Origin of the sequence: Flavobacterium frigidum (assembly GCF_048286735.1) — a bacterium.
Classification (GTDB): Bacteria; Bacteroidota; Bacteroidia; order Flavobacteriales; family Flavobacteriaceae; genus Flavobacterium.
On record NZ_JBLVPU010000005.1, the window covers coordinates 115,343 to 167,833 of the forward strand.

At 33.7% G+C, this 52,491-nt stretch carries 51 protein-coding genes (1 of these 51 running past the window's edge); 22 read left to right on the top strand and 29 right to left on the bottom strand.

Going from position 1 to position 52,491, the window contains the following annotated elements; all coding sequences use genetic code 11:
* The 3 genes from bglX to ACNQGO_RS04855 form a co-directional block, all read left to right on the top strand.
* Positions 1–2,283, top strand: the 3' portion of a protein-coding gene (gene bglX / locus ACNQGO_RS04845) for a beta-glucosidase BglX (protein ID WP_417984473.1). The gene continues 12 nt to the left of window position 1, outside the view; 2,283 of the gene's 2,295 nt are visible here — the last part of the coding sequence; its start codon lies beyond the left edge, outside the window; the stop codon is at positions 2,281–2,283.
* 6 nt (positions 2,284–2,289) lie between these two features.
* Complete coding sequence (locus tag ACNQGO_RS04850; protein WP_417984474.1) at positions 2,290–3,045, top strand: glycoside hydrolase family 16 protein; 756 nt, start codon at positions 2,290–2,292, stop codon at positions 3,043–3,045.
* Between the two features lie 330 nt (positions 3,046–3,375).
* The gene (locus tag ACNQGO_RS04855; protein ID WP_417968659.1) at positions 3,376–3,960 is read left to right on the top strand and encodes an RNA polymerase sigma factor; all 585 of its coding nucleotides are present in this window, start codon (positions 3,376–3,378) and stop codon (positions 3,958–3,960) included.
* A 225-nt stretch (positions 3,961–4,185) separates the two neighbouring features.
* Here ACNQGO_RS04855 and ACNQGO_RS04860 read toward each other — a convergent pair whose 3' ends face one another.
* Together ACNQGO_RS04860 and ACNQGO_RS04865 are read right to left on the bottom strand one after the other, a co-directional pair.
* On the bottom strand, positions 4,186–4,848 hold the full coding sequence (locus ACNQGO_RS04860; RefSeq protein WP_417947603.1) for an endonuclease III domain-containing protein: 663 nt from the start codon (positions 4,846–4,848) through the stop codon (positions 4,186–4,188).
* A gap of 10 nt (positions 4,849–4,858) precedes the next feature.
* On the bottom strand, positions 4,859–5,044 hold the full coding sequence (locus tag ACNQGO_RS04865; RefSeq protein WP_417984476.1) for a hypothetical protein: 186 nt from the start codon (positions 5,042–5,044) through the stop codon (positions 4,859–4,861).
* Positions 5,045–5,086: 42 nt separating this feature from the next.
* On the opposite strand from ACNQGO_RS04865, the gene bcp reads away from it, so the two are divergent.
* Entirely contained in the window at positions 5,087–5,539 is a 453-nt protein-coding gene (gene bcp, locus ACNQGO_RS04870; protein ID WP_417947604.1) for a thioredoxin-dependent thiol peroxidase, read from the top strand.
* Positions 5,540–5,925: 386 nt separating this feature from the next.
* Here the strand turns inward: bcp and ACNQGO_RS04875 are convergent, their stop codons facing one another.
* Entirely contained in the window at positions 5,926–7,386 is a 1,461-nt protein-coding gene (locus ACNQGO_RS04875) for a TonB-dependent receptor (RefSeq protein ID WP_417943445.1), read from the bottom strand.
* Between the two features lie 94 nt (positions 7,387–7,480).
* Between ACNQGO_RS04875 and ACNQGO_RS04880 the strand changes: the two genes are divergently transcribed.
* Complete coding sequence (locus tag ACNQGO_RS04880; RefSeq protein WP_417977353.1) at positions 7,481–8,245, top strand: MBL fold metallo-hydrolase; 765 nt, start codon at positions 7,481–7,483, stop codon at positions 8,243–8,245.
* An 11-nt stretch (positions 8,246–8,256) separates the two neighbouring features.
* On the top strand, positions 8,257–8,757 hold the full coding sequence (locus tag ACNQGO_RS04885; RefSeq protein ID WP_417943443.1) for a hypothetical protein: 501 nt from the start codon (positions 8,257–8,259) through the stop codon (positions 8,755–8,757).
* Positions 8,758–8,815: 58 nt separating this feature from the next.
* Here ACNQGO_RS04885 and ACNQGO_RS04890 read toward each other — a convergent pair whose 3' ends face one another.
* From ACNQGO_RS04890 to ACNQGO_RS04905, 4 genes are all read right to left on the bottom strand, one after another.
* Positions 8,816–9,463 carry an alpha/beta hydrolase gene (locus ACNQGO_RS04890; protein WP_417968651.1) on the bottom strand — a complete coding sequence of 216 codons (648 nt, stop codon included), beginning with the start codon at positions 9,461–9,463 and terminating at the stop codon, positions 8,816–8,818.
* A 139-nt stretch (positions 9,464–9,602) separates the two neighbouring features.
* Positions 9,603–9,941, bottom strand: a complete 339-nt coding sequence (locus ACNQGO_RS04895; protein ID WP_417943441.1) for a hypothetical protein — start codon at positions 9,939–9,941, stop codon at positions 9,603–9,605.
* 3 nt (positions 9,942–9,944) lie between these two features.
* Complete coding sequence (locus ACNQGO_RS04900; RefSeq protein ID WP_417984478.1) at positions 9,945–11,198, bottom strand: dihydroorotase; 1,254 nt, start codon at positions 11,196–11,198, stop codon at positions 9,945–9,947.
* A gap of 30 nt (positions 11,199–11,228) precedes the next feature.
* Positions 11,229–13,157 (bottom strand): BatA domain-containing protein, encoded by a 1,929-nt coding sequence (locus ACNQGO_RS04905; protein ID WP_417977350.1) that lies wholly within the window; start codon positions 13,155–13,157, stop codon positions 11,229–11,231.
* Between the two features lie 181 nt (positions 13,158–13,338).
* Here ACNQGO_RS04905 and ACNQGO_RS04910 point away from each other — a divergent pair, with 181 nt between their 5' ends.
* The gene (locus ACNQGO_RS04910; protein WP_417943438.1) at positions 13,339–14,451 is read left to right on the top strand and encodes a lactonase family protein; all 1,113 of its coding nucleotides are present in this window, start codon (positions 13,339–13,341) and stop codon (positions 14,449–14,451) included.
* 84 nt (positions 14,452–14,535) lie between these two features.
* Here ACNQGO_RS04910 and ACNQGO_RS04915 read toward each other — a convergent pair whose 3' ends face one another.
* The 3 genes from ACNQGO_RS04915 to ACNQGO_RS04925 all read right to left on the bottom strand — a co-directional run bounded on the left by ACNQGO_RS04915 (position 14,536) and on the right by ACNQGO_RS04925 (position 17,655).
* Complete coding sequence (locus ACNQGO_RS04915; RefSeq protein WP_417943437.1) at positions 14,536–15,888, bottom strand: DEAD/DEAH box helicase; 1,353 nt, start codon at positions 15,886–15,888, stop codon at positions 14,536–14,538.
* A 201-nt stretch (positions 15,889–16,089) separates the two neighbouring features.
* Positions 16,090–16,854 carry a TIGR02757 family protein gene (locus tag ACNQGO_RS04920; protein WP_417984510.1) on the bottom strand — a complete coding sequence of 255 codons (765 nt, stop codon included), beginning with the start codon at positions 16,852–16,854 and terminating at the stop codon, positions 16,090–16,092.
* A gap of 138 nt (positions 16,855–16,992) precedes the next feature.
* Positions 16,993–17,655, bottom strand: a complete 663-nt coding sequence (locus ACNQGO_RS04925; RefSeq protein WP_417977344.1) for an ABC transporter ATP-binding protein — start codon at positions 17,653–17,655, stop codon at positions 16,993–16,995.
* A 244-nt stretch (positions 17,656–17,899) separates the two neighbouring features.
* Between ACNQGO_RS04925 and msrA the strand changes: the two genes are divergently transcribed.
* Positions 17,900–18,448, top strand: coding sequence for a peptide-methionine (S)-S-oxide reductase MsrA (gene msrA, locus ACNQGO_RS04930; RefSeq protein ID WP_417943472.1), 549 nt, complete (start codon positions 17,900–17,902; stop codon positions 18,446–18,448).
* A gap of 46 nt (positions 18,449–18,494) precedes the next feature.
* Positions 18,495–18,794 (top strand): hypothetical protein, encoded by a 300-nt coding sequence (locus ACNQGO_RS04935; protein WP_417943435.1) that lies wholly within the window; start codon positions 18,495–18,497, stop codon positions 18,792–18,794.
* Positions 18,795–18,806: 12 nt separating this feature from the next.
* On the opposite strand, the gene ACNQGO_RS04940 is transcribed toward ACNQGO_RS04935, so the two are convergent.
* From ACNQGO_RS04940 to ACNQGO_RS04965, 6 genes are all read right to left on the bottom strand, one after another.
* Positions 18,807–19,109 (bottom strand): DUF6787 family protein, encoded by a 303-nt coding sequence (locus tag ACNQGO_RS04940; RefSeq protein WP_417977341.1) that lies wholly within the window; start codon positions 19,107–19,109, stop codon positions 18,807–18,809.
* A gap of 32 nt (positions 19,110–19,141) precedes the next feature.
* Positions 19,142–19,579 carry a DUF6146 family protein gene (locus ACNQGO_RS04945; RefSeq protein ID WP_417968637.1) on the bottom strand — a complete coding sequence of 146 codons (438 nt, stop codon included), beginning with the start codon at positions 19,577–19,579 and terminating at the stop codon, positions 19,142–19,144.
* Positions 19,580–19,687: 108 nt separating this feature from the next.
* Positions 19,688–20,251 (bottom strand): DUF937 domain-containing protein, encoded by a 564-nt coding sequence (locus ACNQGO_RS04950; protein WP_417984481.1) that lies wholly within the window; start codon positions 20,249–20,251, stop codon positions 19,688–19,690.
* Between the two features lie 95 nt (positions 20,252–20,346).
* Positions 20,347–21,297, bottom strand: a complete 951-nt coding sequence (locus ACNQGO_RS04955; protein WP_417977337.1) for a D-2-hydroxyacid dehydrogenase — start codon at positions 21,295–21,297, stop codon at positions 20,347–20,349.
* Between the two features lie 187 nt (positions 21,298–21,484).
* Positions 21,485–22,555: a 3-phosphoserine/phosphohydroxythreonine transaminase gene (gene serC / locus ACNQGO_RS04960; RefSeq protein WP_417977335.1), complete on the bottom strand. Its 1,071-nt coding sequence runs from the start codon at positions 22,553–22,555 to the stop codon at positions 21,485–21,487.
* A gap of 92 nt (positions 22,556–22,647) precedes the next feature.
* Positions 22,648–23,706 (bottom strand): acyl-CoA reductase, encoded by a 1,059-nt coding sequence (locus tag ACNQGO_RS04965; protein WP_417984483.1) that lies wholly within the window; start codon positions 23,704–23,706, stop codon positions 22,648–22,650.
* Positions 23,707–23,841: 135 nt separating this feature from the next.
* Here ACNQGO_RS04965 and ACNQGO_RS04970 point away from each other — a divergent pair, with 135 nt between their 5' ends.
* Complete coding sequence (locus ACNQGO_RS04970) at positions 23,842–24,192, top strand: 4Fe-4S dicluster domain-containing protein (RefSeq protein ID WP_121925579.1); 351 nt, start codon at positions 23,842–23,844, stop codon at positions 24,190–24,192.
* A gap of 80 nt (positions 24,193–24,272) precedes the next feature.
* Here ACNQGO_RS04970 and ACNQGO_RS04975 read toward each other — a convergent pair whose 3' ends face one another.
* The 3 genes from ACNQGO_RS04975 to ACNQGO_RS04985 form a co-directional block, all read right to left on the bottom strand.
* Entirely contained in the window at positions 24,273–24,809 is a 537-nt protein-coding gene (locus tag ACNQGO_RS04975; protein WP_309755890.1) for a hypothetical protein, read from the bottom strand.
* A 116-nt stretch (positions 24,810–24,925) separates the two neighbouring features.
* Complete coding sequence (locus ACNQGO_RS04980) at positions 24,926–25,666, bottom strand: class I SAM-dependent DNA methyltransferase (protein WP_417977330.1); 741 nt, start codon at positions 25,664–25,666, stop codon at positions 24,926–24,928.
* 94 nt (positions 25,667–25,760) lie between these two features.
* Positions 25,761–28,622, bottom strand: coding sequence for a TonB-dependent receptor (locus ACNQGO_RS04985; protein WP_417977328.1), 2,862 nt, complete (start codon positions 28,620–28,622; stop codon positions 25,761–25,763).
* Between the two features lie 293 nt (positions 28,623–28,915).
* Between ACNQGO_RS04985 and ychF the strand changes: the two genes are divergently transcribed.
* The 6 genes from ychF to ACNQGO_RS05015 all read left to right on the top strand — a co-directional run bounded on the left by ychF (position 28,916) and on the right by ACNQGO_RS05015 (position 37,675).
* On the top strand, positions 28,916–30,010 hold the full coding sequence (gene ychF, locus ACNQGO_RS04990; protein WP_417977326.1) for a redox-regulated ATPase YchF: 1,095 nt from the start codon (positions 28,916–28,918) through the stop codon (positions 30,008–30,010).
* A 394-nt stretch (positions 30,011–30,404) separates the two neighbouring features.
* Entirely contained in the window at positions 30,405–30,962 is a 558-nt protein-coding gene (locus tag ACNQGO_RS04995) for an NADPH-dependent FMN reductase (RefSeq protein ID WP_417977324.1), read from the top strand.
* A 138-nt stretch (positions 30,963–31,100) separates the two neighbouring features.
* Positions 31,101–32,963: a DNA topoisomerase IV subunit B gene (locus ACNQGO_RS05000; RefSeq protein WP_417977322.1), complete on the top strand. Its 1,863-nt coding sequence runs from the start codon at positions 31,101–31,103 to the stop codon at positions 32,961–32,963.
* A 26-nt stretch (positions 32,964–32,989) separates the two neighbouring features.
* Positions 32,990–33,601 (top strand): hypothetical protein, encoded by a 612-nt coding sequence (locus ACNQGO_RS05005; protein ID WP_417984487.1) that lies wholly within the window; start codon positions 32,990–32,992, stop codon positions 33,599–33,601.
* Positions 33,602–33,854: 253 nt separating this feature from the next.
* Positions 33,855–34,982, top strand: coding sequence for a PDDEXK nuclease domain-containing protein (locus ACNQGO_RS05010; RefSeq protein ID WP_417984489.1), 1,128 nt, complete (start codon positions 33,855–33,857; stop codon positions 34,980–34,982).
* On the top strand, positions 34,982–37,675 hold the full coding sequence (locus ACNQGO_RS05015) for a DNA gyrase/topoisomerase IV subunit A (protein ID WP_417984490.1): 2,694 nt from the start codon (positions 34,982–34,984) through the stop codon (positions 37,673–37,675). Before ACNQGO_RS05010 ends, ACNQGO_RS05015 begins: the two co-directional genes overlap by 1 nt.
* A 49-nt stretch (positions 37,676–37,724) precedes the next feature.
* Here ACNQGO_RS05015 and ACNQGO_RS05020 read toward each other — a convergent pair whose 3' ends face one another.
* The 5 genes from ACNQGO_RS05020 to murQ form a co-directional block, all read right to left on the bottom strand.
* On the bottom strand, positions 37,725–38,504 hold the full coding sequence (locus ACNQGO_RS05020) for a TerC family protein (RefSeq protein ID WP_417943421.1): 780 nt from the start codon (positions 38,502–38,504) through the stop codon (positions 37,725–37,727).
* Between the two features lie 25 nt (positions 38,505–38,529).
* Positions 38,530–38,904: a DNA topoisomerase IV gene (locus ACNQGO_RS05025; RefSeq protein ID WP_309756784.1), complete on the bottom strand. Its 375-nt coding sequence runs from the start codon at positions 38,902–38,904 to the stop codon at positions 38,530–38,532.
* 152 nt (positions 38,905–39,056) lie between these two features.
* Positions 39,057–39,629, bottom strand: coding sequence for a pentapeptide repeat-containing protein (locus ACNQGO_RS05030; RefSeq protein WP_417984492.1), 573 nt, complete (start codon positions 39,627–39,629; stop codon positions 39,057–39,059).
* Complete coding sequence (locus ACNQGO_RS05035; RefSeq protein WP_309756781.1) at positions 39,629–39,850, bottom strand: DUF6095 family protein; 222 nt, start codon at positions 39,848–39,850, stop codon at positions 39,629–39,631. The genes ACNQGO_RS05030 and ACNQGO_RS05035 overlap by 1 nt, the downstream gene beginning before the upstream one ends.
* Before the next feature lie 275 nt (positions 39,851–40,125).
* Complete coding sequence (gene murQ, locus ACNQGO_RS05040; RefSeq protein ID WP_417984494.1) at positions 40,126–40,941, bottom strand: N-acetylmuramic acid 6-phosphate etherase; 816 nt, start codon at positions 40,939–40,941, stop codon at positions 40,126–40,128.
* Positions 40,942–41,153: 212 nt separating this feature from the next.
* Between murQ and ACNQGO_RS05045 the strand changes: the two genes are divergently transcribed.
* Positions 41,154–42,296 (top strand): helix-turn-helix domain-containing protein, encoded by a 1,143-nt coding sequence (locus ACNQGO_RS05045; RefSeq protein ID WP_417984496.1) that lies wholly within the window; start codon positions 41,154–41,156, stop codon positions 42,294–42,296.
* Between the two features lie 156 nt (positions 42,297–42,452).
* Positions 42,453–44,843, top strand: a complete 2,391-nt coding sequence (locus ACNQGO_RS05050; RefSeq protein WP_417947489.1) for a TonB-dependent receptor — start codon at positions 42,453–42,455, stop codon at positions 44,841–44,843.
* Between the two features lie 47 nt (positions 44,844–44,890).
* On the opposite strand, the gene ACNQGO_RS05055 is transcribed toward ACNQGO_RS05050, so the two are convergent.
* Together ACNQGO_RS05055 and ACNQGO_RS05060 are read right to left on the bottom strand one after the other, a co-directional pair.
* On the bottom strand, positions 44,891–45,559 hold the full coding sequence (locus ACNQGO_RS05055; RefSeq protein ID WP_417984497.1) for a ZIP family metal transporter: 669 nt from the start codon (positions 45,557–45,559) through the stop codon (positions 44,891–44,893).
* A 2-nt stretch (positions 45,560–45,561) separates the two neighbouring features.
* Entirely contained in the window at positions 45,562–46,326 is a 765-nt protein-coding gene (locus ACNQGO_RS05060; protein ID WP_417977303.1) for a class I SAM-dependent DNA methyltransferase, read from the bottom strand.
* 69 nt (positions 46,327–46,395) lie between these two features.
* On the opposite strand from ACNQGO_RS05060, the gene ACNQGO_RS05065 reads away from it, so the two are divergent.
* Positions 46,396–47,571, top strand: coding sequence for a THUMP domain-containing class I SAM-dependent RNA methyltransferase (locus ACNQGO_RS05065; RefSeq protein WP_417984499.1), 1,176 nt, complete (start codon positions 46,396–46,398; stop codon positions 47,569–47,571).
* Positions 47,572–47,628: 57 nt separating this feature from the next.
* Positions 47,629–47,865, top strand: coding sequence for a hypothetical protein (locus ACNQGO_RS05070; protein ID WP_309757211.1), 237 nt, complete (start codon positions 47,629–47,631; stop codon positions 47,863–47,865).
* Positions 47,866–47,942: 77 nt separating this feature from the next.
* Here the strand turns inward: ACNQGO_RS05070 and ACNQGO_RS05075 are convergent, their stop codons facing one another.
* The 3 genes from ACNQGO_RS05075 to rlmD all read right to left on the bottom strand — a co-directional run bounded on the left by ACNQGO_RS05075 (position 47,943) and on the right by rlmD (position 50,810).
* Entirely contained in the window at positions 47,943–48,776 is an 834-nt protein-coding gene (locus tag ACNQGO_RS05075) for a DUF6048 family protein (protein WP_417984501.1), read from the bottom strand.
* Positions 48,748–49,269 carry a DUF6452 family protein gene (locus ACNQGO_RS05080; RefSeq protein WP_417984503.1) on the bottom strand — a complete coding sequence of 174 codons (522 nt, stop codon included), beginning with the start codon at positions 49,267–49,269 and terminating at the stop codon, positions 48,748–48,750. The genes ACNQGO_RS05075 and ACNQGO_RS05080 overlap by 29 nt, the downstream gene beginning before the upstream one ends.
* 128 nt (positions 49,270–49,397) lie before the next feature.
* Complete coding sequence (gene rlmD / locus ACNQGO_RS05085) at positions 49,398–50,810, bottom strand: 23S rRNA (uracil(1939)-C(5))-methyltransferase RlmD (protein ID WP_417984505.1); 1,413 nt, start codon at positions 50,808–50,810, stop codon at positions 49,398–49,400.
* A 517-nt stretch (positions 50,811–51,327) separates the two neighbouring features.
* Between rlmD and ACNQGO_RS05090 the strand changes: the two genes are divergently transcribed.
* On the top strand, positions 51,328–51,555 hold the full coding sequence (locus ACNQGO_RS05090) for a hypothetical protein (protein WP_417968591.1): 228 nt from the start codon (positions 51,328–51,330) through the stop codon (positions 51,553–51,555).
* A gap of 399 nt (positions 51,556–51,954) precedes the next feature.
* A complete protein-coding gene (locus ACNQGO_RS05095; protein WP_417984506.1) occupies positions 51,955–52,365 on the top strand; it encodes an OsmC family protein in 411 nt (136 codons plus the stop codon).
* Positions 52,366–52,491 lie beyond the last annotated feature (126 nt).

Genomic DNA, 52,491 nt, shown 5'->3' on the forward strand with positions numbered 1-52,491 from the left:
TTTCTAGTAATATTAAGCAGTCTATTTATTCTAGTTGCTTGTAGTAAAAAAACCATTCAACCATCTACTTCTCTCTCAAAAAATAATTTGTTAGACAAAAGGATAGATTCTGTTCTGAGATTGATGACTTTAGAAGAAAAAGTAGGCCAACTCAATCAGTATAATGGATTTTGGGATATAACAGGACCTACACCAAAAGAGGGTCAAGCTGCTAAAAAATACGAAGACCTAAAAAAAGGTTTAGTAGGATCGATGTTAAATGTCAAAGGCGTTAAAGACGTTAAAGCATTACAGAAAATCGCGGTAGAGCAAACCCGTCTGGGTATCCCATTACTTTTTGGTTTTGATGTAATTCACGGATACAAAACCATTAGTCCTATTCCTTTAGCAGAAGCAGCAAGTTGGGATTTAATTGCCATAAAAAAATCGGCAGCAATAGCCGCAGAAGAAGCTGCAGCGGTAGGATTGAATTGGACTTTTGCACCGATGGTTGATGTGGCTCGAGATGCACGCTGGGGTCGTGTCATGGAAGGCGCCGGTGAGGATCCTTTTTTAGGAAGTAAAATTGCTGTAGCACGTGTACAAGGTTTTCAAGGTGAGGATTTAGCAGCAACTAATACTATTCTTGCGTGTGCTAAACATTTTGCGGGATATGCGTTTGCAGAATCTGGAAGGGATTACAATACGGTTGATATTAGCGAATCAGAATTGCAAAATACCATTTTCCCACCATTTAAAGCAGCTGCTGATGCAGGTGTTCGAACATTTATGAATTCTTTCAATGAGTTGAATGGTATTCCAGCAACTGGGAACGCTTATTTGCAAAGGGAAGTATTAAAACGGGATTGGAATTTTGATGGTTTTGTAGTATCTGATTGGGGTTCTATAAGCGAAATGATGGCTCACGGATTTGCCAAAGACAATAAGCATGCTGCTGAAATAGCGATTAATGCGGGTAGCGATATGGATATGGAATCTAGTGCATACGTAGATCATTTAGTGGCTTTAGTACAGGAAGGAAAAGTAAAAGAGAGTCTAGTTGATGATGCTGCTAGACGTATTTTGAAAGTAAAGTTTGAACTCGGCTTGTTTGATGATCCATACAAATATTGTGATGAAAATCGGGAACTAACAACCGTTGGTAAACCAGAATTTCAAGAAGTAGTTTTAGACATGGCAAAAAAATCGATTGTTCTCCTTAAAAACAACAAGGATTTGCTGCCACTTAAAAAAACAGGACAAAAAATAGCATTAATAGGTGCTTTGGCAAATGATAAAACAAGTCCCTTAGGAAGTTGGAGAATCGCTGCACATGATAATACAGCAATTTCGGTTCTAGAAGGGATGCAAAAGTATACTGATAATCAGCTTAGCTATGCAAAAGGTGCTGATGTAGCGGTGGGTAGAACCCAATTTATTTGGGAAACAAAAATTAATACCACAGATAAAAGCGAATTTGCAGAAGCAATATCGGTCGCAAAACAAGCGGATGTCGTGGTGATGGTTTTAGGAGAACATGGTTTACAATCTGGCGAAGGGAGAAGCAGGTCGGACATTGGTTTACCTGGAGTTCAGCAAGAATTATTGGAGGCCATTTACAAAGTCAATCCAAATATAGTTTTAGTTTTAAATAACGGTCGTCCATTAGCTATTCCTTGGGCTGCTGAAAATATTCCCGCAATTGTCGAAGGGTGGCATTTAGGTACGCAAAGTGGCAATGCAATTGCTCAAGTTTTGTATGGTGACTACAACCCAAGTGGGAAATTGCCAATGACTTTCCCTAGAAATGTGGGACAACTTCCTCTATACTACAATTATAAAAATACAGGAAGACCAATTATGAATGAACCAGAAAGCGTATTTTGGTCGCATTATATCGATGAAAAAAACACTCCATTATACCCTTTTGGTCACGGTCTAAGTTATTCTAAATTTGAATATTCAAACTTGCAACTATCGTCAAATTCATTTGCTAAAAGTGGTAAAATTGAGGTTTCTGTTACTATAAAAAATACAGGAAGTGTTGCGGGAAAAGAGGTAGTACAATTGTATATTAGAGATTTAATAGGAAGTGTTACCCGACCTGTAAAGGAATTGAAAGGCTTTGAAATAGCGGATTTGCAACCTAACGAAACTAAGAAAGTAGTTTTTACAATCGATGAAAAAACCATTGAGTACTTTACTGCCAATAGAAAATGGGAAGCCGAATCAGGAGATTTTAAAGTATTTGTAGGCGGAAGTTCAATAACAAAATTAGAAGGTAATTTCCAATTTACTAATTAAACGAAAATGAAAAAAATAATACTAGTATTGCTTGTAATCAATTTCTCCTATGCACAGCAAAGCAAGCGCAAACTGGTTTGGGAGGAAAATTTTAAAGGGGCAACATTAAATGAAAAGAGTTGGAATTTTGAACTCGGAAATGGTTGTCCTAATTGTGGTTGGGGCAACAACGAACGTCAATTGTACACCAAGCAAAACCACAAAATAGCTAAAAATCAATTGACCATTACAGCTAAAAAAGAAGGGGATACGTATACTTCGACACGTATTACTACCAAAGGTAAAAAAGAATTTCAATACGGTCGTTTTGAGGCCAGAGCAAAGCTGCCAGTTGGTCAAGGTGTATGGCCAGCTTTTTGGATGTTGGGTTCCAATATCAATGAGGTTGGTTGGCCTAAATGTGGTGAAATAGACATTCTTGAATATGTAGGAAAAGAACCAAACATGGTTTTTACCTCTTTGCACACCCAAGACAGTCACGGAAACACTATTAATACGAAGAAAACCAGATTTGATGACATCGAGGATGGTTTTCATGTGTACGCGATGGAATGGACCAAAGACAAAATTGAATTCTTTGTAGATGATACGTTAGTTTATACCTTTCAGCCTGAGAATAAATCAGATGCAATCTGGCCATACAACCAGCCTTTTTATATTATTGTAAATATGGCAATTGGAGGAAATTTTGGAGGCCCAGAAGTTGATGATACAATACTCCCTCAAAATTTTATTATCGATTACATTAAAGTATATCAATAAAAATTCAAAAATAATTTCAAGCACTTTAAAATCAAAAAGTCTGATTTTAAATTTTAATAGTCAGACTTTTTAATGTTTTTTAATGAATAATTCATAAGGATTTGTTCTATTTTATGCATTGGCATAGAATTTGGATTAAAATTGTAAACAAAAAACAAAAATTTTAACATATTTAAGTATTCTTATGTTAATTTTTACTAATTTTACTTGTGTATTCAAACAATAATTAGTTAAATTTGAATCCTAATAAACCCCAAAAAAATAGCCTATAATTAAAAACTACTTTTTAGAGACATCTCTTATTTATTTTTAAAACTAAAAAGTATAATTATGGTTAATATACAACTTCCAGATGCGTTATTGGTGAAAGATTATGTTGCAGGTAACGAAGATGCCTTAGCTAAATTAATCAAAAGGCATGAATCAAAAATTTATGGTTTTATTTACTCTAAAATTCCAGATAGGGATATTACCAACGATATTTTTCAAGACACATTCATTAAAGTAATAAAAACTTTAAAATCCAATTCCTATAATGAAGAAGGTAAGTTTTTGCCATGGGTTATGCGAATCTCGCACAATCTAGTTATCGATCATTTCAGGAAAACAAAAAAAATGCCCATGTTTAGGGAAACCGAAGAGTTTTCTATTTTTTCTATAATGTCAGATGATAGTCAAACAATCGAAAATAAAATAATTTCGGAACAAGTACAAGTAGATTTAAAAAAGCTAATCGAAGGTCTTCCTGCAGATCAAAAAGAAGTTTTGGTGATGCGAATGTATCAAGATATGAGTTTTAAGGAAATTTCAGAATCTACAGGAGTCAGCATCAACACCGCTTTAGGTAGAATGCGTTATGCTTTGATGAATTTGCGAAAAGTAATAGACAAGCATCAAATTGTTTTGACCAATTAACAATATTTTTGAGCTTGCTGCGTTGTTATAAAAAGAAAATTTATAACTCTATGGCAAAAATTTACTCTAAAAAAACAGTGTTTTCTAAAGACAGGAAACCTACAAAAGAAACAATTTCTTTCTTATTAAGCTATTCCAAAGCGCTAAGCATAATAAAAATAGACAATAAAAGTTTCGAAATAATTTCTAACTAGTATGCTCAACTCCCATTTTATTGGGAGTTTTTTATTTGTGCATCTTTTTCTTCAAATAGTTGTTGATGACAGTTTTTCGGCCTACCGTTTTAGTGATAATATCTTGATCTAAATCCCAACCACGAGCTGGAGAATATTCCCTTCCGTACCAAATAATTTGCAAGTGTAAGTCATTCCAAAGTTCCTCTGGAAAAATGCGTTTAGCATCTTTCTCTGTTTGTACCACATTTTTTCCATTAGTCAAATTCCAGCGGTACATTAATCTATGAATGTGCGTATCAACAGGAAAAGCGGGAACGCCAAAGGCCTGTGACATCACTACACTGGCAGTTTTATGTCCTACTGCCGGTAATTCTTCCAGAGATTCAAAACTTTGAGGTACTTTTCCATCATGTTTATCAATTAAAATATGCGATAAGCCATGAATTCCTTTAGACTTCATTGGCGATAAGCCACAAGGGCGAATGATTTGCTTTATTTCCTCCACAGACATTTTTATCATGTCATAAGGATTATCTGCCTTAGCAAAAAGTAAAGGCGTAATTTGGTTCACGCGAACATCCGTACATTGGGCCGAAAGTAAAACAGCAATCAACAAAGTATAAGGATCCTTGTGATCTAGCGGAACAGGAATCGAAGGGTAAAACTCTTTTAACGTATTTATAACAAACGTTACACGCTCTTGCTTATTCATTTTTGTAAATTTATGATTGTAAAAATAGTACATATTTTAGTTTGCGCCTAATCCAGCTGTGCATTACAAGTCCTCCTTCAAAAGCCTTTTTTTCTAAGTTTATAAAGGAGCTTCCTGCTGGTCGCTCTTTATAATCAAGAAAAAAAAGCTTTTTCAGTCCGGGCTTTTCATTTCCATCTGGGGCAGAGCGTTTCATAAAAACAGATAAATATCTTGTAAAACATTTTAATAAAAACCTATGACAACATTAAAAAAAGGAGATAAAGCTCCCGCTTTTTCAGCATTAGATCAAGATGGAAAATTACATCAATTAGCTGATTACGCCGGTAAAAAATTAGTGGTTTTCTTTTATCCAAAAGCGAATACGCCGGGATGTACTGCCGAAGCGTGTGATTTAAGAGATAATTTTGATCGTTTTCAGGCCAATAATTATGAACTTTTAGGAGTAAGTGCAGATCCAGCAAAGGCTCAAGCCAAGTTCAAAGACAAATACGAATTTCCTTTTCCGCTACTCGCAGATGAAGATAAGTCCGTAATACAAGCTTTTGGCGTTTGGGGACCAAAAAAATTTATGGGAAAAGAATATGATGGCATTTACAGAACCACGTTTGTAATTGATGAAAACGGAAGTATTGAAGAGGTCATTTCAGATGTTAAAACAAAGGCGCATGCTGCGCAAATTCTAAAGTAAAATTCTCTTCTATCAAAAAAAAGCCACGTCTAAAATTGATTTTAAACGTGGCTTTTTGATTAAAACATATTATTTAGTGCATTAAAGTTTTAGCTTTCGCAACGAGATGATCATTTTCTTCTAAACTTCCATTTAATCCAATCCAACCAATAATTTCGCTTTAAGGAATGTTCTCTATTATAAAGAGTATTTCCTTGAAGTTTGAATTGGTTTTTTTAGAAAGAAATAATTTGAAGGAGTTGCGATCAAATTTTTCAAGCTTTTATCTTAAATTCACTTTTTTAAATGGTGTATTTGTAAGAAATGTATCGAATTTTAAAAATAAAAAAAAATCCTAGATTGTATGTTCAATCAAGGATTTAGTATGTAAATAGTTAGGGAACCTATTAGTTAATTTCTTTTAAAACTTTATTGGGATCGTAACCAAAAAGTTGGTGTTCCTTTATAATTTCTGCAATTCCAGATGGAAGCATGATTTCCCAACCTGGTTTTCCGTGGTTAATCATATTAAGGACTTCACGAGAAAACACCTCTAAAATAGAAGGGTCGTAGTCATTTATATCAACCACTTTTCCGTTAAATTTAAAGAACTTATACAATTCTTTCATTCTAGGATGTACTTTTAAATTATCAGAATTGATGATTTCGCCATTTTCTCCAATCATTGGATACAAGAAAACTTTCATATCGCGGTAAAATAATTTACCAAAAGCTTCCAAAATTCCACCGCTTAAATGACGGTAATATTTCTCATCAAAAATATCGACAAGGTTATTTACACCCATCGCTAATCCCATTCTGGCCTTGGTATAATTAGAAAAATATTCTACTACTTTGTAATATTCCTGGAAATTTGAAATCATTACCGTTTGTCCTAGAGAACACAATAATTCAGCCCGATCCATGAAATCGCGTTCATCAATTTCTCCATCAGAACGAAGGTTAGACAGCGTAATTTCGAATACAACTAACGTGTTTTCTTTTTCAACTTTGTTTTCGTTCAAGAACATTTTTAAAGATTTCTCGTACATGTCCATGTTAACTTTTGTAACGGGACGAAAACTTCCTCTAAAAGCAAGGATGTTTTTCTTGTATAAAATAGCTGCAGGAAGAATGTTTTTTCCATCGGGATTAAACATTACTGCATCAGTCATTCCGTTTTTCACTAATTGTAAACTCATCAAACGATTGTCTACATCAGCAAAACGAGGTCCTGAAAAATTTATAGTATCTATTTCTAATTGATCTTTGTCTAAATGGTCGTATAAATAACGCAACAAGCGTTTGGGATCATTGTATTTGTAATAGGCTCCGTAAATTAAATTTACACCAAGAATACCAAGTGTTTCTTGTTGCAAGCGGACATCTGTTTCTTTGAATCGGATGTGAATAATAATTTCGTTATAATCTTCATCAGGCTCGATTTGGTAACTAATTCCAACCCAACCGTGACCTTTAAATTGTTTGGCAAAATCGATAGTTGCAACTGTATTGGCATAACTAAAAAACATTTTATTGGGATGTTTTTCTCGACTCAATCTTTTCTCAATCAAATTTACTTCATGAGAGAGCATCTTTTTGAGTCGGCTTTCTGTTACATAACGACCGTCTTCTTCAACTCCATAAACCGCATCACTAAAGTCTTTATCATAGGCTGACATTGCTTTCGCAATAGTCCCTGAAGAACCACCAGATCTAAAAAAATGTCTTACAGTTTCTTGACCAGCCCCAATTTCTGCAAAAGTCCCGTAAATATTTTCATTTAAATTGATACGCAGTGCTTTGTCTTTAATCGAAGGGATTTGTTCGATGACTTTGTCACCTTTTAATTTTATTTCTGTATCCATTTTCTTTTAATATGGCTAATAATTAGCAAAGTTAGTGAAATACGTTTCTAATGAAAGATAATTAACCCTATTTTTGTAAATAAAAACGATAACATTGAAGGTATATTTTTTAGGAACTGGTACATCACAAGGGATTCCAGTTATTGGGAGCAACCATCCCGTCTGTTTGAGTAGTAATTCTAAAGATAAAAGATTACGAGTTTCCGTTTGGATTTCATGGGAAAATCAATCTTTAATCATTGATTGTGGACCCGATTTTAGACAGCAAATGCTTGCTTCAAATTGCCAAAAAGTGGATGCTATTTTGTTTACGCACGAACATGCAGATCATACTGCGGGTATCGATGATATTCGACCGTTTAACTTTAAACAAGGGGAAATTCCTATCTACGCCCATCAAAGAGTGATTGATAACTTGAAAAGTCGCTTTGAATACGTTTTTGAAACTGTAAATAAGTATCCCGGCGCACCTTCTGTAGCTACTCATGAAGTAGTAAATAATGAATCCTTTTCTATTGGTGGTAAAATAATTATTCCTATCAATGCAATGCACGGTAATCTTCAAGTTTTTGGGTATAGAATTGATGATTTTGCTTATTTGACAGATGTAAAAACTATCGAAAAAACCGAAATAAATAAGCTTAAAAACCTAGACGTATTGGTTATAAATGCCTTACGTGAAGAACCGCACGATACGCATTTCAATTTGAAAGAAGCATTAGATTTTGTAACTTTGGTCAAACCCAGAAAAACATATTTAACACACATTAGTCATATTCTAGGATACCATGAAGAGGTTCAAAAAGAACTTCCAGAAAATGTTTTTCTAGCGTATGATAATTTAGAAATCACATTATAATTCTATTTAAAATGAAACAATCTCTTTTACTTTACCTTACTATTTTAGCCGTTCTTTCTTCTATTTTTACTTATATGTTTTTGAGTAAGCAAGTTGATTTCGAGCAAAATAGGTATGCAAAAACAACAAAAAAATTAAGAGACAGCATCGCTTTAGTATCCAATCAGTTGGTGGATGCCAATTATTTTTCATTGGCAAAAAATGAGAATGCACAAAATTATTTTGATTCTGGAAGTTCAGAGAAAATAATTCAATACGAAAAATTAATCCCAGTTGTTACTGAAAAATTATTGGATTACAATTCCAATCCAAAAGGGAATCCCTACACTGGTCAAGACCAAATCGGAATGAATAAATTCATTATCAATAAAGTACGAATCTTAAACCACAGATGGATAATTGCTGATTTTAGCGATGGTGAAGTTTGGGGAGAAGTTTTATTGAAATATTTTGTCAATACAGATGATAGTATTTCATTCGAAGTAAATCAATCCTTGTTGTATCAGAAATAAATAAACAATCGCAGTTTTCAGAAATTGTATCTTGAAAACTGCGATTGATTACTGAAAACTATTTTTCCTGAAGCCAATTTTTAAAGTCATAAAAGTTCTGAGGAGCTACTCCGTGGCCTACAGGATATTCTTTATAGGTGGTATTGATTCCTAATTTCTCCACAATTGCTGGAGTTCTTCTAGCCCAATCAACAGGAATAACTTGATCAACCGTACCGTGTGAAGCAAATATTTTTAGTTTACTAAAGTCGTTTTTTAGGTAATCTTCGGCTATGATTTCTAGATTCAAATAGCCACTCATTGCCACTACTTTGTGAACCTTTTCTGGATAAGATAGTGCTACAGCGTAACTTAATATTGCGCCTTGGCTAAAGCCAATTAGTGAAATATGATTTGCATCAATTGGGTATGCTTTAATCAACTCATCAATAAATCTAGCAATTAAATCGCGAGAAATTTTAGCTTGTTCATGATCTGAAAATTTATTTTCATCTGCATCAAAGTTGATGGCGTACCAAGCATAACTTCCGTATTGCATATCATAAGGCGCGCGAGCTGAGATTATGAAGTATTCTTCTGGAAGTTCTGTTGCAAATGAAAATAAATCGGCTTCATTACTACCGTAACCGTGTAATAAAAGTAAAAGCGGGTTTTTATCTAATTTAATTTTAGGTTCTTGTATTTTGTATTCTAAAGATAAATTCATAGGTAGTGTGATCAGTTCGTAGTAATAAGTTTTTAGTCGCAGTTTTCTATTTTAAAAAATGCTGCATTCAAAAAAAAAGTCTCAGTTTTGGTTTTCTAATTTTGCAATCAAAAATCGGTATGTAGCAATCTTCTATCAATTAGGATATGTTTGAAAGCCATTTTTGGTAGTAGGAACCCAATAAAGGAACCGGTTTTGTTTCGCCCTTTATTGCGCTAGTAATGCCATAAGACCATAAAACAAAAACGAAAATCCACATGGGAGCCGAAATCATTAAGCTGTCAAAATTGCTGATAATTAATCCCAAGGATATAAAAGTTAGTGTAAGTCCAAGCCCTTGACGAATGTGAAACGACGCAAACGCATTTTTGTCCTCTGAGTTTATGGACATCGCTATAAACACGCCAATTCCTAAAATATAGCTTGTAATAGCGGCAGTTTTTCCCGACTCAGAATTATTATTATGATTATTATTCATTTTTTATGCTAAAATTAATTTTCCTTGATTGATAATTCCATGTACTTTTCCTTTCATTTCTGATTCCAAGAACGCTGAGTTTTTTGATTTGGATAAAATAGATGTTTTCGTAAAAGTACTTTTTGGTTCCGGATTAAATAAGGTAATATTTGCTTTTGAGCCTTCATTAATTGGTTCTATTGCAATACCGAATGTTGTTTTCCCAGCAGTCAATTTATCTATTACAGTTTCTAATGGTAAAACGGTCATCAAAGCACCAAAGGCGCTTTCCATGCCAATTGTTCCATTTTTAGCACCATCAAATTCCATTTTTTTGTGCTCAATATCTATCGGATTATGGTCGGATGTAATCATATCAATAGTACCATCTTCTATTCCCTTCAACAATGCTTTTCTATCTATTTCAGCTCTTAATGGAGGCGAAATTTTATAACGACTGTCAAAACCTTCTAGTTTTTCATCTGTAAAAACCAAATGATGTACGGCAACACTGCATGAAACGCGTAGACCATTGGCTTTAGCCTCTTTGATTAGCTGTACTGATTTTTTGGTTGAAATGGTCGGAAAGTGTAATTTTCCTCCAGTATATTCCAACAGAAATAAATTTCTTGCAATTTGTAATTCTTCGGCAAGATTTGGTATGCCCTTCAATCCTAATCTAGTTGAAACGATTCCTTCATTTGCCACACCGTTTCCTTTTATATTTTCATCTTGTGAAAAAGCGAGTATTAATCCATCAAAATCTTGAACGTATTGCAAAGCGATTTTCAGCAAATTTGCATTGTCTAAACTTTTGTTATAATCTCCAAAAGCTATTGCTCCTGCTTTTTTCATATCAAACAACTCTGCCATATCTTTTCCAGCACTCTCCTTCGTTAATGCACCAATAGGGTAGAGTTGGGTCGCAAATCCAAGTGCTTTATTCAAAACAAAATTTACTTGAGATTGATTGTCAATTACTGGGAACGAATTAGGCTGTAATGCTATTGCTGTAAAACCACTTTTGGCAGCAACCTGAAGTCCGTTTGCAATAGTCTCTCGATCTTCAAAACCTGGTTCTCCAAGCGAAACGCTGCTATCAAACCAGCCTTGTGATACGTGTAAATTATCTAATTGTATTTCGTCTGTATGTTCTAAATTTGGTAAGGAAGTGCCAATTTTCTGTATTAACCCATCAACAATTAAAATATCTACGGTCTTATTGTGAAAAGGACTTTTCGAATCGATAATTTTGGCGTTTCTGATGATTAAGTTCATGTTGATTTTTTAATTATTGAGTCTTCATTGTTACTTGACAAACCTTATAATTGCCATTTCGATTAGTAAAAATGACAGTGCAAAGATAACAAACCATTTCCAAATTTGATTGTCCGTCCGGTCAGTTTGTAAAGTATCAAAGAGTGATGCAATTGATTCAATTGTTTTGTAATCTGACACTACATTTTCATTGGCTTCAGCCAAATCACTTTCGGTCCTATCGTAATTAAAACTGATGTTTTCAATCCATTCTTTCTTGTTATAAACCCTAAAATTTCCGGCTTGTATTGGGTTGTCTTGAAAGTTCATTTTGACTTTGTTATTCAAAATTTGTTGGATGGGAATAAACTGTTCGTCTGCACCTTTAATCGTTAAAATGGCATCTTTATCTAATGAAGCTTCTGCTATATGCGGGCTGTTGTCTCCTATTGTTATGGCATTTATTCCCGTATTTTGATTGTTTGTTGCCATTTTATAAAAAGTAGGCACAATAAGAGGTGATTGCTGGAAATTTGAATTCTCGCTATTAATAGGCGCTGCAAAAACGGAAACGGTAGCAACTGAATTCACAATTGAAGTCAAAAAAACACTTTGGTCCAGATACGACAAAGCAGCAGGGCTAGAGCTTGATACTGTAAAGGATTTATTTGTTTTTGGATATTGAAAATTAGTTACTTTATTTTCAAACACATTATCGAATATGGGATGATTAAAGTTGATTTTGGTAATTAGTTTTTCTCTGTTTTCTAAAGTATTGAAGGTGATGTTTCCAAAATTAAACAAGAAAGTGTTCAAGTTAGGAACGGAGCTCTTTTCTGACGGAATAATAATTAAATCCCCACCTTTTTCTACAAATGATTTTAAAGTGGTTGCCAAAGCTTGCGGAATTTCATCCAGTTCATTTACAACAATCGCATCCTGTTCTTCTAATTTATTGTAATCTAAAGCACTTAAATTATAGTTAGTAAAATTGAATTCTTCATTGGTGTAAATTCGGGAAAGGAAATTGCTTTTCGCAGGTTCTCCAATACTTATAATATTGGTTTTCTTCGTTTTTGAAATACTAAAATACAAGGTATTGTCATAGCTCAAACCAGCATCAACTATCGAAAAATAACCATGAAAGGATTGTTTCGGAATTGTAAAATTGAGGTTTTTCTTTTTGGTGTCTAAAGTTGCTATTGTTTTGGCAATGAGTTTATTTTCATTGAATAATGAAATAGGAATCGGTTTAAAATCATCACCATAACCAGATATTTGAACAGTAATTTCATAAAAATCCTCAAGTGTTTTATTAATGAAAACACTGTCTATTGATACATTGTTCTTCTGCTCTGCTTTAGGAATAACAAATAAAGGAGCCGTAATCGCATCACTATTTTTTAGTTGTTTTTGATTAAGACCAACCGCATCAGTAATAACAACAATATCTTTCTTAAAAGCCGATTTATGAGCTTTTATTTTGGCGATTATATTATCTAATTGAAAAGGAGTGGCGCTGTATTTTAAATTTTGTAAAGCAGAGCGAACCGATTTTATATCTGTGTTCCAGTAATTTTCTGAATTGGTCAACAATGAAAAATTTAAATTCTCTGGTGTTTCTTCCAATAATTCTTGAACGGCTCTTTTTAGCAATTCGCCTTTTTTTCCTTTTGCTTGCATACTAAAGGAATTATCCAATACAATATACAATTCGTTATTGGCATTTTTACTGTCTTTGGACTCAAAAAAAGGCTGTGCAAAGGCTAAAATAATAAACAATAATAGGAGTAAACGGCAGGTGAGGAGCAACCATTTCTTTATTTGTGAGCTCTTTCTGGTTTGAATAGAAAGCGCTTTTAAAAAACGAACATTGGTAAAGTATTCTTTTTTGAAACGGCGTAATTGAAATAAGTGAACCAAAATTGGAACAATCAATAAGAACAGAAAGTATAAAATTTCGGGATGTTTAAAATGCATTCTGAGGTTGAGTTTACTTCACTAGATTATTTTTTCAATGAAGTTCATTGAATTTTGACAGTCAAAAATACAAATTTGTTGACAGTTTTAGGTGATGTTGTTATAATTTTTCTGAGGAATGAACAATTTACAGGTACAATCAATATTATGTCTATTTTAGCTGTAAATACTATTTATAAACATGAAAAATCACTTTGCAATAGTTTTATTAATTTTCATTTTTTCGAACGTTTGTGCACAAAAAAGTAACTACAATTTACTCATTGGTACTTACACGCAAAAATGTGAAAATAAAGGAATTTACACCTATGATTTTAATACTAAAACGGGAGATTTTAGTTTTAAAAATTCTACCGAAAATGTGGTGAATCCAAGTTTTTTAACGGTCTCTAAAGACAATACTTTTGTGTATTCTGTTAATGAGTTTGGAGCAGCAAGTACCGTTAGTTCTTTTGGTTTCAATTCAATTACCGGAAAATTAGATCAAATAAACAAGCAAAATTCAAAAGGTGCTGATCCGTGTTACATCATCAATGACCATAAAAATGTCATTGTCGCAAATTACTCTGGGGGAAGCATTTCAGTTTTCGAAAAAAACAAAGATGGAAGTTTGGCTGAGGCAAAGCAAGTCGTGCAGCATTATGGTAAAGGAAATAATACCCAAAGACAAGAAAGTCCGCATGTACACTTGGTTCATTTTTCTCCTGATAAAAAGTTTGTTTTCGCTACTGATTTAGGGAATGATAAAATGTATGTGTATGCCTATTTTCCTGATGAAGCGAATACAGTTTTAAAATTAAAAGATAGTATTTCAGTACAATCAGGGAGTGGACCCAGACATTTAACGTTTAGCAAAGACGGAAAATTTGTTTATCTATTGCATGAACTAGATGGAGCGTTATCGGTATTTAGAAATGCAAATGGATTGTTGAAAAAAGTAGAGGAAACTACTGTTTTATCAAAAGAGTTCAAAGGAACTTTTAGTGCTGCAGATATTCATATTTCGCCTGACGGTAAATTTTTATATGCCACCAATAGAGGCGAGGCAAATAACATCACGATTTTTAAAATTCTAAATAACGGAAAATTATACCTGCAAGGTCAAACCAGTACTTTAGGAAAAGGACCTAGAAATTTTGCGATTGACCCAACAGGAAATTTTCTTTTAATAGCAAATCAATTCACGAATGAAGTAGTAATTTTTAAAAGAAATAAAACTATCGGAGCACTCATTGCTACTGGTAAAAAAATTGCTTTGTGTGCACCTGTTTGTTTGGTTTTTACAAAAAAGTAATTGTTGCAGGATTTACTATAAAAGGGCTAAAATGAATATCATTTTAGCCCTTTTATTATTTGAGATTTTCAAGTTTTGAAAGTCTTATTTATTTTTGTCTTTTCTCTTTTTGTCTCGTGTTTTAAGCATATTTCGATTTACGGAGCCATGCGTTTTTTTCTTGGTAACTCCAGGCCCACCCAAATTGACTTTTTTATTCTTTTTACTTTTTTCTTGAAAAGCACCATCTCCCTCTAGTTTTTGTTTTTTCATCAAAAACTTAATAGGTTGTCTGTCTTTTTCAGGTTCGATTAGTTTTGATGAAACTTCCACTGTTTCTGGAAAAGACTCAATCGATAATTCCATATTCATAAGCACTTCTACTTCTACTTTGAACTCTTCTTCACGAGGAGCAATAAGACTGATTGCCGTTCCAGTGGCATCAGCACGGCCCGTTCTACCAATACGGTGCATGTATAATTCTGGCATTTCTGGCATTTCAAAATTCACGACATGAGTGATATTAGAAATATCCAAACCTCTCGCCATAATATCTGTAGTAATCAAACCACGAAGATTTCCTTCTTGGAAGGATGCCATCGTACTCAAACGATAATTTTGTGATTTATTGGAGTGAATGACACCAAATTGACCATCAAAATCCTCTTCGATGCGCTCGTGAAGCATATCTGAAATCTTCTTGTTATTAACAAAAACCAAAACGCGACTCATGTCTTCGTTCGATTCTAATAAGTGTTTTAAAAGATTAACTTTGGTATTGAAATTGGGAACATTATAGGTGATTTGCTTGATGTTTTCTAATGGTGTTCCAGAAGCCGAAAGGGTAACTTCTTCGGGATAATCAAAATAATCATTCAAAATAGCATCTACTTCATCTGTCATTGTAGCTGAGAAAAGAATATTTTGACGCTTTTTTGGCATCATAGCCAGGATAGCGGTCAATTGGGTTCTAAACCCTAAATTCAGCATTTCATCAAACTCATCAATTACTAACTTTTGCATGTCTTCAAAACGAATCACATTGTCTAATGTTAAATCCATGATTCTTCCCGGAGTTCCCACCAGTATGTCACATCCTTGATAAACAGTAGTTTTTTGCGTGTTGATATTAACACCACCAAAAATTCCAATAGTTCGAACTGACATGTATTTTGTCAATTTTTCTACTTCCTCTACAACTTGCACTACAAGTTCACGTGTAGGAACTAGAATTACTATTTTAGGCGTGTGTCCTAGAGTAAATTTGTATAATTTCAATAAAGGCAAAAGGTAGGCAAATGTTTTTCCAGTTCCAGTTTGTGCAATTCCCATCATATCCCTTCCTGACATTATCACAGAAAAAGTTTTTTCTTGGATAGGAGTTGGAGAAGTAAATCCTAAATCGTCAATTGCTTTTTGGACAGATTTGGGAAGATTGAATTGTTCGAAAGTACTCATTTGCTTAAATTTTGTGCAAAGATACGTTTTTTATGAGGATACTGGCATTCGTTGCTGGGATTGTTGTTTTCGAAAGAGTCTGAGCTACTGTATTTAATGAGGAACGGCTTATTACAATTAGATTGAAAGATTAAAAAACAGGCTATAATCGGTATTAATTTACTACAACAGCACTTCTTATTTTTGTATCAGAATTAGTTTTTAAAAACCTTCAAAAACACCTAGCCCAAATAAAGCAAAATCATATTTTACAGGATCCGAAGGTTCGAACTGCCGAAGTTTTAAGTCCAATTCGGTTAATGCTTTACCATCATTTTGTTTTCTTGTTAGCAATCCTAGTTTCCGAGCTACGTTTCCAGAATGCACATCTAAGGGGCAAGACAAGGCAGCAGGAGAGATGCTTTTCCAAATTCCTAAATCGACGCCAGTGGTATCTTGACGGACCATCCATCTTAAATACATGTTGATTCGTTTGGCTGCTGAATTGTTCAAAGGGTCTGAAACGTGTTTTTGAGTCCGATATTCATGGGGAATTTCAAAAAATATCTTTTTAAATTCGGTGATGCTTTTTTGCATAGTTGCAGATTCTTTATTTTGGGCAAATACAGATTCTAAGCCATGATGGTTCTTGTAAATATTTTTTAAACTCCTAATAAAAGTAGTAAAATCGATTCCGTTAAAAGTTCGGTGAACAAAAGTGTCCAAGCGTTGCAGATCCGCATCAGAATGCGACATAACAAAATCATATGGTGCATTTCCCATTAAATCCATCATTTTATGCGAGTTTTTGATGATCATTTTGCGATTTCCCCAGGCAATGGTTGCACTCAGAAAACCAGCAATTTCAACATCTTCTTTTTGTTTAAATAAATGCGGAATTTGTACGGGATCACTTTCTATGAAATCGAGTGTGTTGTATTGCAGGACTTTTTCGTCAAGAAAATCTTTAAGATCTGATGGATTCATACAGGAAAGGACTTTGGTACCTATGTAATTTAAAACGATTTTTCTGTTTATTTTAGGTTGTAGCCCAGATAGGAACGGCATCCTTTTTATTTTTATTTTCAAAAATAAAAAGATAGAGTGGATAGCTGGAAATAGCTCCTAATTACTAATTAAACCATCTACCATGACTAGCTTTCGGTCGGCCATATTAGCTAGTTCCTCGTTGTGGGTTACTATGACAAAAGTTTGTCCGAGCTCATCTCGTAATTTGAAAAAGAGCTGATGCAAATTTTCGGCCGATGCAGTATCCAGATTTCCGGAAGGTTCATCTGCAAAAATGATTGCTGGCTTGTTAATTAGTGCTCGTGCCACGGCTACGCGCTGTTGCTCACCTCCAGAAAGTTCATTGGGTTTGTGATTCATACGGTGCGAAAGACCAAGATACGTTAATAATTTTTTTGCTTCTACTTCTGTTTCTTCCTTAGATTTGTTTGCAATAAAAGCGGGGATACAAACGTTTTCTATAGCGGTAAATTCAGGGAGCAACTGATGAAATTGAAATATAAAACCCAAATTTAGATTTCTAAATTTAGACAAGGTCTTGTCATTCATGGTCAAAATATCCTCATTGTTGATGCGCAACTCAATTCCGCTTTCAACAGTGGGTTTGTCTAAGGTTCCTAAAATTTGCAATAGCGTAGTTTTTCCGGCTCCGGAGGCACCCACGATAGAGACAATTTCTCCTTTTTGAATGTGTAAATCAACTCCTTTTAAAACATGAAGTTGATCGTAATATTTATGTAAGTTTTTGGCCTGTATCATTTGGGACTATTTTCACAAAGAAACAAAGATTTTAATGATTATAAAATGGAACTCCTATTATTTTGCTTTGACAAACTATAAACTTTAGTTAAGAGGATCTTGCCACACTGATTTTATGAATAAATTTGAATTTAATTAATACGGTATGAAAAAAATAATTGGAGTTTTTTTGGCCCTATTGCCTTTTTCATTTTTTGCAAAGGCAAATCATGGTATGTTACCAAAAAGTAAAGAAATAATAACTATGGAATTACAAAACGAATTGGAAGTTGCCACCTTTGCAGGGGGATGTTTTTGGTGTACAGAAGCAGTTTTTTTAGAATTGGATGGAGTTACTAAAGTAGTTTCAGGGTATATTGGAGGAAAAACATTAAATCCAACATACAAAGAAATTTGTAATGGTGATACGGGTCATGCCGAAGCTATTGAAATTACTTTTGATCCTAAAAAAATCACTTTTGGAGAACTTTTGGAGATATTTTTTGCAACTCATGATCCCACTACTTTAAACCGTCAAGGAGCTGATGTTGGTACGCAGTATAGAAGTGAAATTTTCTTTCATAACGCTGTGCAAAAACAAATCTCTGAGGATTATATTGCTCTAATGACTAGTGAGAATACATTTGGCAAACCTATTGTAACTAAGATTTCGGCAGCAAGCATATTTTATACAGCCGAAGAATATCATCAAAACTATTACAATCAGAACAAATCACAAGGGTATTGCAGTTATGTCATAACACCAAAAATTGACAAACTTAAAAAAGTATATCAAGATAAACTCAAGAAATAATTGGCATTAGATTTGCACGTAGATTTGAACTAATAATCTAAATACTATGGCAGAACAAATATCCGTTGGTGAAGTAAATAACAAATCAAGAAACCTTTTTTTAGGCATTCTGTTTGACATGATTGGAATTCTTTCCTTTACCGTTCCGTTTCTTGGTGAGTTTTCAGATGTTATTTGGGCTCCTTTAGCCGGTTACTTGATGACTTGGATGTATAAAGGAACTCTGGGGAAAATAGGCGGAGTAGTAACTTTTCTAGAAGAGATTTTACCCTTTTCAGATTTTATTCCAACTTTTACCCTAACCTGGATTTACAACTACCTCATAAAAAACAAAAACGCCTCTTGATCGAGGCGTTTTTTATGATTTGAAAAGAAATCCAAATCCGAATCGTTTCAACATTTTTTTTTCAAAAGCCCAAAAGAATTTAAATTGCCCAAATAGAAAACCTATCAGAACCAAAAGTAGTTGATAAATGGGAAAAATTAGAAGCAATCGAACGGGTGTAAACAAGTAGCCTAGATCGCCTTTCGTAATGCCGAGCCAAATACAAAACGGTTTTGACAACCATGCCGATGCCGACCCGGTTAGCGCAAAAACGATAAAGATAATTGTGAGTTGAAAATTAGTTTCAATGCCCCAACGCTGTTTTAGTTTGTTCATTTTTATTTATAATGATTACAAATATAGTAACATTATCTGATCGGGACAAAACCAAAAAGTTTTTGATTAAATGTGTTTTGAAAATAAATCATATAATTATAAATCAAATAATTTACTTCATATCCATAATCAACAGTTGGGTCATAATTGATTGTCATTTCATATAAATTAGGATCGAAACGCTGTGGTTGCAAAACGCGATTATTCCATTCGGTGATATAAAATCTATTTTTGTTTTCCAAAAAAGATTGCGAATGATAGTTTCTAGGGAAAGCTCTTGAAACTAGCCAAGAATTAAATCCTGCATCAATAATAATTACCTCATACTCGAGAGCATCGTTTGCAATTCGTATTGTATCACCTTTTGTAGCGATAGATTTATCCATACTCGGAACAGCAGATTTTGGCGTATTACAACTGAAAAAAGTAACAACAACAATAATGGTTAGGAGATAAAGGCTATTTTTCATAATCAAAAATTTGAATATAAAGTTACAGTTTTAAAAGGCTTGCTAAAAGCGTTTTAACATAAAAAATTACCTATCGAGGTAGGTGATTTTTATGTAGTCTGAGTGTTTTTATTTGCTAAAAAGTTTTCCAAGAATACTTCCTAATCCGCCTCCTTTATTTGTAACCGCTGACATTGCATCGCTGATATCAACTTTACCGTCGGCATTTTGATCCAAACCAAACTGTCCACCATATTTTGAAATAGCATCCAGAATTCCAGATCCTTGTGCTCCTCCGCCAGATATAGCTGCAATGATATCCGAGATTTGAAAACTACTATCATTAGGGTCTTTAGCTTTGTTTACTAAGGAACCCAAGATTTTAGGAATCAAACTTTCTGCAACACCCGATGCTGCATCTGCATTAATACCAAATTTTTCTCCAAGACTACCTGTGAGTTGTTCAGTAAGTTTTTGAACTACAGGATTTGAAGCGTTTTGAGCATTATCTCCTTGAAACAAAGAAGTCAATTGTTGTACTCCGCCCTCTGATGCAATTTTCTGTAAACCAGAAAAAATGGAGCTTCCAGCTTCTTCTATAACTGCTTCATTTTGTTCGTTTGGAATGGCGTTATTTTTAACAACCGACTCGACTCCAAACTGTTGTGCTAATTGTGCTAATTGTTCTAACATAGGTTTTGGTTTTGTTTAGATACCAAATCTAATAAAAAAAGGGATTTATTCCTTAAAAATAAATCCCTTTACTACATTTTATTTCTTTTAAAACCTTAGCCCAAAATACTAATGATTTGCGAAGCCAATTCAGTGCCAATTCTATCTTGAGCTTCTCCAGTTGCAGCACCAATATGCGGTGTTAATGAGATTTTATGATTCATCAAAATAGCCATTTCTGGAGCTGGTTCGTTTTCAAAAACATCCAATCCTGCAAATAATACTTTTCCGCTATCGAGTGCTTTTACTAAGGCCACTTCGTCAATAACACCGCCACGAGCACAGTTTACAATTCCTACCCCGTCTTTCATTATCGCTAGTTCCTTCTCACCAATAATGTAACCCTCTTGAGCAGGCACATGTAAGGTAATGAAATCCGCTTCCTTAAATAGCGATTCTAAAGATTGAGAAACGATAGTGGTTGTAATAGACTGCCCGTCAAAAAACGAAACCGTTACATCAACTTGCGGGATAAAACTATCTGCAGCAATTACTTTCATGCCTAAACCTAGAGCCATTTTAGCAGTAGCTTGACCAATACGACCTATTCCTACTATACCAAGGGTTTTGCCTCTTAACTCGATCCCATTTGCATAGGCCTTTTTCAAGCCTTCAAAATTAGTATCGCCTTCTAAAGGCATATTTCTGTTAGAATCATGCAAGAACCGAACACCTGAGAATAAATGAGCAAATACCAATTCTGCAACAGATTCTGATGAAGAAGCAGGAGTATTAATTACATGAATGCCTTTGCTTTTAGCATAATCCACGTCAATATTATCCATTCCTACACCACCACGACCTATGATTTTTAATCCTGGGCAAGCATCAATAATATCTTGACGCACTTTGGTTGCACTACGAACTAAAACCACAGAAACGTTGTTTTCATTCACAAAATTAGCAACTTGTTCCTGAGCAACTTTTGTAGTGATCACTTCAAATCCACCTTTTTCTAAAGCTAGAATTCCACTTTTTGAAATTCCATCGTTGGCTAATACTTTCATTTTTTTATATCATTTTGAAGAACTTAAAAGATCCTTCTATTATTTTTATTTTTTTCAGGAGCTATTTCCCGCTTTTCACTTCAATCTTTTATGTTTTTAAAGAAAAAACATAAAAGGATTTTCATTTCAATCGGGGCTAGCTATTCAGGATTCTGAAGTAATTTTTTTTTAGACAGTGCATTCGCAACTAAACGGTACGTTCTAGTTCTTGCATCACATCTACTAAAACCTGAACACTTTCTAGCGGTAATGCATTGTACATAGACGCTCTATAACCGCCTACAGAACGGTGACCTGGTAATCCAGATATTCCTGCGGCTTTCCACATTGCATCAAATGTTGCGGCATGTGTTTCATCATTTAATAAAAAAGTAGCATTCATATTAGAACGATCTTCAACAGCTGCAGCGCCTTTAAACAAAGGATTTCTATCTATTTCGGTATAAAGTAACGCTGCTTTTGCATTGTTTATTTTTTCAATAGCGGCAACTCCACCTAGATTTTTCAACCATTGTAAGGTCAATAATGATGCGTAAACCGGAAAAACAGGAGGTGTGTTGTACATACTTTCGGCCTTAATATGTTTGGTGTAATCCAACATACTTGGGATTATTCTACCGGTTTTGCCCAGAATTTCTTCTTTTACAACAATTAGAGTAGTTCCTGCTGGTCCCATATTTTTTTGAGCTCCAGCATATATCAAATCAAATTTTGAAAAATCCAAAACTCTTGAAAATATATCAGAACTCATATCGCATACAACAGGTATGCTAGTTACAGGAAACTCTTTCATTTGAGTACCAAAAATGGTATTGTTGCTCGTGCAGTGAAAATAATCAGCATCTGTAGGTATTGCATATCCTTTTGGAATATGATTGTAGTTTTCAGCAGCTGAAGAAGCAACGACAATGGTTTCTCCAAAAAGTTTTGCTTCCTTTATTGCCGCGGCTGCCCAAGTTCCTGTATCAAGATAGGCAGCTTTACCACCTTCTTTCATTAGGTTATACGGTGCCATAATAAATTCTAAACTTGCTCCTCCAGATAGGAATAAGGCTTGATAACCCTTCCCTTCAAGTCCTAGAAGTTCAAGAACAATTGTTCGTGCTTCTTCCATTACTGCAACAAAGTCCTTGCTGCGGTGTGACATTTCTAGAAGCGATAAGCCAGAATCGTTAAAATTTAAAATTGCTTGTGCTGATTTTTCGAAAACTTCTTGTGGTAAAATACAAGGTCCTGCGCTGTAGTTGTGTTTTTTCATGGTGTAGTTTGAATCCAAAAATTAAAGAGCAAATTTCGGGAATAGTAATTTAATAGGCGTTAATTAATTCGAAATAATCGCAGTTTTTTCTACTAAATTGTTAACAAAAACTCAATAGTATCGATGTTATCTGCGTAACTCCACAATTTAGGTTTTTGTGTTTCTCCAAAACCAATGCTGTTCTCTATAATGCCATCACTTACAATGCACTGAATATGCTCGTTTTCGGATTGTAGTCTTGTTTTTAAAGTATTGATATCATCATAAAACTCATAAAAAACACTTGAAATAGGAGAAGCATGACTGTTGTCCTCCTTTATCGTTAAAAAACCATTATCTAACAACTTAAAATTGCTCATCAAGAAAACAGCTTTATTGTAATCGTAATTGTTAGCGTATTTTTCGTAATGTATGATATCTTGGTATATAAATATCGCTTCAAAAAAGGTAGTAAACGAATATCCTTTTGGAACAAAAATTTTCGAAACATTACGACAGCCCAGTCCAAAATAGCGAAATATATCTTCTCCTAGAGCGGTCAATTGCTCGGTAGTTTCGTTTCCATTTAAAATTGCAATAGAGTTTCTGCTTTTTCGAATGATAGCAGGCTTATCTTTAAAATAATATTCAAAATAACGCGCTGTATTATTACTTCCTGTTGCTATTACTGCATCAAAATTCTCTAATTTTCCGGCTACAAAAGTAATATTATTAGCTAAATCAGGTTGAACTGCAATGATGTATTTTGCTAAAAAAGGCAATAAATGTTGATCGTTTGAGGATGTTTTTACCAACACACTATTTCCAGTTACTAAAACCGAAAGGAAATCGTGAAAACCCACTAACGGAATATTGCCAGCAAGAATTAAAGCGACTTTTTTAGACTCTTGAATTGGAATTGTATAGCTTGAAAGCCATTGATTTAAGCTTTCTTCTGTCAGTGCTTCTGCCCATGATTGTATGGAGAAATAGACGTTTTCAGGAGTATACCAACCATTATGCGATTGAGATAATTTTATTAACGCAGTAAAATCATCAAAAAACGCCTCATTATGCAAAACACTTGGATTTTTGATGGTTTTATCTTCTGAAAATTGACTTAAGAATCTACCTAATTCAACAAAAACACTTTTTTTTGTTTCTAATGTCATAATGTTTGCTTATCAATAGTTTTGATTGTAATTTTGTACAAAAATAAGCTTTAATAAGCCGAAAGTCAAAAGCCTTAAAGTCAAAAGTTACTGAGTTCGGTTTTTTTTAGTTTCAATATCAAATACTACAACAAAATGGCAATAATAATAACAGATGAATGTATCAATTGTGGTGCTTGTGAACCAGAGTGTCCAAACACAGCAATCTATGAAGGAGCTGATGATTGGAGATACAAAGATGGAACCAAACTAAAAGGCAAAATAATTTTACCTGATGGCACTGAAGTAGACTCTGATGAAGCTCAAACTCCAATTTCTGACGAAGTTTATTACATCGTACCAGGAAAATGTACCGAGTGTAAAGGTTTTCATGATGAACCACAATGTGCTGCTGTGTGTCCAGTAGATTGCTGTATACCAGATGATAATCATGTAGAAAGTGAAGAAACTTTACTAAATAGACAGGCTTTTTTACACAACGAATAATTGTAAGATTTAATTTTAAAACAAAAAATCCCGTTCAGATACTTTATAGCTGAACAGGATTTTTTTATATATGAATATATTTATTTTTTGATGATGTTAAAAGTTTCTATTGTTATTGTATCTGTTTTTGCATCATAAGATTCTAGTACTAAATTACCATTTCCATCAAAATATCCGTATGAGGTTTTAGTATTAGAATTATAAATATAGTTGTTGTTGGATGTTTTTCTTAAAACGGCAGCCTTTTCAGCGTTAGGTAGGTACAAATTATAACCACTCTCAGCTGACTTTACTTGGTATTTCACCCCATTAAAATCGTAATAAGCAGATCTATCAACATCTACAATATTTGTAACTCCATTAGTGGTAACACTAGTAATTGCAGTAACTTCAACTGGCGTTGCCTTAATTTCTTTGTTTAAAGCATTCGATCCAGCATCTTTTAATTCAATTTTTTGAACTTCTTTTATTTCTTGTGTTTTTGTTGATTTTTTTTGTCCGTCAGAATTTTTCACAGTCGTAACTGTTGTTTTTACTTCAGACTTTACGTTTTTAATTTGAGCTTGACTATTTATTGAAAATAAAAAAGCAACCATTCCGAGAATTATAGTTTTCATAATAGATAATTATAAGATTAATATATTTCAAATGTACACCTTCATTAGTTTTAGCTTGTTATGGAATTATGGTCTAAAATTATATAATTACCACAAACAGAAATAGTACTATTTTTTTATATCTGTTTTGCTACAATAACATAGGTGTCATAGGCATAGGTTTTTCGGTCAATAGTCGGGATAATTTCGAAACCATTTAAAAATAAAAATAATTGTATTTCATTTAGAGTAAAAACGCGCACTGTAGAAAAATCATCTGCAATGATTTCTTTTTTATTGTTTTTCAATGTGTAATATTGTGCGGTCCATTCCAACATAAAGTTCTCTGCCGAGGTTGTTTTCCAGTTACTATTTCGAAAATATTTAACATTTTCATGCTCTGCTTCTTGAATAATGATTTCGTTTTCTTTGGTGAAAGGAATAAATCTATTGGCATCAATAAAATCAAAAATGAGTATTCCTCCTTTGTTTAGGTTTTTAGAAATAGATCGAAAGGTAGCCTGTACATCGTCATTAGTCATTAAATAACTGGTGGAGCGTCCCGTAATGAGTGCGCAATCCACTTTAGTATCTAGTTTAAATTCTCTCATGTCGCCCCGCATGAAAATTCCGTTTTTAATTCTCTTTTGGGCAAGAGCTATCATGTTTTCACTTAAATCTAATCCGATGTACTCTTGATTGTTTTCAAGGAATCTTTTGGCGAGATTTCCAGTACCACTTCCAATTTCTAATACAGTTTTGCAATTAAGCTGCGTAATCAGGTGGTTGTAGAATTGGTATTCTTCATCATAATTAATAAAGGTTTGGTACATGGCATCAAAAATTGGTGCCATTTTTTCGTCATAAAGATTTGCCATGATAATGGTGTATTTGTACCTAAAATTAATAAAAATTATCCAAAAAAAAAGGACTGTCGTGAAACAGTCCTTTTGAATTCATTCTATAACGCTATTAGAATTTATAGTTTAAAGATAAATTAAACATAGTTCCTAATTGGCTAAAGTGGTATCCATCGTAGGTCATTTGAGAGTAACGTTGGTTGAAAGTTATCAAATTAGATTGATTTTTTACTTGAGCAGGATCGTTTAAAAGCGTTGTTCCAGCTGCATTTTCTGCTTTGAAATTCCATTCAGGAAGTACATTCAACAAGTTGTTTACATTCAATGCCAAAGTTAATTTTTCAGTTGCAGAGAAAGTAATTCCTAAATCGGTAACTACTTTTGGAGTAAACTCAGTTCTTAAATTAGAATTCAAACCATCTTGTTTGAAAGTTGTTTTTCCAAAATAAGTATTGTTTAAAGAGAAACCAAATTTACCAATTTCATAATTAGCTCCTAAAATCCATTTGGTATCAGGTCTTGATGTAAACATCAATGCGTCTAAAGTTGCTCCGAATGAATTGTTTCTTACATCAGAGATTCTTTCATTTTGTAAGGTAACATTACCAGATAAATTAAATCCTAGTTTTCCTTCTCCTAACAAAATATTACTATAATTAGCAACTACATCTAAACCTGATGTGCGAGAATCAAATGAATTTGAAAAATAAGCAACATTTCCGAATTGGGTATCTTGCCTGTCTCCTAATACAATTCTGTCTTCTACTTTAATGTTATAGTAATCTACAGTGAAGTTGAAATTTTTTGAAGGTTTCGCTCCAATACCAACAGTTATGTTAGTTGATTTTTCAGCATCTAGTTGATCAACACCTAAGAGACGTGCTTGTGGAGATACGTTATTAACAATTCCACTTACTTGAATTCCTTGACCAGCAACAAAAGAATATTGTGCTTTTTGAGTATAAATTTGGTGTAAAGTAGGTGCTCTAAATCCTGTAGACACAGATCCTCTTAATGTAACTTTATCATCTAAAAACTTATATCTAGAGCTTAATTTCCAAACAGTTGCTCCGCCAAAATCGCTATAATCCTCATAACGAACTGTTCCGTTCAATAAAAAATCTTCAGTTACATCAAATGCAACATCAAAGTAAGCACCTAAATTATAACGATTCCATTTTCCTGAATTTTCTGGTCTATTTCCTGCAAAAGAATCTGCACCAATTCCATCCCAAGACGCTTTATCGCCCTCTATAACCTCAAAGGTTTCTGTTCTGAATTCAGAACCAAAACCAATACTAACTTTTTCAGATAGCACTTTTGAAATATCTAAATTACCTACAATGTGATTGAACGAAGTTCCACCCGGTTTAAAAAATATTGGGCTATTTTCTTTATAAACGTTGTTACCATTTGCATCTAAAATTGATGATCTGTTTTGTGAATTTTCTACAGAATATGTTTGAGAGTTTCCACCAACAGTTATACTAGCATCTGTATTCCATTCATTTTTAACTGCTTTATAACCCAATGTAGCGTTATAGTCATTTAGATCACCTACAAAAGTTGGCACGTACCCTTTATATGATGATGCAGTTCCATTGCCAAAGAAGTCCTGCAAGTATGGTGAAGTTGTTGATTTTCTCCAGTCGGGGATAGAAGCACTAGTAAAAAAATCCGTAACAGGTCTCCAATATGGAGTTCTATAGTTTGCAAAGGAATTTACTTTTTTATAAACATAAGCTGCATTATAATATAATTGTGTAGCATCAGACAACTCAAAAGCACCATTTACTAAAAATTTAGCAGCTGCAGTTTGTGGCGATCCATTTACATTTCCTGCGTCTGGTTTTTCATTTAAAAAATTATTTACTGCGTTTCTTCCATTAATATTTCCTTGGTTGATTGCTGCCAATTTTGCGTTGTAATCTGCCGTTCCTACATAGCTGTTCGTGAAATAGGCTTCTTTTTGCGCGGTTGTCATATTTGACAAATCGGTCCCGCCAAGTGTATTATTATCATTTACGTAACCATCGTATGTTGCAGGGTTTATTTTAACAAAGTCGTTAAAATCTCCTTCAGCATCGACTTTTCCTGGTCTGTTCGCTAAATTTACTTTAGAAAATTCAACGGTATAATTTACGAATCCTTTGCTTCCAACTGTAGATCCATTATTAAAACTTACACCAAGCATTTCTCCATCTCCTTCAGAAGTTATACCGCTTCTTGCAGTCACAGATCCACCGTTTGTACTCTTTTTAAGGATTATATTCATGACACCGGCAATTGCATCAGATCCGTATTGAGCGGATGCTCCATCACGAAGAATTTCAACTCTCTCAATCGCGTCCGTTGGTATTGCTGAGATATCAGAGCCTGTTTCTCCACGTCCGGGAGACGTTTGAACATATAGCAATGAACTAAGGTTTTTACGTTTACCATTAATTAAAATCAGGGTTCTGCTTGGTCCCATGTTTCTAATTTCATACGGATCTAATAGAGATGTTGCATCGTTTACAGGAGTTTGTACCGTGTTAAAAGACGGTATTTTATACTGTAATGCCTTGTCAAAAGTCGCTTGTCCGGTTGAGGTCAAGTCTTTTGATGATATTACATCAATAGGCAATGGAGTGGTTGTGTTACTTCTTGGCGCTGTTCTTGATCCAGTAACAACTACCTCGTCTAGGTTTTGTCCACCTTCTTCAGATAAAACAACGTTCATTACAGCGGCAGTAACCGCTTTCTCTAATTTTGAAAAGCCAACATAGCTGTACACTAATGTGGCTCCCTCTTTCACCTTAATCTTGTACGATCCATCAGAATCAGTAGAAACTCCGTTTTGAGTTCCTTTTTCAATAATGTTAACACCGGGTAAAGGGTTACCAGTATTGTCTTTTACAACGCCCGAGACATCTTTTTGTGCAAAAAGAAACGAAGCGTTGAGTAAAATTAATAATAATGCAATTTTTTTCATAATAAGTTGAGTTTGGTTTTTTTTTGTTTTGTAATTGATTGCAATATAATTGTTTTTTAACACAATATTGGCGCTTCACATAATTTTTTATAAAAAATATTTCAGCCTATTTTAAACTATGGTTTTTACATTTTAAAACAGTATTAAAATGGTATATTTGCAGATTTTTAGAACAAATAGTAAGATGTTTTTAGTAACGAATACTAGAACAAAAATTTATATATTCTTATTCTTTAGTATTACAACATGGAGTTTAAGAGATATTATTTCATTAAAATAAATAGCAACTACATATGAAAGCAGGAATTGTAGGATTACCTAATGTTGGAAAATCAACATTATTCAATTGTTTATCTAATGCCAAAGCGCAAAGTGCCAATTTCCCTTTTTGCACCATCGAACCTAATATAGGAGTGGTAAATGTTCCAGATTCCAGAATAGAAAAATTGGAAGAATTAGTAAAGCCAGAGCGCGTGCAAATGGCTACTGTAGATATTGTAGATATTGCAGGATTGGTAAAAGGAGCTAGTAAAGGGGAAGGTTTAGGAAATCAGTTTCTAGGAAACATTAGAGAATGTAATGCGATTATTCACGTTTTACGTTGTTTTGATAACGATAACATAGTTCACGTTGATGGAAATGTAAATCCTATTCGTGATAAAGAAACCATCGATATCGAGTTGCAGTTAAAAGATTTAGAAAATGTTGAAAAACGTTTGGAAAAAGTAAAACGTGCTGCTAAAACTGGTAATAAAGAAGCAATTGTTGAAGAAACATTGTTGAATAGAATTAGAAAAACGTTATTGCAAGCAAAATCTGTTAGAACAATTACGCCTCAAAACAATGACGAGGAAGTTTTGATGGAAGGTTTTCAGTTGATTACAGCAAAACCAGTATTGTACGTTTGTAACGTAGATGAAAATTCAGCAGTAAACGGAAATAAATATGTTGATCAAGTTCGCGAATTAGTAAAAGATGAGGATGCTGAGGTTATTGTACTTTCTGTAGGTGCTGAGGCTGATATAACAGAATTAGAAAGCTACGAAGAACGTCAAGTTTTTCTAGAGGATATGGGATTGACTGAGCCAGGAGCTTCGGTTTTAATACGTGCAGCTTATAAATTATTGAAACAACAAACTTATTTTACCGCCGGTGTCAAAGAGGTTAGAGCTTGGACCATCAATGTAGGTTCTACTGCGCCACAAGCTGCAGGAGTAATTCATACTGATTTCGAAAAAGGATTCATCCGTGCCGAAGTTATTGCGTACGAGGATTTCGTTCAGTACGGTTCTGAAGCCAAATGCAAGGAAGCCGGAAAATTCAAAGTAGAAGGGAAAGAATATATCGTTAAGGATGGTGATGTAATGCACTTTAGATTTAATGTCTAAGTAAAATAGTCCTAAAGCCGAAAGTCTTAAAGTCGAAAGTTAGCAATAGCTTTCGACTTTTTTTGTACCTAATCCAGCTTGCCTTTGCAATCTGGGGTAGAAATCGATCTAGGAAAAATAAAATTTCGTTTTTTATTTTTAAGTAATACTAAAGATATTTTGTCGCAAATAGTAAAAAGAGTTTTTGCTACAGATTGCAAGGATTAAAAGATTTTTAAAATTACTTAACGAATTAATCTGCGCTAATCTTTGAAATCTGTGGCAAAGAAATTTAGTGCTGTATTAAAATATGATATTAGATTTTAGTTTTTACACAGTTTTCTGATCTGGGAATCTGTGGCTAATTATGTTGTTGCTATTTTATTTTCACTACTTTTAAGAAAAACTAATCGTCATGAAAATTATAGCCTTTGGCGCAAGCCCCAGTAAATATTCCATCAATAAAAAATTAGCAACTTACGCAGCGCATTTATTTGAAAATGTCGAGGTTGAGGTATTGGATTTAAATGATTTCCAAATGCCGATATTTACGGTTGATATCGAAAAAGAAATTGGTCAACACGAGTTAGCAAAAGCGTTTCTAGATAAAATTGCTACAGCAGGTATTTTAGTAGTTTCAATGGCAGAAAATAACGGAAATTATTCAGCAGCTTTCAAGAATATTTTTGACTGGTGCTCTAGGATAAATGCTAAGGTTTTTCAGGAAAAACCAATGTTATTGATGGCAACTTCACCAGGCGCAAGAGGTGGTTCGAACGTTTTAGAAATCGCTAAAAAAGCTTTTCCTTTTTATGGAGGGAATGTAAAAGCTACTTTTTCATTACCAAGTTTCGAGGCTAATTTTGATACAGAAAAAGGTGTAATTTCGAACGCTGAATTGGATAATCAGTTGAAAGAAATCGTTAAGACTTTTAAATTTTTTCAATCCTTTAATGTTTCAATCTTTCAATAGAAAATGTCAATATTATTCTTGATAACTTTGATGGCTTCCTATTTTAAATTTTATCGAATAACACTACATTAGCACACTCGAGAGCTTTGCGCATAGTAAAGCCCGAACTGAACGAAGTTAAAATCCACAAATTCTAAAATGTCCGAACAAAATCAATATACCGAAGACAACATTCGGTCACTCGACTGGAAAGAACACATTCGCATGCGTCCCGGAATGTACATCGGAAAACTGGGAGATGGTTCTTCAGCAGATGATGGTATTTATATTTTGGTCAAAGAGGTTCTCGATAACTGTATCGATGAATTTGCAATGGGCGCCGGTAAAACTATTGAGGTGACAATTAAGGACAAAACGGTTACTGTTCGGGATTATGGTCGTGGAATTCCGCTAGGAAAAGTGGTTGACGTCGTGTCAAAAATGAATACTGGAGGGAAATATGATTCAAAAGCTTTCCAGAAATCAGTTGGTCTAAACGGAGTAGGTACTAAAGCAGTCAATGCGCTATCTAATTATTTCCGAGTTGAGTCTGTTCGAGATGAAAAACAAAAAGCAGCCGAGTTCTCCGCAGGAAATTTGGTTCTCGAAGAAGACATTATAGACACTACCAAACGAAAAGGGACTAAGGTTATTTTTACTCCTGATGAAACCATTTTCAAGAATTACAAATTCCGGATGGAATATGTAGTGAAGATGATTCAAAATTATTGTTATCTAAACAATGGTTTAACCATCATTTTTAATGGTGAAAAATACTATTCTGAAAACGGACTTAAAGATTTATTAGAAGCTACGATTAATGTTGAGGATTTAGAATATCCGATCATTCACTTAAAAGAAGGCGATATTGAGATTGCCTTAACACACAGCAAAACCCAATATTCTGAGGAGTATCACTCCTTTGTCAACGGACAAAATACCACTCAAGGTGGAACGCATTTAGCAGCATACCGAGAAGCGATTGTAAAAACCATTCGGGAGTTTTACAATAAAAGTTTCGAAGCATCTGATGTCCGAAAATCGATTGTTACGGCCATTAGTATCAAAGTAATGGAGCCTGTTTTTGAGTCGCAGACTAAAACCAAATTAGGTTCGACAGATATGGGTTCAGAACCTGGAATGCCTTCGGTACGTACTTTTGTAAATGATTTTGTGAAAACGAAATTAGACAATTACTTGCACAAGAATCCTCCAACGGCAGAGGCGCTGTTGCGAAAAATTCTTCAAGCCGAAAGAGAACGTAAAGAACTTTCAGGTATTCGAAAATTAGCAACAGATCGCGCTAAAAAAGCAAATTTACATAATAAGAAATTACGAGATTGTCGTGCGCATTTGCCGGATACTAAAAACCCAAGAAATTTAGAAAGTACGCTTTTTATCACAGAGGGAGATTCGGCTTCTGGTTCCATTACTAAATCGCGCGATGTAAATACACAAGCGGTTTTTAGTTTGCGTGGTAAGCCTTTGAACTCGTATGGAATGAGCAAGAAAATTGTTTATGAAAATGAAGAATTCAACTTATTGCAAGCCGCTTTGGATATCGAAGATGGATTAGAAAAATTACGGTACAACAACATCGTAATTGCAACCGATGCCGATGTCGATGGAATGCACATTCGACTGTTATTGATTACTTTTTTTCTTCAGTTTTTCCCTGAATTGATAAAAGAAGGACATTTGTATATTTTGCAAACGCCACTTTTCAGAGTTCGAAACAAGAAAGAAACCATTTACTGTTATTCGGATCAAGAGCGTAAAGATGCCATAGAAAAACTAAAACCAAAACCAGAAATCACCCGATTCAAGGGTTTAGGAGAAATTTCTCCAGATGAGTTTAAGAATTTTATTGGAGAAACTATTCGTTTGGATCCAATTATGATGGACAAAAACACTTCGATTGAGCAATTATTATCTTTCTATATGGGTAAAAATACGCCAGACAGACAGGAATTTATCATCAAGAATTTGAAGGTTGAGTTGGATGTAATTGAGCAGAATTAATTTAGTTTAAAGTGGAAGTTTAGTTTATGCGGAAAATAATATTTTTGATTAGTGCGTTATTTTTGGTTTCATGTAAAAATGAAGATAGACGAAAATCAACAGAAAGCGAAGGGATTAAGATTGAAAAATCAATCAGTAAAATAATTAATAAGAGAGATTTTCCAATAAAGAATTTCTCTAAGATAGAATTGGTTTCTTATTATAATAGAGTTCTTTGGGATACTATAAAATATAAGGGGGCGCAACCTTCTTATAAATTTTTAGTTGACAGTTATAAACTTACTTTTGATAGTACAATGATACAAGAGAGAGTAGTTTTAAATAAAAGTCAAGAGAAAGAACTTTTAAATTTATTAATAAGTGATACCTGTGTTCCGCAAGAGATGCAAGCGGGTTGTTATAATCCAAGACATATGATACTGTTTAGAGATGATAAAAACAGAATAATCGGTTATAATGAGTTTTGTATAGATTGTGTAGGTTCTAGATATTCAAATAATTTAAATGGATTCCAAAAATATTGTTACACAGATATGGCGGAGTTATTTCGAAAATGTGGAATAAAACTTTTTGTCGAATATGAAGGTGCGGGAGGAGAAAAAGAAATGAAATTTTTACAAAGTAAAGGTATATTTTAATTGAATCGTATAAAATAAAATTATGAACAGAAGTACTTTAATTGTAGGCTCTATTGTTATACTAACAATATCAGTTGTAACGGTTGTTCATTTTTTAAAATGATCACAAAGAATGTGATTTAGTTATAAAGAAAGAGATGGATAAAAATGGAATTGAGGTTACAAAGGAAGAGTATGTTTGTAAAGAAAAATATTCTTTTTAGCATTTTTAGCGCAAAATTTGAGATGATTACTATTCAATAGAATATATGTAATGAAAGACGAAGAAAATACTGTTTCAAATAATTCTCAAAATAAAATTTTATTTTCTCAAGTAATCGCGCTATTGCAAAATGCTCGTCAACAGGTTTTGCGTACCGTAAATTCAACAATGGTGTATACCTATTTTGAAATAGGAAGAATGATTGTCGTAGAAGAGCAAAGCGGAAAAGAACGAGCTCAATATGGAAAGCAATTATTGAAAGGACTTTCGGAGCAGTTGACAATTGAGTTTGGAAAAGGGTTTTCTGTGGCAAATTTAGAGAATATAAGAAAGTTTTATTTAGCTTACTCAATTTCCGAGACAGTGTCTAGGATTTTGCAAATTCATAATTCAGAGACAATGTTTAGGGATTTTGAGAATTCAAATTCGTCAACACAGGCTATGAATTCTAAAAATGAAATTATGCAATCGCTGATTTCGATTTTTAAATTGACATGGTCTCATTATTCATTCTTAATGCGAATTGACGATGACAAAGAAAGACGTTTTTACGAAATAGAATCTGAGAAATACAACTGGAGTGTTCGGGAATTAAAACGACAATATGATTCAGCTCTTTATACACGATTGGCTTTAAGTCGAGATATTGCAGGAGTCTTGAAACTGTCGGAACAAGGACAGATTATAGAGAAACCAAAAGACCTTATTAAAGACCCTTATATTTTAGAATTTTTAGGTTTACCAGAATTACATCAGTATTCGGAATCGGAATTAGAGGAAGAAATTATCAATAAACTTGAACATTTTTTACTAGAATTGGGTCATGGTTTTACTTTTGTCGCAAGACAAAACAGAATTACTTTTGACGATAAACATTTTCGAATCGATTTGGTTTTTTACAACAGAATTCTTAAATGTTTTGTGCTGATTGACTTAAAAATAGGCGAATTAAAACACCAAGATTTAGGGCAAATGCAAATGTATGTCAATTATTATGACCGAGAAATGCGTTTGGAAGACGAAAATAAAACGATAGGAATTGTACTTTGCCAAAATAAAAGCGATTTGGTTGTTGAATATACTTTACCAGAAAATAATGAGCAAATTTTTGCCAGTAAATACAAAACAATTCTGCCAAGCAGAGAAGATTTAATACAATTAATTTCGGAATCAAGATAATGAAAGACGAAGAAGACGATAACATAGTACCAGAAGGTCAAGAGGAGGAAAATACAGTTGGAGAAGATGCTTTTGAAGATATAATTTCTACAGGAGGAAATCATTTTTACGATAATCAAGAAGACGGAAACGATACTATTACCAAAGTTACGGGAATGTACAAGGACTGGTTTCTGGATTATGCTTCGTATGTAATTTTGGAGCGCGCTGTTCCGGCGATTGAAGACGGTTTTAAACCTGTTCAACGTCGTATCATGCATTCTTTGAAAGAATTAGATGACGGCCGTTATAATAAAGTGGCCAATGTAGTTGGGCACACCATGCAGTATCATCCTCACGGAGATCAGAGTATTGGTGATGCCATGGTGCAAATTGGTCAAAAAGAATTGCTGATTGACTGTCAAGGAAACTGGGGTAATATCCTAACAGGAGATGGTGCTGCAGCTTCTCGTTACATTGAAGCGCGTTTGTCTAAATTTGCTTTGGAAGTTATTTACAGTCCAAAAATTACCGATTGGGGCGTTTCGTATGATGGACGAAGAGCGGAACCGAACAATCTTCCGGTGAAGTTTCCGTTGCTTTTAGCACAAGGAGCCGAGGGAATTGCAGTAGGTCTTTCGACGAAAGTGTTGCCACATAATTTCAATGAATTAATCGATTCTTCGATAAAAATATTAAAGGGAAAACCTTTTACACTGTATCCGGATTTTATGACACAAGGTATTGCTGATGTGTCGAATTACAATGATGGATTACGTGGCGGACGTATTCGCGTACGTGCCAAAATTGGTCAGCTTGATAAAAATACGTTGGTGATTACCCAAATTCCGTTTTCTACAAATACGACAACTTTGATTGATAGTATTTTGAAAGCGAATGAAAAAGGTAAAATCAAAATCAAGAAAATTGAAGATAATACGGCGGCTGAGGTAGAGATATTAATTCACCTTTTTCCGGGTGTGTCTCCTGATAAGACTATCGATGCCTTGTTTGCTTTTACGGCTTGTGAAACTTCGGTAGCGCCATTAGGTTGTGTGATTGAAGATAATAAACCGTTGTTTATTGGGGTTTCTGAAATGTTGAAAATATCAACGAACAGAACCGTTGAATTGTTGAAAAGTGAACTCGAAATTCAATTGAGTGAACTAGAGGAACAATGGCATTTTCTTTCTTTGGAACGTATTTTTATAGAAAATAAAATCTATCGGGACATCGAAGAAATGACGACTAAAGAAACAGTAATTAAAGCCGTTGATGATGGTTTAAAACCACATACAAAACACTTAAAACGTGCCGTTACCGAAGAAGATATTCTGCGTTTGTTGGATATTCGAATTATGCGTATTTCCAAATTTGATAGCAATAAAGCACAAGATAAAATAGAATCGCTGGAAGGTGATATCGAGCAAGTAAAACACAATTTAGAACATCTGATTGATTTTGCGATTGCCTATTTTACCAAATTAAAAGAGAAGTACGGAAAAGGACGCGAACGACAAACAGAGCTGCGAATTTTTGATGATATTGAAGCTACGAAAGTGGTTTTAAGAAACACTAAATTATACGTCAATAAAGAGGAAGGTTTCGTGGGAACCAGCTTGAAAAAAGACGAATACGTTACGGATTGTTCTGATATTGATGATGTAATTGTTTTTCTTCGTGATGGAAAAATGATGATTACCAAAGTCGATGCGAAAACATTCGTGGGTAAAGATATTATTCACATTGCTATTTTTGACAAAAGTGATAAGCGCACTATTTACAACATGATTTATCGTGACGGCAAATCAGGGCCTTCATATATAAAAAGATTCAATGTTTCAGGAGTTACCAGAGACAAAGCATACGATTTAACCAATGAAACAGCAGGTTCTCAAGTCGTTTATTTTTCGTGTAATCCAAATGGTGAAGCAGAAGTAATTACTATTTTACTGCGTCAAGTAGGAACTGTTAAAAAACTAAAATTCGATATTGATTTTGCTAGTTTGGCTATAAAAGGACGTGCTTCTAAGGGGAATTTAGTAACCAAATATCCTATCAAAAAAATAGAATTGAAGGAGAAGGGGATTTCTACTTTATTACCACGAAAAGTTTGGTTTGACGAGACTGTTCAACGATTAAATGTAGATGGGCGAGGCGAATTACTTGGAGAATTTAGACCAAGTGACAAAATTTTAATTATTTCGCAAACTGGAAAATTAAAAGCAATTACACCGGAGTTATCAACACATTTTGACGAAGATATGGTGATTTTAGAAAAATGGATTCCTAAAAAACCAATTTCAGCCATTTATTATGATGGCGAAAAAGAGCGGTATTATATCAAACGTTTTTTGGTGGAAACCGAAAATAAAGAGGAGAGTTTTATCACAGAACATCCAAATTCTCAATTAGAAATCGTTTCCACAGATTACCGTCCTGTCGCAGAACTGATTTTCCCAAAAATAAAAGGAGTTCAAAAAGAGACTATAACGGTAGATATAGAATCGTTTATTGCGGTAAAAGGATTCAAAGCTATGGGAAATCAATTGACAACCGATAAGTTGAAACAAGTAAACCTGCTGGAACCTTTGCCTTATGATATTCCTGTAGAAGTTATTCCAGAGGATTTAGAGGTGAGAGGGGATACAAATGCAGATGATTCATCGATTCAGTTAGACGATGATGGTCAAATAACGTTAACTTTAGAATGAAAAAAAAGCTTCCAAATTTGGAAGCTTTTTTTATGAATTTTAAAGTTGATTACTTTACTTTTTTATTTTTTGTCATTTTCATATTCAGTACTTCTACTAGTAAGGAGAAGCTAATAGCAAAATACAAATAACCTTTTGGAACAGGAGTTACGTGGCTTCCAAAGATTAAAGCATTCGATAAATGAGCGCTTTCTGTTAGCAGCATCATACCTATTAATATCAAAAAAGATAAACCCAGAATTTGAATAGAAGGATGTTTGTTGACAAAATTCCCAACAGGTACAGCAAACTGCATCATGATTAATACCGAAATAACTACAGCAGTGATCATAATATAAAGAGCTCCTTCAACTCCATTTGTCATTCCAACGGCTGTTAAAATACTATCGAAAGAAAAAACCAAATCAATCAAGATAATTTGAAAAATTACATTTTGAAACGATTTTGTTGCCGCTTTTCCTAATTCTTTTTCTTCGTGTCCTTTCTCATCTACTTTTTCCCTAATCTCATTGGTGCTCTTATAAATTAAGAACAATCCACCACTTAATAAAATGAGACTTTGTCCTGTTATTCCAGCAGAAAACCAACTCAAATCAATATGAAACCAAGGCTCTTTCATTTGTATCAATAAATTAATACCAAACAAAAGCGCTATTCTCATAAACATAGCTAGGAACATTCCTATTTTTGTTGCTCTTTTTCGTTGCTCTACAGGTAATTTTCCTGTTGCAATTGATATGAAAATGATGTTGTCTATTCCCAGTACGATTTCAAGAAATGTCAATGTTAAAAGGGCTATCCAAGCATCAGGATTTAAAAATACTTCCATGTTAGAGCGTTATAGGTGATACAATTTAATCGGTTATTTTGGTAACGGTGCCTCTTTGTTTTGCATCAGAGCCAACCATTCCAAACTCAAAGGTATAGGAATTTTTTGTAGTTGTCAAGATTTTCATTCCAATAGCTTTTTCTTCGGCCCTATTTTTTGGGTGTAATTTAAGCAAAACATATTCACAATCATTTACCCATCGTATGGATGCAGTATCTGTCTTTCCTTCAAAAGTTTCAATTTCAATGCTGTCGTTGCGCTCAAAAAGAGTAGTTTTTTTGACACCTTCGACCTCGTAATCAAACTTAAATTTTCCGGTTTTAAAGTCCTTACAGTTGCGTTCTGCATCGTAACACGATAGTAAGAGCAGTAGTGCGGGAAGTAAAATTATTTTTTTCATTTTTTTTGGAGCTATTTCCTGCTATTCGTTGCAATCTTTTCATCGGCTAAAAAGCCTCAAAAAAGGATTTCCACTGCTATCAGGGCTAATTTATATTTGGTATTGAAATTGCTTTTTTATACAGTCAAGATATTGTTTATTTGTTTCTAGGATTAGACTATTTTAATATCATACTTGTCTAAAAGACCAATAATTCCTGCTGTCGAAAACTTCGCTTTTTTCATCGGATTAAATTCCGGATCAATTTTATAATTGTAAGCTGATGTAAAATCAACTCCTGCCAATTGCGTTTCATTAAAAATTGTGTTATCTAAATTACATTCTTGAAACACTGAATTCGTAAGATTAGCACCGCTAAAAGTAACCTCTTTCAAAGAACAGGAATTGAACTTTGTTTTCTGTATTTTTTTATCCGCAAACGAAGCGAAATCTAAAACACATTGTTCAAAATGTACTGCAAACAAGAAATCAGTACACGTATTGAAATGGATGCCAAGTAATTTACAGTTTTTGAAACTAACGGTTTTTAGGCTAGTTCCCGTTAAATCAGTCATGGATAAATTGCAATCGATAAACTCGCAATCCATAAAAGTATTGTTCGAAAAATTACTGCTCGAGAAATCGCAATTCTTAAATATACAATCTTCAAATTCGCGATTGTTAATTCTTTTTCCAACCCAGATGACTTTATCAAATGTTTTTTGAATGTGAATGAGATCTTCCATCAGTCGTTAAATAAACTTTTCATAATAAATTTTAAACCGGCATACATTAAATACATGGCAGCACCACATGCAAGAATACCAATTGCTAAAACGAGGTAATGCCAGTTGTTTTCTTTATTCATAAAGGCATTATAAATTACCGCTGGACCCAAGAATAATAGGGGTAAAGCACCTGCAAGATATTTTATTCCTTTTGATAATAGTTCTTTATTCGTGGCCATTTATTTATGTTTGTATTGATAATAAAGTGAGAAAATAAAATTCATAACTGTTTGAAAAATCATTAAATATAAGAATAAAAAAATGGTTTTTAGTCCTAAAGGATCCGTTTTAAAAAAGTAAAAAATAGAATGAAAAATCAAAAAGAAATATACTGCTACTAAAAAAATATTTAACAAGGAAAAGATCTTGATGTACTTCCATTTTCGTAATAAATAGATGATAATGATCCATAGAATGGGTAGCAATGACAATCCAAAATAAAAAAGGAATACCATTATTTAGACTGGTAAAAATCAACAGCTTTTCTTACGCTGCCGTATTTTTGTAATAGTTCACTAGCTTCATCATAAGGCACTTGAATTTCTTCCATTATCATTTTTACCCCACGATCTAACAGTTTGCTGTTGCTGAGTTGCATGTCGACCATTTTGTTTCCCTTTACTTTTCCTAATTGAATCATCGTGGCAGTGCTAATCATGTTGAGGACTAGTTTTTGTGCCGTTCCTGCTTTCATGCGGGAACTACCAGTCACAAATTCTGGTCCTACAATTACTTCTACAGGGAATTTTGAAGTTTTAGAAAGCGGACTTCCAGCATTACAAGAAATGCTTCCCGTAGTAATGTTATTTTCGTTGCAAGATTGCAAACCACCAATAACATAAGGCGTAGTTCCTGAGGCGGCAATGCCAATAACGACGTCATTTTCATTTATATCGAAAGCTTTCAAGTCAAAGCAGGCTTGTGTGGTGTTGTCCTCTGCATTTTCTACTGCTTTGCGAATAGCAGTATCGCCACCGGCAATAATCCCGATTACTAAATCAAAAGGAACGCCAAATGTAGGCGGACATTCTGAAGCATCGAGTATTCCTATACGTCCTGATGTTCCCGCACCAATGTAAAATAAACGTCCGCCGAGTTTCATTTTAGCAACAATTTCGGTTACTAATTTTTCTATTTGGGGCAATGCTTTTTCAACTGCGAATGGCACCGATTGATCTTCCTGATTGATATTAGATAACAATTCTTGAATCGACATTTTTTCTAAATGTTCGTATTTTGAAGATTGTTCGGTGGTTTTTGTGAAGGTCATTTTTCTTATAATTGGATAACTCCAAAATTAACCTTTTTTATCACAATCTCTAAATTTTCTATTTTTAGTTTCAGGTTTTAGAAGTTTCAGGTTTCTTTAGTTTTATAAAGTTGGAGTAATTTTTCCAGTTTTAATTTCTAATTCAGCGAATGGATTTCAAATAGTTGTCACGTGAACTAAAATACTATATTTGTTTAAATATTATAAGTTAAATGGATAAATTAAGCTTACTGCAGGGCATTGGTCGGATCTCCGTTTTTGTTTCTTTATTGCTTGCATTTTTTTTAGTAACGGTTAAAACCAAAAATAAATTAGCAAATCGTTTATTTGCTTGTTTTTTTATTTTTTCAGCGATTGATCTTTCTGGTTTTTTTATTGATGCGGTTACTCGTATTGAGTTGAATTTAGAGATTTTTAGATCTACAGCCTGTTTGTTTGGAATGCCTTTATTTTATCTTTCGGTACTGGCAGTCTGTTATTCTGATTTTAGATTAAAGTGGAAGCACGCATTGCATTCAATTCCTTTTTTATTGGTCAATTTGGTTTTTATTCCAAGGATTTATCTTAGTAACTACATAGAAAGAGACACATTTGTTACAATACTTAATCAAATGCCAGAGATATACTTCATTCAGATTTTAATTGAATTTCAATATGTATTTTATATCGTCAGTGTTTTTATAATTTTAAAAAAGTATAAAGAAATCTATTTAGAAAATTATGCTGATTCGAGTACTGCGACTTATAAATGGCTTTTTCAGATAACCTGTGTTTTGCTTATCGCACATTCTATTGTGGCATTAAAAAATGTATTGCGTTATAGCGGTTTCAGAGAGATATTTCTTTGGACAAATGTACTTGTAGGGGCTATTGCTTTGCTAATAACATGCTGGTTTATAATGAAAGCGCTCAATCATCCCGAACTTTTTAGAGGCGTTAATTCTAAATTACAATTGGCAAAAGACATTTTGCCCGAACTCGAAGAAAAAACAGCATCTAAAAATGTACAAGACGATGCGATTTACAGTCAAATTTCGACATTGAAACAATATATGGCTGAGGAAGAGCCTTTTCTCGATCCATCGCTAACCATTCAGGAGCTTGCCAATCAAATTGATATTCCGGTTCGGGATTTATCTGTTTTAATTAATCATCATATGGATCAGCACTTTTTTGATTTTGTCAATGAACATCGTATTCAAAAAGCGATGGGTATTTTGAAAGATCAGTCTAGGAGTCAGGTTACCGTTCTGGAAATTTTATATGAAGTTGGTTTTAACTCCAAATCTTCTTTTAATACCTCTTTTAAAAAGCACACCAATTTGACGCCCACTGCTTATAGAAACGCTTTGTAATGAGTGGTTTGTAAAAAGTCGTACTTCATGCCTGATAAAGTCGAACTGATTTTCTGAATAGAAATTGGTTCGACTTTTTTTTGTCGGTCGAATTCTGAAAATTTCTAAGGCAACTTTGCTTCAAATTAATCGAAACAAGTTTTAAAATTAGAAATCATGAAAAAAGTAAATCTCCTTGCCTTTTTATTATTGCCTTTATTTTGTTTAGCTCAAGCATCATGTAAATTAAAAGGAAAAATAGTAAGCGAAACAATTCCATTAGAATGGGCAGATATTTCCATATCGAATTCAGAAGGAAAAATTATAGACGGCGCAACCTCTAAGCAAGATGGTAGTTTTGAAATCAACATTAAAAAAGGATCTTATAAAATTGGAATCACCCTTTTAGAATTTACAGATTATGAAAAAGAGTTTACAATAATAAGTGATATGGATTTAGGAACAATCATTTTAAAAGAAAGCGCAACCGGTTTGAAGGAGGTTATCATTCAATCTAAAAAGAAAACAATCGAGCAGAAAACGGATCGATTGGTTTATAATCTTGAAAACAATGTTACAACAGTTGGCGGAGACGCTTTAAGTGCCATTAATTCGGCTCCCGGAGTTGTCGTTCAGAATAACACAATTAATATATTAGGAAAAGGAACATCCCGCGTTATGATAGATGGACGAATGATTGAATTAGTAGGTGAGGAACTGAATAATTTTCTGAAATCAATTTCGGCTAGTGATATTAAAAATATTGAAATTATCAGCAATCCGCCGGCAAAATATGATGCCGAAGGAACAGGTGGATTGATTAATATTATTATGAAAAAAGGAGTTCGTGATTCCTGGAAAAACACGACTACAGTTTCTTATGATCAAAATAAATATAGTATTTATACTTTTAGAGATAACTTTTTTTACAATAAAAATAAGTTTAGATTTTCTGCCAGCATTAATGCAAAAACAGGTTATTTGAATGCTACAGATGATTTAAAAATGTATTTTCCTGATGGACTTTCCCATATGAAAAGTACAACAAAGGTAAAAACTGAAAATCTTTCCGGGAAATTGGCTATAGATTATGATCTTTCAGAACGTACTACTATTGGATTTCAATATTTAAACGATAGAAATAACCCTGATTTTAAATCGGATATTAGAATTGAGGGTTACAATACTCAAAATGAATTGGATAATGTTACACTGAACAATAGCTTCACTGATAAAGGATCAAAAAATCAAACGTATAATGCACATTTGATTACGAAACTAGATTCCTTAAAAAGGAAGTTATCTTTTGATGTTGATTATTTTAATTACAGTTCAAAATTCGATAGAAACTTTGTCGCTAATAATTTCACGCCAGATATGATATTTGTTGATATAAATCAGTCGGGAAGAAACATTTCGAATCAGGATATTGACAATTGGAGTCTTAAGGCTGATATGGAACATCCGCTTCAAGCGTTGAATTTGTCTTATGGTACAAAAATGAGTTTTACAAATAGTGTAAGTGATGTACTTTATTACAATACAATTACAGGAACTCCAGAATTAGATTTGAATCAATCCAACCGATTTAAATACAATGAAACCAATCAGGCGGTTTATGTAAATGCGGATAAAAAACTCAATGAAAAATGGAATTTCCAAATGGGATTAAGATTGGAGAACACGCAAACAAATGGATTTTCTGAAACTTTAAATCAGGAAACAGAAAATAATTATTTGAAATTATTCCCAACGTTTTATGCTTCTTACAAGAAAAACGAAAACAATACTTTTAGTTTGAATTATGGAAAAAGAATCAACAGACCACGTTTTGATTTACTGAATCCGTTCAGAATTTACATAAACAGCAATAGTTATTCTGAAGGAAATCCGTTTTTAAGACCTTCATTTAGTGATAATTTTGAGTTGGCACATACTTATAAAGAGATTTTAAGAACAAGTGTTTTTGTCAATGCAATTACAAACGGTTATGGAGTTTTGTTTACATCAAACCCGGAAACCAATACACAGATTGTAACCCGTGAGAATTATTTTAAAAATTTAAATTATGGATTAGGGGAAAGTTACTCGGCTAGTTTTACAGATTGGTGGTCTAGTGAAAATTCATTGTACTTTTTGGGAGCAAAAACAGAATTTATTAAACATATCAATGCTACACCATCAAACAGTTTACAAATTGATTTTTCTACAAATAATACTTTTTTATTAAGTAAAACGACAAAATTGCAAATCGATTTTACGTACACAACGCCTTTTAAATCCGGTTTATATGAAGTAGGATATGCCTCGAGTTTTGATATTAGTTTCAAACAGGATTTTTTTAATAAAACCATGCAGATTGCATTGTTGGCAAATGATATTTTTAATACCTCTTATTTAAAAGACTTTATTTCAGTTATAAACGGTGTAAAACAGGTGTATGAGCAGCAAGAAAGTAATCGATTTGTACGTCTATCTATGGTTTATAATTTTGGAAACAAAAAGATCAATGTACAACAGCGTGATTTTGGGAATAAGGAGGAGAATAAAAGAACTGAAGGTAATTAGAAAATTAAAAGCTAAGAAACAGAAATCTGTTTCTTAGCTTTATAAATTTATATAAAATAAGCCAATGCAATTCCTATCACAATCATCGAAACCTTGGCAATATTGAACTTGTGTCCTTCGCTGCTTTCGAAAATAATGGTTGATGAAATGTGAAATAATATTCCTATTACGATGGCAGTGATTTCAGTATAATACACCTTTAATATTGGCAAATAATCAGATAAAAAAGTTCCCAGCGGAGTCATTACGGCAAAGGTAGTCATAAAGAAAAAAATAGCTTTTTTATCGAGACTAGCATTGATAAAAAAAGTAGTCAAAATAATAGCAATAGGCAAATGATGGATGGCTATTCCTATTGCTAGATCCTTGTGATGGCTTACAGGAAATCCTTCTAGAAAGGCATGAATACAAAGGCTAACAAAAAGTAACCATGGAATTTGCATCATTTTTTCGTGTCCGTGTACATGACCGTGTTCTGCACCTTTGGAGAAAAATTCCAAGATGATTTGAAATAAAATTCCCAACATGATAAAGAGCCCAATGTGTGAATTTTTACTTTCGTAAATTTCAGGTAATAAATGCATAACCGTTAAGGAAAGCAGGAAAGAGCCACTAAAAGCCAATAGCAATTTGAGGTTGGTTTTATTCTTTGGTCGTATAATCAATGCGGTAATATAACCTATGATTACGGAAAGTAATGGTAAAAGATAATTCATTATTATTTAAAAATCATGATTAGGCGTTCGCTATCAGTCTTGTGGAATTTTTTCAGTTTGTAATCGCCAAAAATGTCCAATAGATAAATTCCGGCTTCCTCCATTAACTCCTCGAAATCTTTTAGGGTCAGGGCTTTTACTTTTTCGGTAAAATGAAATTTTTGTCCTTTGTCTTCAAAATCAATTTCTTTATAAATATGACCGTCTTTCAAATAACGTTTAATATAAAAATCAATTCCTTCGACTGTTTTGGTCTCCTCGGGAACTAATGTCTCGAGCACTTGGGCAACATTCATAAAATCGATAACTGCAAATCCATATTCAGATAAGCTTTCTTTTATGGATTTTAACGTAGTTAAATTGTCTTCATCGTTTTCAAAATAACCAAAGCTGGTAAACAAATTAAAAATAGCATCGAACTTTTCTTCAAATGGTTCTCGCATATCATGCACTTTGAAGTGAAGGCTATCGTTCGTGTTTTTAGCAGCTTCAAGAATACTGTTCTCTGATAAATCTGCTCCTAGAACCGTAAAACCCAATTGATTTAAGTAAATAGAATGACGGCCTTTGCCACAGGCTAAATCCAGCACGTTTGCCTTTTCTGGAAGATTGAGATAATGGGTAAGGTTATCCATGAAAACCTGAGCTTCTCTATAATTTCTATCTTTGTAAAGGATGTGATAATACGGGCTGTCAAACCAAGAGGTATACCAGTTTTCTGTTGATTTCAATTGATTTTCAATAGGAGGATTTTGCGCTGCAGACATTTATTCTTTTTCAATTAATTCGATTCAGGCAAATTTAGTGTATTTTTGCAACGAATACTTGATTTTACAATGGAAAATAATTATAAAATGGTTGCCAAAACCTTTTTTGGTTTTGAAGAAATATTAGCAAAAGAATTGCAAATGCTGGGCGCTCAAAACGTAGAGCAAGGAGTAAGAATGGTTAGTTTTAAGGGCGATAAAGGGTTTATGTACAAAGCAAATTTGTCGTTACGCACCGCATTAAAAATTCTAAAACCGATTTATTTTTTTAAAGCCAATAACGAACAAGCTTTGTATAAAGGGATTTCTGGTGTGAATTGGTCAAAATTGATTGGAGCCAATCAAACATTTGTAATAGGTACCACTGTGCATTCAGAATACTTTAATCACTCTGAATTTGTGTCTCAAAAATGTAAAGATGCTATCGTAGATCAGTTCAGAGAACGAACTGGGCAACGTCCGAGTATCGATAAAGTGCATCCAGATTTAAGAATTAACGTCCATATTGATAAAGACCAAGTATCGGTAGCTTTGGATACTTCCGGAAATGCCTTGAACCAACGTGGGTATAGAACGGCTACTAATATTGCACCTATAAACGAAGTATTGGCTGCCGGAATTTTATTGCTTTCGGGTTGGGATGGCCAAACAGATTTCTTAGATCCAATGTGTGGTTCGGGAACATTCTTAGCCGAAGCAGCCATGATTGCCTGTAATATCCCAGCAAATATTAACCGTAAAGAATTTGCGTTCGAAAAATGGAATGATTGGGACAATGATTTGTTCGATGCAATTTCAGATAGTTTATTGAAGCGTGTTCGCGAATTTCATTACACCATAAAAGGCTACGATAAAGCACCTAGTGCGGTTCAGAAAGCCAAGGACAACATCAAAAATGCTAATCTGGACGAATATATTTCTATCGAAGAACAAAACTTTTTTGATACTGAAAAAACTTCAGAAGGGAAGTTACATATCGTTTTCAATCCCCCGTATGATGAGCGATTGGACATTCATATGGAAGAATTCTACAAAAATATTGGGGATACTTTAAAGAAAAATTATCCTGGTACTAATGCCTGGATGATTACAGCCAATCTAGAAGCATTGAAATATGTGGGATTAAAACCTTCGAGAAAAATTAAACTTTTTAATGCTGGTTTAGAAGCTCGTTTGGTAAAATATGAAATGTACGAAGGAAGCAAGAGAACGAAATTTCAGGTAGTAACTGATAGTGTTGAGTAGGCATTATTCAAATTTTTACTTTCGACCTTTTGACTTTACAACTTTAAGACTAAAAAAATGACCAAATTACAAATACGAGCTTTTCTTTACCAATTGGGATGCTTTGCCATATTGTTTATCTCTGTTCGCTACATCGTAGCGCATTATACTAATTTAACGAGTTTCTGGATTCCATTGACCGCCTTTATCATTGGAACTATTATAGCTCCTAAATTCCAAGCTGTAAAAACCAAAGACGGAGAAAAATTATTTATGAAATGGATTTTCATGAAAGGAATTAAGGAAATAGGATAGTATATGTTTATTCTAACAACAAAAAAACCGCAAAGATTATTATTTCTTTGCGATTTTTTTTTATTCTTAATTCGTAATTATTTTTCCTTAGTTTTTTTAGCAACCGCAACAGGTTTTACTTTTTTCTTGTAAATGGGAACAAAATAAGTTACCGTGTAGTTAAAACCTACACCAAAACGTCCATCGTAGGTTCTATTGAATCCAGGAATGTATAAGTTGGAGAAATTCTCAGGTTCTTTATTAGTTACCAATCTATTCAGTCGAAGACTAAAGCCCAAAAAGACATTATTAAATACTTTCGCTTTTACTCCAGCTACAACTTCTATCCAACTGGCCGTTAACCCATCGTATTTTTGACCGGATTCAATAACTGGTGCTTCACCAAAATAAGGATTTGCATTGTAGATGCGATAACTGTTTAATTGCTGGTTAAAAGTACTGAAACCATATCGCATTCCTATGGAAATAATATTTTCCATGTCCAGCCAGTTTTCATATGCATTGTAATCAAAACCTGCTTTAATGTAAGAACCTTTTGTAGTAAAATTGAGGCGGTCGTCATCGGTAGTTTTATTTTCGTTTCCAAGTTCGGCTGCCAAAAAATATTTTTTGGTCAATCTGTAATCTCCCACAAACTCAATTCCTTTATAATCTTTGTCATATAAAGCACGAGTCAGCTTATACAAATCTATTCCTACACGAACGCCGTAGCGATTGGTTTTAACGGGAATCGAATCATTCTTTTTAATGTCAGGACTAATTTTCACTAGTGGTAAAGGCGCTTCGGGAATCCTTTCGTTATTCACGGGACTTTTTGGAGTACTTTTAGCAGGCGTTGTTTCTTGTGATTGTGCAAGAGTCAGCCACCATAGAAGACAAAAACTAAAAAAAGATTTTAATGTGTGTTTCATTTTCGTTTTCTATAATATTTTTTTCGACCGAGATAAATTTAATCCATTTTTGATCTGCTGCTGTGCCATCTGTATGCGTGTAGGGATTGGTTGCGTCTAATGTAAAAGTCGTTTTGTAACCGCAAGCTCTGGAAACAAATATTTCCTGAGTTGCATAATCAAATTTTAAATTATCTACGTTTACTAAGGCCGCATTTGTATTGCCAGAATTCAAAGTCAAACTATAACCAGTGCTGGTTCCTACAGTTTTCAAGGGAATCGAAATGGTATTGCCATTTGTAGTTGGACTACCATTAAAAACTATTCCATCCGTCATGCCTTCACCTACCACTTTTAAATTCGTTACGTTTTTTAAAACCGAAGGATTCGAAAAATCGTAAAAACCAATCACAATTCGCGGTGTTGTTGGTGTATTTGCATCGCATATATCATCTTTCTCACAACTGGAGAAGGATAGTGCTACTGCAAATACCAGTAAAATTATTTTTTTCATTTACATTTTTTTGTGGAAACCGATTCGTAATTAGTATGCGTAAGAAAATTTTGGAATGTTAAAATCAATTTCAAAAGCAATTTTTAAAATCTACAATCAAAAATCGTTAATCTACAATCAAAAATCAATTATCTTCTTTCTAAAAGTACAACATTTTCCACGTGATGCGTTTGCGGAAACATATCTACAGGACGCACTCGGGTTACTTTATACTTCTCGTCCATTAAGGCTAAATCACGTGCTTGTGTAGCCGAATTGCAACTTACATAAACCACTTTTGCAGGAGCAATTTTCATGATTTGTTCAATCACATCTTTGTGCATTCCATCTCTTGGTGGATCTGTGATAATCACATCAGGATGACCGTGTTGTGCAATAAATGCATCATTAAACACCACTTTCATATCTCCTACAAAGAATTCACAATTTGTGATTTCGTTGCGTACAGCATTTTCTTTAGCATCTTTTATCGCATCGGGAACACTTTCTACACCAATTACTTTTTTCGCTTTTTTCGAAACAAACTGTGCAATAGTACCCGTTCCTGTGTATAAATCATACACAATTTCATTTCCGGTTAATCCTGCAAAGTCTCGAGTGATTTTATACAATTCATACGCTTGATCAGAATTAGTTTGGTAAAAAGATTTGGCATTAATGCTAAATTTTAAACCTTCCATTTCCTCCAAAATATAATCTCTTCCTTTGTATAATTTGATATCCGTATCATATAAAGTATCGTTTGCTTTATTATTGATAACGTATTGCAAGGAAGTTATTTGGGGGAATTTTTCGTAAAGATGGTCCAAGATTAATTCTCTATTCGCTTTGTCGTTTTCAAAAAACTGAATCAAAACCATAATTTCTCCTGTTGAGGCCGTGCGCAACATCAACGTACGCAATAACCCAGAATGTTCTCTCGGGTTAAAAAACGTTAATCCGTTTTCATTTGCAAAATCCCTTACTTCGTTTCTTATCGCATTTGATGGATCTTCTTGCAAATGACATTTGTTGATATCCAGAATTTTATCCCACATTTTCGGAATATGGAAACCAAGTGCATTTCTGTTTCCTAAATCTTCAGTACTGCCAATTTCCTTTTCGGTCAACCAGCGACTGTTCGAAAATGAAAATTCCATTTTGTTTCTGTAAAAAAACTGTTTCTCTGAACCTAGAATCGATTCAAATTCTGGAAGCTCCACTTTTCCAATGCGTTGTAAATGATTCAGCACCTCATTTTGCTTGTAATACAACTGTTGGCTGTACTTCATATTCTGCCATTTACAACCACCACAAACACCAAAATGCTCGCAAATTGGTTCAATTCTATGTTCAGAAAATTCATGAAAGTGAACTGCTTTTCCTTCGTAGTACGCCTTACGTTTCTTGAACGTTTGCACATCAACCACATCGCCAGGAACGACATTTGGGATAAAAATTACTTTACCATCCGGCGCCTTTGCTACCGATACGCCTTTTGCACCAGCATCAAGGACTTTTATTTGATGAAAGACAACTTTGTCTGTATTTTTCTTAGCCATAGCGCAAAAATAAGCGTTTGAATGGTTTTATAAATTCAAATTGGGAATTTTTTTTAAAATCACCTAGTTTTATTTGTGCCTTTTCCTGCTTTTCGTTGCAAATCCTCGTTTCAGCAGCTCAAAACCGGCGGTAAAAGGAGCTTGCTGCGGTCGCTCTTTTCTCGCACGGTTTTTTACGCTCCTACAACTTCGGGATTTTCACTACAATCAGGGGCAGCGTGTGACTAATGGAATCAATCAAGGCGCTACTTTTTCTGTTGTTTTTCACTATAAATTTTGACTGGCAAAACATACTATAGATTCACCTATGGTTCATTTTTTTTCAACCCAAATTTACGAAGGCCTTTCAATACTCATCAAAATTTTATATCAGTAGCGGTGTAGATTATCAAGTAGATTATGTAAATTATGTAATGTTTTAATTTAATTGAATAACAATTCCATTCAATTGTATTAATAAATTTGTTTTAATATCATTATTAACATAATTTTTGTCATTAATTTAAAAACAATTAACATGAAACAAATACAAAACAGCAGCACAAATTTTAAAAAAACTTTAGCAATAGCTTCACTTTTCTTATTTCAAGGGATCGCACAGGCGCAAGATAAAGAAGTAGATGTAAATTTGAATTTAAACGATGGAGGAAATAATTGGTATGCAGAACCATGGCTTTTAGTTGTAGGTGCGGCCGTTTTCATAATTATTATAGTTGCGCTATTAAGAGGTAAAAGCAGTAACTAAAAAACACATCACATAGTATTGATTTGAGTTTTAAATCGGTATAAATTGACCTAATAGTGGTTTAATTTATACCGATTTTTTATTTTTTCATGCCAAACCAAATACTGTAGCATTATTCTTTTGCAGTTTATACTTATTTCATTTATTGCTGTAGTGCAACATCGTAATTTTATAAAATAGATCTAATCTAATAATTATATTTATTTGTAATACAGTTTAAAACGAATGGATTATAGTTTATGTGGACACTTCTAGAAACTTTTAAAGTCAATAGACAGAATCCGCATGCTATTGATGTCGTTTTGTTTAATGATTTTTTAAATTAACGTTAAATATCAAGCTCTTGAAAGGGTTTCTTTTTTAAAAAGCTTAAATTTGAGTACATATAAAATAGATATTATGAAAAGAAACGCAACAGCAGTCTGGAATGGTTCACTCAAAGAAGGAACCGGAAAATTAACCACACAAAGCACCACTCTAAACGATACGCAATATTCCTTTAAATCTCGTTTTGAAGAAGGCGTAGGGACAAATCCCGAAGAACTGATTGCAGCGGCTCATTCAGGTTGTTTTACAATGCAACTTTCGGCATACATTACCGAAGCTGGTTTTGAAATTGAAACTATCGACACCAAATGCGATATTGATTTGGTCGACGGAACAATTTTAACGTCACATTTAACGGTTCAGGCAAAAGTCACTGGAATAACTGATGATGCTTTTCAGCAATTGGTAACTAAAGCTGAGAAAAATTGTCCTATTTCTAAAGTATTGAATGCAGCAATTTCAAGTACAGCCACTTTAGGATAATCAAAATATTGTCTTGTCCTGAATAACCGATACAGATTATTAGATAAAAATATTTAATTAAACACTTGCAAAAACGTTTTTGCAAGTGTTTTTTGTTTTATATGTCCTCATTTTAATTTGACTTTG

Coding starts and splice junctions, on each gene's coding strand:
- ACNQGO_RS04850 (WP_417984474.1), top strand. CDS start 2,290: ATGAAAAAAATAATACTAGTATTGCTTGTAATCAATTTCTCCTATGCA.
- ACNQGO_RS04855 (WP_417968659.1), top strand. CDS start 3,376: ATGGTTAATATACAACTTCCAGATGCGTTATTGGTGAAAGATTATGTT.
- ACNQGO_RS04860 (WP_417947603.1), bottom strand. CDS start 4,848: ATGAATAAGCAAGAGCGTGTAACGTTTGTTATAAATACGTTAAAAGAG.
- ACNQGO_RS04865 (WP_417984476.1), bottom strand. CDS start 5,044: ATGAAACGCTCTGCCCCAGATGGAAATGAAAAGCCCGGACTGAAAAAG.
- bcp (WP_417947604.1), top strand. CDS start 5,087: ATGACAACATTAAAAAAAGGAGATAAAGCTCCCGCTTTTTCAGCATTA.
- ACNQGO_RS04875 (WP_417943445.1), bottom strand. CDS start 7,386: ATGGATACAGAAATAAAATTAAAAGGTGACAAAGTCATCGAACAAATC.
- ACNQGO_RS04885 (WP_417943443.1), top strand. CDS start 8,257: ATGAAACAATCTCTTTTACTTTACCTTACTATTTTAGCCGTTCTTTCT.
- ACNQGO_RS04890 (WP_417968651.1), bottom strand. CDS start 9,463: ATGAATTTATCTTTAGAATACAAAATACAAGAACCTAAAATTAAATTA.
- ACNQGO_RS04895 (WP_417943441.1), bottom strand. CDS start 9,941: ATGAATAATAATCATAATAATAATTCTGAGTCGGGAAAAACTGCCGCT.
- ACNQGO_RS04900 (WP_417984478.1), bottom strand. CDS start 11,198: ATGAACTTAATCATCAGAAACGCCAAAATTATCGATTCGAAAAGTCCT.
- ACNQGO_RS04905 (WP_417977350.1), bottom strand. CDS start 13,157: ATGCATTTTAAACATCCCGAAATTTTATACTTTCTGTTCTTATTGATT.
- ACNQGO_RS04910 (WP_417943438.1), top strand. CDS start 13,339: ATGAAAAATCACTTTGCAATAGTTTTATTAATTTTCATTTTTTCGAAC.
- ACNQGO_RS04915 (WP_417943437.1), bottom strand. CDS start 15,888: ATGAGTACTTTCGAACAATTCAATCTTCCCAAATCTGTCCAAAAAGCA.
- ACNQGO_RS04920 (WP_417984510.1), bottom strand. CDS start 16,854: ATGAATCCATCAGATCTTAAAGATTTTCTTGACGAAAAAGTCCTGCAA.
- ACNQGO_RS04925 (WP_417977344.1), bottom strand. CDS start 17,655: ATGATACAGGCCAAAAACTTACATAAATATTACGATCAACTTCATGTT.
- msrA (WP_417943472.1), top strand. CDS start 17,900: ATGGAATTACAAAACGAATTGGAAGTTGCCACCTTTGCAGGGGGATGT.
- ACNQGO_RS04935 (WP_417943435.1), top strand. CDS start 18,495: ATGGCAGAACAAATATCCGTTGGTGAAGTAAATAACAAATCAAGAAAC.
- ACNQGO_RS04940 (WP_417977341.1), bottom strand. CDS start 19,109: ATGAACAAACTAAAACAGCGTTGGGGCATTGAAACTAATTTTCAACTC.
- ACNQGO_RS04945 (WP_417968637.1), bottom strand. CDS start 19,579: ATGAAAAATAGCCTTTATCTCCTAACCATTATTGTTGTTGTTACTTTT.
- ACNQGO_RS04950 (WP_417984481.1), bottom strand. CDS start 20,251: ATGTTAGAACAATTAGCACAATTAGCACAACAGTTTGGAGTCGAGTCG.
- ACNQGO_RS04955 (WP_417977337.1), bottom strand. CDS start 21,297: ATGAAAGTATTAGCCAACGATGGAATTTCAAAAAGTGGAATTCTAGCT.
- serC (WP_417977335.1), bottom strand. CDS start 22,555: ATGAAAAAACACAACTACAGCGCAGGACCTTGTATTTTACCACAAGAA.
- ACNQGO_RS04965 (WP_417984483.1), bottom strand. CDS start 23,706: ATGACATTAGAAACAAAAAAAAGTGTTTTTGTTGAATTAGGTAGATTC.
- ACNQGO_RS04970 (WP_121925579.1), top strand. CDS start 23,842: ATGGCAATAATAATAACAGATGAATGTATCAATTGTGGTGCTTGTGAA.
- ACNQGO_RS04975 (WP_309755890.1), bottom strand. CDS start 24,809: ATGAAAACTATAATTCTCGGAATGGTTGCTTTTTTATTTTCAATAAAT.
- ACNQGO_RS04980 (WP_417977330.1), bottom strand. CDS start 25,666: ATGGCAAATCTTTATGACGAAAAAATGGCACCAATTTTTGATGCCATG.
- ACNQGO_RS04985 (WP_417977328.1), bottom strand. CDS start 28,622: ATGAAAAAAATTGCATTATTATTAATTTTACTCAACGCTTCGTTTCTT.
- ychF (WP_417977326.1), top strand. CDS start 28,916: ATGAAAGCAGGAATTGTAGGATTACCTAATGTTGGAAAATCAACATTA.
- ACNQGO_RS04995 (WP_417977324.1), top strand. CDS start 30,405: ATGAAAATTATAGCCTTTGGCGCAAGCCCCAGTAAATATTCCATCAAT.
- ACNQGO_RS05000 (WP_417977322.1), top strand. CDS start 31,101: ATGTCCGAACAAAATCAATATACCGAAGACAACATTCGGTCACTCGAC.
- ACNQGO_RS05005 (WP_417984487.1), top strand. CDS start 32,990: ATGCGGAAAATAATATTTTTGATTAGTGCGTTATTTTTGGTTTCATGT.
- ACNQGO_RS05010 (WP_417984489.1), top strand. CDS start 33,855: ATGAAAGACGAAGAAAATACTGTTTCAAATAATTCTCAAAATAAAATT.
- ACNQGO_RS05015 (WP_417984490.1), top strand. CDS start 34,982: ATGAAAGACGAAGAAGACGATAACATAGTACCAGAAGGTCAAGAGGAG.
- ACNQGO_RS05020 (WP_417943421.1), bottom strand. CDS start 38,504: ATGGAAGTATTTTTAAATCCTGATGCTTGGATAGCCCTTTTAACATTG.
- ACNQGO_RS05025 (WP_309756784.1), bottom strand. CDS start 38,904: ATGAAAAAAATAATTTTACTTCCCGCACTACTGCTCTTACTATCGTGT.
- ACNQGO_RS05030 (WP_417984492.1), bottom strand. CDS start 39,629: ATGGAAGATCTCATTCACATTCAAAAAACATTTGATAAAGTCATCTGG.
- ACNQGO_RS05035 (WP_309756781.1), bottom strand. CDS start 39,850: ATGGCCACGAATAAAGAACTATTATCAAAAGGAATAAAATATCTTGCA.
- murQ (WP_417984494.1), bottom strand. CDS start 40,941: ATGACCTTCACAAAAACCACCGAACAATCTTCAAAATACGAACATTTA.
- ACNQGO_RS05045 (WP_417984496.1), top strand. CDS start 41,154: ATGGATAAATTAAGCTTACTGCAGGGCATTGGTCGGATCTCCGTTTTT.
- ACNQGO_RS05050 (WP_417947489.1), top strand. CDS start 42,453: ATGAAAAAAGTAAATCTCCTTGCCTTTTTATTATTGCCTTTATTTTGT.
- ACNQGO_RS05055 (WP_417984497.1), bottom strand. CDS start 45,559: ATGAATTATCTTTTACCATTACTTTCCGTAATCATAGGTTATATTACC.
- ACNQGO_RS05060 (WP_417977303.1), bottom strand. CDS start 46,326: ATGTCTGCAGCGCAAAATCCTCCTATTGAAAATCAATTGAAATCAACA.
- ACNQGO_RS05065 (WP_417984499.1), top strand. CDS start 46,396: ATGGAAAATAATTATAAAATGGTTGCCAAAACCTTTTTTGGTTTTGAA.
- ACNQGO_RS05070 (WP_309757211.1), top strand. CDS start 47,629: ATGACCAAATTACAAATACGAGCTTTTCTTTACCAATTGGGATGCTTT.
- ACNQGO_RS05075 (WP_417984501.1), bottom strand. CDS start 48,776: ATGAAACACACATTAAAATCTTTTTTTAGTTTTTGTCTTCTATGGTGG.
- ACNQGO_RS05080 (WP_417984503.1), bottom strand. CDS start 49,269: ATGAAAAAAATAATTTTACTGGTATTTGCAGTAGCACTATCCTTCTCC.
- rlmD (WP_417984505.1), bottom strand. CDS start 50,810: ATGGCTAAGAAAAATACAGACAAAGTTGTCTTTCATCAAATAAAAGTC.
- ACNQGO_RS05090 (WP_417968591.1), top strand. CDS start 51,328: ATGAAACAAATACAAAACAGCAGCACAAATTTTAAAAAAACTTTAGCA.
- ACNQGO_RS05095 (WP_417984506.1), top strand. CDS start 51,955: ATGAAAAGAAACGCAACAGCAGTCTGGAATGGTTCACTCAAAGAAGGA.